At 64.4% G+C, this 55,475-nt stretch carries 55 protein-coding genes and 1 riboswitch (2 of these 56 only partly in view); of the genes, 23 read left to right on the top strand and 32 right to left on the bottom strand.

All coding sequences use genetic code 11. The annotated features are described in order from the left end of the window. Positions 1–2,927: the 5' portion of a hydantoinase B/oxoprolinase family protein gene (locus ACT6Q8_RS01345; protein ID WP_444735030.1), read on the bottom strand. The gene continues 679 nt to the left of window position 1, outside the view; only the first 2,927 of its 3,606 coding nucleotides appear in the window; its start codon is at positions 2,925–2,927; its stop codon lies beyond the left edge, outside the window. Positions 2,928–3,131: 204 nt separating this feature from the next. Between ACT6Q8_RS01345 and ACT6Q8_RS01340 the strand changes: the two genes are divergently transcribed. From ACT6Q8_RS01340 to ACT6Q8_RS01315, 6 genes are all read left to right on the top strand, one after another. Next, positions 3,132–3,923 carry a LytTR family DNA-binding domain-containing protein gene (locus ACT6Q8_RS01340; protein ID WP_444735029.1) on the top strand — a complete coding sequence of 264 codons (792 nt, stop codon included), beginning with the start codon at positions 3,132–3,134 and terminating at the stop codon, positions 3,921–3,923. A gap of 21 nt (positions 3,924–3,944) precedes the next feature. Beyond that, complete coding sequence (locus tag ACT6Q8_RS01335) at positions 3,945–5,375, top strand: amidohydrolase family protein (RefSeq protein ID WP_444735028.1); 1,431 nt, start codon at positions 3,945–3,947, stop codon at positions 5,373–5,375. Beyond that, positions 5,368–6,525, top strand: a complete 1,158-nt coding sequence (locus ACT6Q8_RS01330; RefSeq protein ID WP_444735027.1) for a dipeptidase — start codon at positions 5,368–5,370, stop codon at positions 6,523–6,525. Before ACT6Q8_RS01335 ends, ACT6Q8_RS01330 begins: the two co-directional genes overlap by 8 nt. 12 nt (positions 6,526–6,537) lie before the next feature. Next, a complete protein-coding gene (locus tag ACT6Q8_RS01325; protein ID WP_444735026.1) occupies positions 6,538–6,972 on the top strand; it encodes a RidA family protein in 435 nt (144 codons plus the stop codon). Positions 6,973–7,040: 68 nt separating this feature from the next. Then, the gene (locus ACT6Q8_RS01320; RefSeq protein WP_054165857.1) at positions 7,041–7,313 is read left to right on the top strand and encodes a BrnT family toxin; all 273 of its coding nucleotides are present in this window, start codon (positions 7,041–7,043) and stop codon (positions 7,311–7,313) included. Further along, the gene (locus ACT6Q8_RS01315) at positions 7,294–7,593 is read left to right on the top strand and encodes a BrnA antitoxin family protein (protein WP_082371916.1); all 300 of its coding nucleotides are present in this window, start codon (positions 7,294–7,296) and stop codon (positions 7,591–7,593) included. The genes ACT6Q8_RS01320 and ACT6Q8_RS01315 overlap by 20 nt, the downstream gene beginning before the upstream one ends. Here the strand turns inward: ACT6Q8_RS01315 and ACT6Q8_RS01310 are convergent, their stop codons facing one another. Continuing rightward, positions 7,594–8,031, bottom strand: a complete 438-nt coding sequence (locus ACT6Q8_RS01310) for a flagellar FliJ family protein (protein ID WP_054165855.1) — start codon at positions 8,029–8,031, stop codon at positions 7,594–7,596. Continuing rightward, positions 8,028–9,356 (bottom strand): flagellar protein export ATPase FliI, encoded by a 1,329-nt coding sequence (gene fliI, locus ACT6Q8_RS01305; protein ID WP_444735025.1) that lies wholly within the window; start codon positions 9,354–9,356, stop codon positions 8,028–8,030. Before fliI ends, ACT6Q8_RS01310 begins: the two co-directional genes overlap by 4 nt. Before the next feature lie 168 nt (positions 9,357–9,524). Between fliI and ctrA the strand changes: the two genes are divergently transcribed. The 3 genes from ctrA (at position 9,525) to ACT6Q8_RS01290 (ending at position 11,849) form a co-directional block, all read left to right on the top strand. Then, complete coding sequence (gene ctrA, locus ACT6Q8_RS01300; protein WP_054165853.1) at positions 9,525–10,235, top strand: response regulator transcription factor CtrA; 711 nt, start codon at positions 9,525–9,527, stop codon at positions 10,233–10,235. Then, positions 10,232–11,308 carry an NAD(P)/FAD-dependent oxidoreductase gene (locus ACT6Q8_RS01295; RefSeq protein ID WP_444735024.1) on the top strand — a complete coding sequence of 359 codons (1,077 nt, stop codon included), beginning with the start codon at positions 10,232–10,234 and terminating at the stop codon, positions 11,306–11,308. Before ctrA ends, ACT6Q8_RS01295 begins: the two co-directional genes overlap by 4 nt. A 73-nt stretch (positions 11,309–11,381) precedes the next feature. Further along, complete coding sequence (locus ACT6Q8_RS01290; RefSeq protein WP_054165851.1) at positions 11,382–11,849, top strand: DUF1203 domain-containing protein; 468 nt, start codon at positions 11,382–11,384, stop codon at positions 11,847–11,849. Here the strand turns inward: ACT6Q8_RS01290 and amt are convergent. Continuing rightward, the gene (gene amt / locus ACT6Q8_RS01285) at positions 11,846–13,978 is read right to left on the bottom strand and encodes an ammonium transporter (RefSeq protein WP_054165850.1); all 2,133 of its coding nucleotides are present in this window, start codon (positions 13,976–13,978) and stop codon (positions 11,846–11,848) included. The two genes, ACT6Q8_RS01290 and amt, sit on opposite strands and share 4 nt — an antisense overlap. A gap of 239 nt (positions 13,979–14,217) precedes the next feature. Between amt and ACT6Q8_RS01280 the strand changes: the two genes are divergently transcribed. Further along, entirely contained in the window at positions 14,218–14,637 is a 420-nt protein-coding gene (locus ACT6Q8_RS01280) for a VOC family protein (RefSeq protein ID WP_444735023.1), read from the top strand. Between the two features lie 37 nt (positions 14,638–14,674). Here ACT6Q8_RS01280 and panC read toward each other — a convergent pair whose 3' ends face one another. From panC to ACT6Q8_RS01250, 6 genes are all read right to left on the bottom strand, one after another. Next, on the bottom strand, positions 14,675–15,514 hold the full coding sequence (gene panC / locus ACT6Q8_RS01275) for a pantoate--beta-alanine ligase (protein WP_444735022.1): 840 nt from the start codon (positions 15,512–15,514) through the stop codon (positions 14,675–14,677). A 71-nt stretch (positions 15,515–15,585) separates the two neighbouring features. Further along, a complete protein-coding gene (locus ACT6Q8_RS01270; protein ID WP_054165847.1) occupies positions 15,586–16,035 on the bottom strand; it encodes a nuclear transport factor 2 family protein in 450 nt (149 codons plus the stop codon). A 45-nt stretch (positions 16,036–16,080) separates the two neighbouring features. Next, positions 16,081–16,848, bottom strand: a complete 768-nt coding sequence (locus ACT6Q8_RS01265) for an SDR family NAD(P)-dependent oxidoreductase (RefSeq protein WP_444735021.1) — start codon at positions 16,846–16,848, stop codon at positions 16,081–16,083. After that, positions 16,845–18,407 carry a cryptochrome/photolyase family protein gene (locus ACT6Q8_RS01260; RefSeq protein WP_444735020.1) on the bottom strand — a complete coding sequence of 521 codons (1,563 nt, stop codon included), beginning with the start codon at positions 18,405–18,407 and terminating at the stop codon, positions 16,845–16,847. Before ACT6Q8_RS01260 ends, ACT6Q8_RS01265 begins: the two co-directional genes overlap by 4 nt. After that, a complete protein-coding gene (locus ACT6Q8_RS01255) occupies positions 18,404–19,129 on the bottom strand; it encodes a DUF6134 family protein (RefSeq protein WP_054165844.1) in 726 nt (241 codons plus the stop codon). The genes ACT6Q8_RS01260 and ACT6Q8_RS01255 overlap by 4 nt, the downstream gene beginning before the upstream one ends. Before the next feature lie 9 nt (positions 19,130–19,138). Next, the gene (locus tag ACT6Q8_RS01250; RefSeq protein WP_054165843.1) at positions 19,139–19,867 is read right to left on the bottom strand and encodes an SDR family NAD(P)-dependent oxidoreductase; all 729 of its coding nucleotides are present in this window, start codon (positions 19,865–19,867) and stop codon (positions 19,139–19,141) included. A gap of 156 nt (positions 19,868–20,023) precedes the next feature. Between ACT6Q8_RS01250 and ACT6Q8_RS01245 the strand changes: the two genes are divergently transcribed. Then, on the top strand, positions 20,024–20,263 hold the full coding sequence (locus tag ACT6Q8_RS01245; RefSeq protein ID WP_444735019.1) for a hypothetical protein: 240 nt from the start codon (positions 20,024–20,026) through the stop codon (positions 20,261–20,263). Between the two features lie 23 nt (positions 20,264–20,286). Here ACT6Q8_RS01245 and ACT6Q8_RS01240 read toward each other — a convergent pair whose 3' ends face one another. Next, positions 20,287–21,261 (bottom strand): DnaJ C-terminal domain-containing protein, encoded by a 975-nt coding sequence (locus ACT6Q8_RS01240; protein WP_054165841.1) that lies wholly within the window; start codon positions 21,259–21,261, stop codon positions 20,287–20,289. A 167-nt stretch (positions 21,262–21,428) separates the two neighbouring features. Continuing rightward, positions 21,429–21,899: an RT0821/Lpp0805 family surface protein gene (locus ACT6Q8_RS01235; protein WP_054165840.1), complete on the bottom strand. Its 471-nt coding sequence runs from the start codon at positions 21,897–21,899 to the stop codon at positions 21,429–21,431. Between the two features lie 159 nt (positions 21,900–22,058). Here ACT6Q8_RS01235 and pdxH point away from each other — a divergent pair, with 159 nt between their 5' ends. The 3 genes from pdxH to ACT6Q8_RS01220 all read left to right on the top strand — a co-directional run bounded on the left by pdxH (position 22,059) and on the right by ACT6Q8_RS01220 (position 24,639). Beyond that, on the top strand, positions 22,059–22,652 hold the full coding sequence (gene pdxH / locus ACT6Q8_RS01230) for a pyridoxamine 5'-phosphate oxidase (RefSeq protein ID WP_054165839.1): 594 nt from the start codon (positions 22,059–22,061) through the stop codon (positions 22,650–22,652). Between the two features lie 15 nt (positions 22,653–22,667). Beyond that, positions 22,668–23,582: a cation diffusion facilitator family transporter gene (locus ACT6Q8_RS01225; protein ID WP_444735018.1), complete on the top strand. Its 915-nt coding sequence runs from the start codon at positions 22,668–22,670 to the stop codon at positions 23,580–23,582. 196 nt (positions 23,583–23,778) lie between these two features. Beyond that, positions 23,779–24,639, top strand: a complete 861-nt coding sequence (locus tag ACT6Q8_RS01220; RefSeq protein ID WP_444735017.1) for an MBL fold metallo-hydrolase — start codon at positions 23,779–23,781, stop codon at positions 24,637–24,639. A 3-nt stretch (positions 24,640–24,642) separates the two neighbouring features. Here the strand turns inward: ACT6Q8_RS01220 and ACT6Q8_RS01215 are convergent, their stop codons facing one another. Further along, the gene (locus tag ACT6Q8_RS01215; protein ID WP_082371914.1) at positions 24,643–25,560 is read right to left on the bottom strand and encodes an SRPBCC domain-containing protein; all 918 of its coding nucleotides are present in this window, start codon (positions 25,558–25,560) and stop codon (positions 24,643–24,645) included. Further along, positions 25,538–25,912, bottom strand: a complete 375-nt coding sequence (locus tag ACT6Q8_RS01210) for an ArsR/SmtB family transcription factor (RefSeq protein ID WP_054165838.1) — start codon at positions 25,910–25,912, stop codon at positions 25,538–25,540. Before ACT6Q8_RS01210 ends, ACT6Q8_RS01215 begins: the two co-directional genes overlap by 23 nt. A 144-nt stretch (positions 25,913–26,056) precedes the next feature. Between ACT6Q8_RS01210 and ACT6Q8_RS01205 the strand changes: the two genes are divergently transcribed. Continuing rightward, positions 26,057–27,286 carry an SLC13 family permease gene (locus ACT6Q8_RS01205; RefSeq protein ID WP_054165837.1) on the top strand — a complete coding sequence of 410 codons (1,230 nt, stop codon included), beginning with the start codon at positions 26,057–26,059 and terminating at the stop codon, positions 27,284–27,286. 90 nt (positions 27,287–27,376) lie between these two features. Here ACT6Q8_RS01205 and ACT6Q8_RS01200 read toward each other — a convergent pair whose 3' ends face one another. The 3 genes from ACT6Q8_RS01200 to ACT6Q8_RS01190 all read right to left on the bottom strand — a co-directional run bounded on the left by ACT6Q8_RS01200 (position 27,377) and on the right by ACT6Q8_RS01190 (position 29,805). Beyond that, on the bottom strand, positions 27,377–28,621 hold the full coding sequence (locus ACT6Q8_RS01200; protein WP_082371913.1) for a CobW family GTP-binding protein: 1,245 nt from the start codon (positions 28,619–28,621) through the stop codon (positions 27,377–27,379). A gap of 69 nt (positions 28,622–28,690) precedes the next feature. Next, positions 28,691–29,188 carry a Fur family transcriptional regulator gene (locus ACT6Q8_RS01195; protein ID WP_054165836.1) on the bottom strand — a complete coding sequence of 166 codons (498 nt, stop codon included), beginning with the start codon at positions 29,186–29,188 and terminating at the stop codon, positions 28,691–28,693. Between the two features lie 62 nt (positions 29,189–29,250). After that, positions 29,251–29,805 carry a UbiX family flavin prenyltransferase gene (locus tag ACT6Q8_RS01190; protein ID WP_054165835.1) on the bottom strand — a complete coding sequence of 185 codons (555 nt, stop codon included), beginning with the start codon at positions 29,803–29,805 and terminating at the stop codon, positions 29,251–29,253. Between the two features lie 290 nt (positions 29,806–30,095). Here ACT6Q8_RS01190 and ACT6Q8_RS01185 point away from each other — a divergent pair, with 290 nt between their 5' ends. Next, positions 30,096–30,263: a YdcH family protein gene (locus ACT6Q8_RS01185; RefSeq protein WP_082371911.1), complete on the top strand. Its 168-nt coding sequence runs from the start codon at positions 30,096–30,098 to the stop codon at positions 30,261–30,263. Positions 30,264–30,331: 68 nt separating this feature from the next. On the opposite strand, the gene ACT6Q8_RS01180 is transcribed toward ACT6Q8_RS01185, so the two are convergent. The 6 genes from ACT6Q8_RS01180 to hflK form a co-directional block, all read right to left on the bottom strand. Beyond that, positions 30,332–31,033, bottom strand: a complete 702-nt coding sequence (locus ACT6Q8_RS01180) for a DUF2225 domain-containing protein (RefSeq protein ID WP_444739327.1) — start codon at positions 31,031–31,033, stop codon at positions 30,332–30,334. 168 nt (positions 31,034–31,201) lie between these two features. Next, positions 31,202–33,043 carry a phosphomethylpyrimidine synthase ThiC gene (gene thiC, locus ACT6Q8_RS01175; RefSeq protein ID WP_444739326.1) on the bottom strand — a complete coding sequence of 614 codons (1,842 nt, stop codon included), beginning with the start codon at positions 33,041–33,043 and terminating at the stop codon, positions 31,202–31,204. A gap of 65 nt (positions 33,044–33,108) precedes the next feature. Further along, a riboswitch (TPP riboswitch) is annotated at positions 33,109–33,238 on the bottom strand. A gap of 126 nt (positions 33,239–33,364) precedes the next feature. Beyond that, positions 33,365–34,903 carry a DegQ family serine endoprotease gene (locus ACT6Q8_RS01170; RefSeq protein ID WP_444739325.1) on the bottom strand — a complete coding sequence of 513 codons (1,539 nt, stop codon included), beginning with the start codon at positions 34,901–34,903 and terminating at the stop codon, positions 33,365–33,367. Between the two features lie 322 nt (positions 34,904–35,225). After that, positions 35,226–35,411 (bottom strand): DUF2065 domain-containing protein, encoded by a 186-nt coding sequence (locus ACT6Q8_RS01165; RefSeq protein ID WP_054165832.1) that lies wholly within the window; start codon positions 35,409–35,411, stop codon positions 35,226–35,228. Positions 35,412–35,472: 61 nt separating this feature from the next. After that, positions 35,473–36,348, bottom strand: a complete 876-nt coding sequence (gene hflC, locus ACT6Q8_RS01160; protein ID WP_054165831.1) for a protease modulator HflC — start codon at positions 36,346–36,348, stop codon at positions 35,473–35,475. 12 nt (positions 36,349–36,360) lie between these two features. Further along, complete coding sequence (hflK, locus tag ACT6Q8_RS01155; RefSeq protein WP_054165830.1) at positions 36,361–37,530, bottom strand: FtsH protease activity modulator HflK; 1,170 nt, start codon at positions 37,528–37,530, stop codon at positions 36,361–36,363. Between the two features lie 175 nt (positions 37,531–37,705). Here hflK and apbC point away from each other — a divergent pair, with 175 nt between their 5' ends. Next, positions 37,706–38,860, top strand: coding sequence for an iron-sulfur cluster carrier protein ApbC (gene apbC / locus ACT6Q8_RS01150; protein ID WP_444733741.1), 1,155 nt, complete (start codon positions 37,706–37,708; stop codon positions 38,858–38,860). Positions 38,861–39,453: 593 nt separating this feature from the next. On the opposite strand, the gene ACT6Q8_RS01145 is transcribed toward apbC, so the two are convergent. From ACT6Q8_RS01145 to hexR, 5 genes are all read right to left on the bottom strand, one after another. Beyond that, on the bottom strand, positions 39,454–39,882 hold the full coding sequence (locus ACT6Q8_RS01145) for a DUF29 domain-containing protein (RefSeq protein ID WP_054165827.1): 429 nt from the start codon (positions 39,880–39,882) through the stop codon (positions 39,454–39,456). Positions 39,883–39,964: 82 nt separating this feature from the next. Continuing rightward, positions 39,965–41,128 (bottom strand): cystathionine gamma-synthase, encoded by a 1,164-nt coding sequence (locus tag ACT6Q8_RS01140; RefSeq protein WP_054166005.1) that lies wholly within the window; start codon positions 41,126–41,128, stop codon positions 39,965–39,967. Positions 41,129–41,214: 86 nt separating this feature from the next. Further along, positions 41,215–41,838 (bottom strand): CatA-like O-acetyltransferase, encoded by a 624-nt coding sequence (locus ACT6Q8_RS01135; protein ID WP_054165826.1) that lies wholly within the window; start codon positions 41,836–41,838, stop codon positions 41,215–41,217. Between the two features lie 170 nt (positions 41,839–42,008). Further along, positions 42,009–44,225, bottom strand: a complete 2,217-nt coding sequence (glgB, locus tag ACT6Q8_RS01130; protein WP_444733742.1) for a 1,4-alpha-glucan branching protein GlgB — start codon at positions 44,223–44,225, stop codon at positions 42,009–42,011. A 70-nt stretch (positions 44,226–44,295) separates the two neighbouring features. Then, the gene (gene hexR, locus ACT6Q8_RS01125; RefSeq protein WP_054166004.1) at positions 44,296–45,138 is read right to left on the bottom strand and encodes a transcriptional regulator HexR; all 843 of its coding nucleotides are present in this window, start codon (positions 45,136–45,138) and stop codon (positions 44,296–44,298) included. Positions 45,139–45,503: 365 nt separating this feature from the next. On the opposite strand from hexR, the gene zwf reads away from it, so the two are divergent. The 5 genes from zwf (at position 45,504) to ACT6Q8_RS01100 (ending at position 50,603) form a co-directional block, all read left to right on the top strand. Then, the gene (zwf, locus tag ACT6Q8_RS01120) at positions 45,504–46,979 is read left to right on the top strand and encodes a glucose-6-phosphate dehydrogenase (RefSeq protein ID WP_054165824.1); all 1,476 of its coding nucleotides are present in this window, start codon (positions 45,504–45,506) and stop codon (positions 46,977–46,979) included. After that, entirely contained in the window at positions 46,966–47,661 is a 696-nt protein-coding gene (gene pgl / locus ACT6Q8_RS01115) for a 6-phosphogluconolactonase (RefSeq protein ID WP_444733743.1), read from the top strand. Before zwf ends, pgl begins: the two co-directional genes overlap by 14 nt. A 44-nt stretch (positions 47,662–47,705) precedes the next feature. After that, on the top strand, positions 47,706–49,538 hold the full coding sequence (gene edd / locus ACT6Q8_RS01110; RefSeq protein WP_444733744.1) for a phosphogluconate dehydratase: 1,833 nt from the start codon (positions 47,706–47,708) through the stop codon (positions 49,536–49,538). Between the two features lie 20 nt (positions 49,539–49,558). Then, positions 49,559–50,191: a bifunctional 4-hydroxy-2-oxoglutarate aldolase/2-dehydro-3-deoxy-phosphogluconate aldolase gene (locus ACT6Q8_RS01105; protein ID WP_054165821.1), complete on the top strand. Its 633-nt coding sequence runs from the start codon at positions 49,559–49,561 to the stop codon at positions 50,189–50,191. 151 nt (positions 50,192–50,342) lie between these two features. Next, positions 50,343–50,603 carry a VOC family protein gene (locus tag ACT6Q8_RS01100; protein WP_444733745.1) on the top strand — a complete coding sequence of 87 codons (261 nt, stop codon included), beginning with the start codon at positions 50,343–50,345 and terminating at the stop codon, positions 50,601–50,603. A gap of 205 nt (positions 50,604–50,808) precedes the next feature. Here ACT6Q8_RS01100 and ACT6Q8_RS01095 read toward each other — a convergent pair whose 3' ends face one another. The 3 genes from ACT6Q8_RS01095 to ACT6Q8_RS01085 are packed head-to-tail and all read right to left on the bottom strand — an operon-like array spanning position 50,809 to position 51,945. Continuing rightward, positions 50,809–51,192, bottom strand: a complete 384-nt coding sequence (locus ACT6Q8_RS01095) for a helix-turn-helix domain-containing protein (protein WP_444733746.1) — start codon at positions 51,190–51,192, stop codon at positions 50,809–50,811. Continuing rightward, positions 51,189–51,542, bottom strand: a complete 354-nt coding sequence (locus ACT6Q8_RS01090) for a type II toxin-antitoxin system RelE family toxin (RefSeq protein WP_444733747.1) — start codon at positions 51,540–51,542, stop codon at positions 51,189–51,191. Before ACT6Q8_RS01090 ends, ACT6Q8_RS01095 begins: the two co-directional genes overlap by 4 nt. Positions 51,543–51,597: 55 nt before the next feature. Beyond that, positions 51,598–51,945, bottom strand: coding sequence for a DUF3088 domain-containing protein (locus tag ACT6Q8_RS01085; RefSeq protein ID WP_444733748.1), 348 nt, complete (start codon positions 51,943–51,945; stop codon positions 51,598–51,600). Between the two features lie 105 nt (positions 51,946–52,050). Here ACT6Q8_RS01085 and ACT6Q8_RS01080 point away from each other — a divergent pair, with 105 nt between their 5' ends. Beyond that, the gene (locus ACT6Q8_RS01080) at positions 52,051–52,440 is read left to right on the top strand and encodes a YbaN family protein (protein ID WP_444733749.1); all 390 of its coding nucleotides are present in this window, start codon (positions 52,051–52,053) and stop codon (positions 52,438–52,440) included. Positions 52,441–52,527: 87 nt separating this feature from the next. Here ACT6Q8_RS01080 and ACT6Q8_RS01075 read toward each other — a convergent pair whose 3' ends face one another. After that, on the bottom strand, positions 52,528–55,475 hold the 3' portion of the coding sequence (locus tag ACT6Q8_RS01075) for an NAD-glutamate dehydrogenase (protein WP_444733750.1). Its footprint extends 1,897 nt past the window's final position; the window shows 2,948 of its 4,845 coding nt (coding positions 1,898–4,845); its start codon lies off the right edge, out of view; the stop codon is at positions 52,528–52,530.

The following is a 55,475-nucleotide window of genomic DNA, read 5'->3' as shown; positions in this document are numbered from 1 at the left end:
ACAATGGCCGACGGCGCGTTGAAGTTCCCCGACTGCTGTTCCGACGTGCCGGTGAAGTCGATCCGCGCCGACCGGGCGGCGCGGTCGATGGAGACGGCGACGCGCACATGCGCTCCGCTATCCATTTCGAGATCGAAATGACCATCCTTCAGGACGCCGATCACCCGGCGCACCTGTTCCTCGGCATTGCGCTGGACATGGCCCATGTAGGAGATAACCGTTTTGATACCGAAAAGATCGACCATCTTCAACAGTTCATCCCGCCCGCGTGCATTGGCGGCGATCTGGGCGCGCAGGTCGCCCAGATTCTGTTCGATATTGCGGGCGGGCCAGGGGCCGCTGGTCAACAGCTCCACCACTTCGCGTTCCAGCAGGACGCCATCGCGGACCAGCAGGAAATTATCGATCAGGATGCCTTCCTGATCGATATGGGTGCTGTCGGGCGGCATGGAACCGGGCGTGATGCCACCGATATCGGCCTGATGCCCCCGGCTGGCCACCCAGAACAGGATGTCCCTTCCGGCCTGATCAAAGACCGGCGTCACCACGGTCACATCGGGCAGATGCGTGCCGCCGCGATAGGGGTTGTTCAGCATCACCGCATCGCCAGGACGCAAACTGTCGCGCCGCGCAGTGATCACGGTGCGCACGCTGTCCCCCATCGACCCCAGATGGACCGGGATATGCGGGGCATTGGCGATCAGATTGCCGCCCGCATCGAACAGGGCACAGGAGAAATCCAGCCGTTCCTTGATATTCACGGAATGCGCCGTGTTCTCCAGCGCCAGCCCCATCTGTTCGGCGATGGACATGAACAGGTTGTTGAACACCTCCAGCATCACGGGATCGGCATCGGTGCCCACGGCCACACGGGCCGGCAGCGGCACCACGCGGCGCAAGATCAACCCGCCCCGCACCGTCACCCGCGCCTGCCAGCCGGGTTCAACCAGCGTCGTCCCCGTCGCCTCCGTCAGGATGGCGGGACCGTCGATGGCGACACCGGGGACCAGGGCGTCGCGGTCATGGACGGCCACCATCCGCTCCACACCCTCCATCCAGACGGGCACGGTGGCACGCGGCGACGGGGCGGCCACAGTGTCGGGTTCGGCCATCAGGGTGTCAGACAATTGTTCCCCACTGGCCGCCACCGCCTCCGCCGACAGGCTTTCCACCACCAGCGGGCGGTGGGGAACATCAAAGCCGAAGCGCTGGCGATGTTCGGCCGCAAAGGCGGCACGCATGTCGGACTCCGATCCGAATGGCACCTCCAGCGTCGCATCGGTGCCCGCCACCTTGATGCGGGCCGTGTGGATCAGGCGGATACCGGCATCGGTGACCCCCTGTTCGCGCAGTTCCGCCGCTGCATCGGTGCCCAGCGCCTCCAGCACCGATGACAGTTCCGCCATCGCGTCCGGCCCCAGGACCAATTCCACCGACCGGTCGCGCAAGGCACCCAGATCGGCCAGGCCCATGCCATAGGCCGACAGCACGCCCGCGAACGGGTGCAGATAGACGCTGGTCATGCCCAGCGCGTCGGCCACCAGACAGGCATGCTGCCCCCCTGCCCCGCCGAAGCAGTTCAGGGCATAGCGGGTGACATCATATCCCCGCTGAACGGAGATATGCTTGATGGCATTCGCCATATTCTCCACGGCAATTTTCAGGAAGCCCTCGGCCAGCGCCTCTGCCCCCATGGGCCGGCCCGTGGCCGCCGCCACCTCCGCCGCCATGGCCGCGAACTTCGCCCGCACCATTTCGGCGTCCAGCTTCTGATCGCCGTTGGGGCCAAACACCGCGGGGAAGAAATCGGGATGCAGCTTGCCGACCATGACATTGCAGTCGGTGACCGTCAGCGGCCCGCCCCGGCGATAGGCGGCGGGACCGGGATTGGACCCCGCCGACTGCGGCCCCACGCGCAGCCGCGCGCCATCAAACCGGCAGATGGACCCGCCACCCGCCGCCACCGTATGGATGCGCAGCATGGGCACGCGCAGGCGCACCCCCGCCACCACCGTTTCCAGGCTGCGTTCATAGGTGCCGGCATAGTGGGAGACATCGGTGCTGGTGCCGCCCATATCGAAGCCGATGATACGGTCCAGCCCTTCTGCGGCCGCCGTCCGAACCGCGCCGACGATCCCGCCGGCGGGACCCGACAGGATCGCGTCGCGGCCCTGGAAACGGGCAGCCTCCGTCAGGCCGCCATTGGACTGCATGAAATAGAGCGGAATGCCGGGCAGCGCGTCGGCCACCTGCGCCACATAGCGGCGCAGGATGGGCGACAGATAGGCATCGGCCACGGTCGTGTCGCCGCGCCCCACCATCTTCATCAGGGGGCTGACCTGATGGCTGGCCGACACTTGCGTGAACCCGATCTCCCGCGCCAGATCGGCCACGGCGGCCTCGTGTGCGGGATAGCGATAGCCGTGCATGAAGATGATGGCGCAAGCGCGATAACCCGCCTCGAACGCCGCCTGTAACCCTGCCCGTGCGGCATCCAGGTCCAGGGGACGGCGCACGGTGCCATCGGCCATCACCCGTTCCGGCACCTCCACCACGCGGGTGTAAAGCTGTTCGGGCAGTTCGATCCTGCGCGCGAATATCTTGGGCCGCGCCTGATAGCCGATGCGCAGCTGATCGCCCAGGCCGGCGGTGATGACCAGCAAGGTCTTCTCCCCCTTGCGTTCCAGCAGGGCGTTGGTGGCGACCGTCGTGCCCATGCGCACAGCCTCCACCGCGTCCGCCGGCACGGGTTCCCCCGGCGCCACGCCCAGCAGGTCGCGGATGCCCTGCACCGCCGCGTCGCGGTAGCGTTCGGGGTTTTCCGACAGAAGCTTGTGGGTCAGCAGGCGGCCATCCGGGCGGCGAGCCACGATGTCGGTGAAGGTGCCGCCCCGGTCGATCCAGAATTGCCAACGCCCAGCCGTCATACCGCACCTTCCGCACCGTCAGAACCCAAACGGCGCGGAGTGTGCCGGGAACCGGGGGTGGGCGTAAACCCCCGTAACGGATTGGCACCGCGAAGGCACCCTTCAGGGTGGCACCCCTGCCGCCCTTCCACTATCCTGCCCCTCACCATCACTGTTCCAAGCCGCCCCATGAAAAGCCCGCCCAGTCTCCTCGGCATGTTGTTGATGTGGTTGATCGTATCGGTCGCCCTCACCATCATGGGGCCGTTTGGAACGATCCGCATTCCGTTCCAGGAACGCCTGCCCTATTGGCTGGGGCTGATGGCGGTCAGCTGCCTGAAATGGTGGGTCTGGTTCCGGCTTACTGGCCCGCTGGTTGGCTGGCGGGAACGCGACATGGCGCTGATGGGCGTTCTGTCGGTGTTCATTCTGCGCCTGACCCTGCCGTTTGAGGTGCAGGTGGCCAACGCCTTTGTCGGTGGCCCGGCGCCCGCCTATCTGCCGCTTTACGGCACGGCGGTGGCCCTGGGCCTGATCATCTGCGCCGGGATCGAGGCTGCACGCTGGGGCATGCGCCGGCATCAGATGACCGGCACGCCGGAGATGGCGGCGGTTGCGACCGCTGCCGCGGCGGACATGGCAGTGACAGCACCAGCCCTGCCCATCGATGCACCCAGCGGCGGCCTGCTGCTGCGGGCCGGGGTGACCGACCCGGCGCAGGTGATGGCGGTGGAGGCAGAGGATCATTATCTGCGCCTGCATCTGAGCGATGGGCGAAAGCCGCTGGTGCTGTACCGGCTGCGCGACGCGCTGGCTGAACTGTCGCCGCTGGATGGCGAACAGGTGCATCGCGGCTATTGGGTGGCGGGCCGGGCCGTGCGCGGCCTGGAACGGCGCGACGGGCGCAAATGGGCGCTGCGCCTGGAGGGCGGCCTGCTGGTTCCCGTCAGCGCCACCTTCATGCCGATGGTGCGCAAACGCGGCTGGCCGGAATTGAGCCCAGCGCTGGAACGCTGAACAGAGAGGGGAAACAGGGGGATGATGGGATTTCACGGAACCGTGCGGCCAGGAATGACCTGCACGGCCCTCGGCCTCCTGCTGCTGGCGGCGTCACTTCTGTCCCCCGCCCTGGCCCATGCCCCGCCGGGCGCCATGGAGCGGCCCTTTGCCCCGGCGGAAAAGGGCGCCCGCGTGATCTATGCCGGCGTCACCCTGATCGACGGGCGCGGCGGACCGGCACAGCCCGGCATGGCGGTGATCACGGAAGGGGAGCGGATCGCAAAGGTCCTGCCCCTGGCGCAGTTGGATGAGACCAGCCGCACAGGCGCCACCCTGATCGACCTGACCGGCCAGTATCTGATCCCCGGCCTGATCGACAGCCATCAGCATATGGCGACACCACCCAACCGGGTGCAGGCAGAAGCACAGATGCGCCGCGATGTGTTTGGTGGCATCACGGCGGTGCGCGACATGGCCGACGATCTGCGCGCCATCAATGAATATGCCCGCGCCGCGCGCGTGGGCGAGGTGCCGGGGCCGGACATCTGGGCCGCCGCCCTGTTTGCGGGTCCCGATTTCTTCGATGATCCGCGCACCGCAGCAGCAGCAGAGGGGGTGAAGCCCGGCACCGTGCCCTGGATGCGCGCTGTCGATGACGCCACCAACCTGGCGGAAGCCGTGACCCTGGCGCGCGGCACGTCCGCCATCGCTGTCAAGCTGTATGACAATCTGCGGCCCCAGGATGTCCGCGCCATCACGACAGAGGCGCACCGCCAGGGCCTGCGCGTCTGGGCCCATGGCATGGTGTTCCCCACCCCGCCCGCCGATGTGGTGGCCGCCGGCGTCGACAGCATTTCCCACACCTGCTACCTCGCCTACCACATCTCCAACCCCCGCCCCCTGACCTACAAGGACCGGCGTCTGGTGGAGATCGACCGGCTGAAGGGCGGGGATAATCCCGAGATGGCGGCCCTGTTCCGGGACATGGCAAAGCGCGGCATCATTCTGGACGCCACCCTGCGCGTCTATCAGGAATATGACAGGCGTCTGGCCGCCAAACCCGACATGAAGCCACGGCCTCATTGTACCCTGGAGGTGGCAGCGGCTCTGACGGCGCAGGCGCGGCGCGAAGGCGTCACCATCGTCACCGGCACCGACGGCGTACCGCCCGCCGCCCATCCCTGGCCCGCCCTGTATGACGAGCTTAACCTGCTGCACACAAAGGCGGGCATGGGCCGGGCGGAGGTGATCCGCGCCGCGACGCTGGACGGTGCCCGCGTCCTGGGCCAAGAGGCGGAGATGGGCAGCGTGGAGGCCGGCAAGCTTGCCAATTTCGTTGTGCTGGCGAAGGACCCGTTGGCCGATCTGGCTAACCTGACCTCCATCCGTTTCACGGTGAAGCGCGGCACGCGCCTTGACCGCACCGCCTATCGCCCCATCACCGCACAGGAGATGCCCCAGGATGAGTGAGATTGCCCGACGCCATCTGCTGCTGACCGGGGCCGCGGCGGCCCTGCTGCCCGCCGCCGTACAGGCCGCCACCGCCATCCCCGGCCCTGCGGGTGCCAGCAGCATCCGCGACATGCTGGTCATCAATGCCCTGGGCGGGCTGGGCAATCCCAATGTGAAACCGGCGGACGGCGCCTCACGGGCGGAAAAGCTGCGCATTGATCAGCGCGCGCTGGATGATGCCCGCCGGTCGGGCCTGCATGTGGTCAACAGCACCATCGGCTGGGTCGCGGGTCCGGGGGAGCCGTTTGAATTCAGCGTGCGGGAGACGGCCTCCACCCTGCTGCAAATCCGCAACCAGCCGCGTGATCTGTCCCTGATCCTGACGGCGGGCGATATTGAGCGCGCGCGGGCCGAGGGCAAGATCGGCATCATCATGGGGTTCCAGAACGCCACCATGTTCGGCAAGGACGCAAGCCGCGTCGATCTCTTCGCCGATATGGGCGTGCGGGTCATGCAGCTGACCTACAATCTCCAGAACGATCTGGGGTCCGGCAGCCTGATGCCGGAGGATCAGGGGCTGACGCCATTCGGCCGGGAAGTGATGGCCCGGATCGAGGCGAACAAAGTCATGGTCGACCTGTCGCATTCCAACCGCCAGACCTGCCTGGACGCGATCAAGGCGGCGACACGGCCCCTGTCGGTCAACCATACCGGCTGCCGTGCCATCACCGATCTGGGGCGCAACAAGACGGATGCGGAAATGCGCGGCATCGCCGACAAGGGCGGCTTTGTCGGCATCTATTTCATGCCCTTCCTGGCCAAGGGCCGCATCGCCACCGCCGATGATGTCGCCACCCATATAATGCACGCCGTGAAGGTGGCGGGGGAGGACCATATCGGCATCGGCACCGACGGCTATGTCACCTCCTATGATGATATGGACGCCTATATGGAGGAGTTGCGGAAGGAGAATGAGCAGCGGGTGAAGCTGGGCATCGCGGCGGCAGGCGAAAGCGCCACCACCACCCCCTTCATCATGGATCTGCGCGGGCCGGGACAGTTCCAGAAACTGGCCGACCTGCTGCTGGCCAAGGGTCTGAAAACCGGACAGGTGGAAAAGATCCTGGGCCGCAATTTCCTGCGCTTTGCGCGCGATGTCTGGGGTTGAAGGAGAACCGAGATGATGAAGCATGCACTTGCCGCCGGCCTGCTGCTGGCCGGGATTTCCACAGGCCCGGCCCTGGCCGATGACATGGTCTTCCACAAATCCTTCCCCGGTGCCCCCTTCTCCGAATCGGTGGAAGTGGATGGGGTGCTTTACCTGTCGGGACAGCTGGGCACCGATGCCAACCTGAAACTGCCCGATGGCATGGTGGCGCAGGGCCGGCAGGTGATGGAGAATATCAAGGCCGCCGTGGAAAAACGCGGACTGACCATGGACCATGTCTTCAAATGCACCGTCATGATGGCGGACATGAAGCAGTGGGGCGACTTCAACAAGATCTACGTCACCTATTTCAAGCCCGACCGCCTTCCCGCCCGCTCTGCCTTCGGCACCAACGGCCTGGCGCTGGGTGCGCTGCTGGAGGTGGAGTGTCTGGCGAAGATGCGGTGAGCAACCGCACCTTAATTTGTAGATACAATCCGCCTTGCCTGACCATCTTTTTGTAGATACGATCTGCTATGGAGATCGAATTTGACCCGGCCAAGGATCAAAGGAACATTGCCGAACGCGGCATTTCCTTTGCCTTGGCCGCAGACTTCGACTTCGCCACGGCACTGATCGCCGCCGATGACCGACGGGAATATGGGGAACCGCGTTTCCAGGCCCTGGGATTTATCGGTGACCGGCTGCATGTGCTTGTTTTCACTATGCGGGGGCAGGTGCTGCGCGTCATCAGCCTTCGCCGCGCCAATGAGCGGGAGTGTGCTCGCTATGCCGAAACCCAACCCTGAGCTGACCGACGAGGTATCGCCTGAATTGGATGCGGATTTCTTTGCCCGCGCCAGACCGGGGGCCGAGATGCTTCCCCGTCTGCTGGGGGAAGAGGCGGCAGGGCAGCTATTGCGGCGGCGGGGGCCGCAGAAGGCGCCGACCAAGGCGCTGGTATCACTCCGCCTTGACCAGGATGTGATCGACCATTTCCGGTCGGGTGGCTATGGGTGGCAGTCCCGGATGAATGCAGCCTTGCGTGAGGCCGCAAGGCTGGCACCTGTCAAAACACCCCCTCGCTGATCACCCCTCTCCCTCGCCTTCCGCCCCCTGCTGCCGGGAAAAGCGGATGGAGGCGACCTCGTCGAACATCTGGGTTTCCCGGTAGCGGCGGGCTTCCTTGGCGGCAAGGTCGCGCTGTTCTTGCACCTGCTCGAACTTCTTCTGTTCGCGGAACGCCTCGGCCAGGGCTTCCTCCGCCCGCTCCAGTTCCAGGCGCAGGGTGGCGGCCCGGCGTTCATACTCATCGCGCAGCATTTCCACCCGCCGGGCAAAGGCCGGGTAGGATTTGGCCAGCATCAGGTCGGTGGCGGCCAGATCGCGCTCCACGATCACCTGTTGTTCGAACTGCTCCCGCTCCGCCACCAGACGGTCCTGGCTTTCCTGAAGCTGCACGACGACGCGGCGGCGCTGGTCAACCTCGCGCTGGTTAAGGCGGATCAGGGGTTTGAGGTCCTTCATCCGCTGGCCCCGCCCAGGATGGCCGCCAGTTCGGCATAGCCCTGGTCAAGGGTGCTGCGTTCCCCCTTGTTCTGGCGCAGAAAGGCCTCAATGGCCGGGTTGTAATGGATGGCCTCATCCACCTGCGCGTCGCTGCCCTTGCGGTACGCACCCAGGCGGATCATCTCCTCCATGTCGGAATAGGCCGACATCAGGCGCCGCGCCTTGCCGACCAGGGCGTTCTGTTCGGGCGTGTTGCAGCCGGGCATGGTACGGCTGACCGAGCGCAGGATATTGATGGCGGGATAGCGCCCGCGCTCGCCGATCTTGCGTTCCATCACGATATGCCCGTCCAGGATACCGCGCACCGCGTCGGCGATCGGTTCTTCCATGTCGCCGCCTTCGACCAGCACCGTGAACAGGCCGCTGATCGTGCCCACGCCTGTGCCCGGCCCGGCGCGTTCCAGCAGGCGCGGCAGTTCGGCGAACACGGTGGGGGGATAGCCCTTGGTGGTCGGCGGTTCGCCGGCGGACAGGCCGATCTCACGCTGGGCCATGGCGAATCGGGTGACGCTGTCCATCAGGCACAGCACATCCTGTTCCTGATCGCGGAAAAACTCCGACACGGCAAAGGTGAGATAGGCGGCCTGACGGCGCATCAAGGGCGGCTCGTCCGACGTCGCCACGATAACGACGGAGCGGGCGATACCTTCGGGTCCCAGATCATGTTCCAGGAATTCCTGCACCTCGCGCCCACGTTCGCCGATCAGGCCGATGACGCTGACATTGGCCTCTGTATATTTGGCCAGCATGGACATCAGCACCGACTTGCCCACGCCCGACCCGGCGAAGATGCCCATGCGCTGCCCCCGGCAGCAGGACAGGAAGGTGTTGATGGACTTGACGCCCAGATCCATCTTGCCCCCTACCCGTTTGCGGGCATGAGCGGGCGGCGGGCCAGCCTTGATCAAATAGGGGACGTCACCGGTGGGCAGGGGGCCCTTGCCGTCGATGGGCTGTCCCAGGGCGTTGATGACCCGGCCCAGCCAGGCCTGCGTCGGATAGATGGAGGCCTGTCCCTCCGCCACCTCCGCCCGGCAGCCCAGGCCAATATCGTCCAGCGTGCCGAACGGCATCAGCAATGCGCGTCCCCCGCGAAAGCCCACCACCTCGCACGGGACAGGTTTACCCCCGCGCGTGATGACGCGGCAGCGGCCGCCGATGGACAGGCGCCGTTCCACGCCTCCGACTTCGACCATCATGCCAAGCACCGAGGTGACGCGGCCAAACACGGCATAGGTCGGCAAGGCGTTGATCTCTTGCACCAACTGATCGTGATCAAGCATGGAACGCCCCTGGTCTTTGGCAAATCCGCAATGACATGGCCGGGCACATACGAATGAACAGGCTATCACCCCTGGCAAAACCATTGGTCGGATAGCATATCCGTAGAGGCTCTGTTAACCTATCTGCCGTAGATGGGTATACCCACTCCTGCTCCCGAGGAAACCATCATGCGCGTCCTGCTGGTTGAAGACGATGCCGCGATGCAGAAAAGCATCCAGCTGATGCTGTCCGCCGAAGGCGGGTACATCGTGGACGCCACCAGCCTGGGTGAAGACGGGCTGGAGATCGGTAAACTCTACGACTACGATATCATCATCCTGGATCTGATGCTGCCCGACATGGACGGGTACGAGGTGCTGCGCCGCCTGCGCGCCTCGCGGGTCAACACCCCCATCCTGATCCTGTCGGGCCTGTCCGATCTGGATAACAAGATCAAGGGTCTGGGTTTCGGCGCCGATGATTACCTGACCAAACCGTTCGACAAGCGCGAGTTGATCGCGCGTGTACAGGCCATCATCCGCCGGTCCAAGGGCCATTCGGAAAGCATCATCCGCACCGGCAAGCTGACCGTGAACCTGGATGCCAAGACGGCCACGGTGGAGGGTGCGCCCCTGCACCTGACCGGCAAGGAATATGGCATTCTGGAGCTGCTGTCCTTGCGCAAGGGCACGACCCTGACCAAAGAGATGTTCTTGAACCATCTCTATGGCGGCATGGATGAGCCGGAGCTGAAGATCATCGACGTCTTCGTCTGCAAGCTGCGCAAGAAGCTGACCACCGCCACAGAGGGCGACAATTATATCGAAACGGTGTGGGGCCGCGGCTATGTGCTGCGCGACCCGACCGAAGGTGCCGTGGCCACAAAGGCCGCCGGTTGAGCAGGCCACAGCGTATCCTGCTTCTGGGCGGTGGTCATGCACGCCCGCCCTTGCTGAAACGCCTGTCCGCCCTGGGCCGGGCTGGGCACAAGACTACGCTGCTATCCCCTGCCCCGCAGGTTTGGGCAGAGGCCGTGCCGGCCCTGCTGGCCGGGCGGATCGATCCGGCCACCGCCCGCCTGGATGCGGGCGCCCTGGCGCGGGATGCGGGGATCGGATTCATCGATGATGCCGTTCTGGGCCTGGACCTGAAGGCCGGGCTGGTGCATCGGCATGAGGGGGAGCCCGTCCCCTTCGACCTGCTTTCCATCGCGCCCGATGCGGGCACCCGGCCCCTGCCCGGTACCCAGGGCCATGCCCGCTGCTTCGCCACCCGCCCCCTGTCCCGCCTGCTGGACCTGCGTTCGGCGCTGGAGGCGCGGTTTGAGCAGCATCCGGGCCGCGTCGTGGCCCTGACCATCGCCGGCGGCGGGGTAGAGGCGGTGCGCATCGCCCTGTCGATCATCAATCTTGCCGCCCTGCTGGGCGGGCATGTGGCCGTCACCTTGCTGATGCGCGGCCTGATCCTGACAGAATTGCCGGGACCGGCGGGGGTTAAGCTGGCGGAAATCCTGTCGACCCATGGCGCCATCCTGATCGAAAAGGCACCCGTGGCGCGGGTGGAGGGGAATGAGGCGGTACTGGTCAATGGTGACCGCATCGCCTTCGACCTGTTCTTGAATGCGACCGGCGGGGCCGGGCCGGCCTGGCTGAAAACCAGCGGACTGGATGTCGATGCGAACGGGCGCCTGCACTGTGATGCCAAGCTGTTCGTGGGCGGGTTGGAACATGTGCTGGCAGGTGGTGAAGCGGTGAGCCCGGAGGGCGGGCGTCATCCCGGCTGGGGCACGCTGGGGTACAATCTGACGGCCATGGCCAATGATCTGGTGCCGCGCCGGGCGTCAGCGCGCAAACCGCCGCTGTTCTTCGACCTGGGTAATGGCGAGGCGCTGGCAGCCTGGGGCCGGCGCTGGATGCTGGGACGTACCGCGCTATGGGCCCTGCGCTGGGCCGAGGGGCGTTGGCTGCTGTGACCGCAAGAACCGGGTCGCTGCTGTGGCCCTGGCCTGACATCGTTGCGCCATCCCTAATGATGGAGCGTCCCCCATGTCCTATATTGTCAGCGGCCTGCAATCCGCCCCCTTCGCCCCCTTGTTCGGTCTGGACGATCAGGCGCTGGCCCAACGCGGCATCCGGCGCATGACGGCGCCGCAGGATGGGCTGTACCCCTGCCGCGTCACGCTGGCCGATGTACCGGCGGGCACCGATGTCCTGCTGCTGTCCTATCAGCATCAACCGGCCCACACGCCCTACCGCGCCGAGGGGCCGATCTTCGTCACCGAAGGCCATGCAGACACGGCGGTGGCGAAGGGCGAGGTGCCATTAATGATGGCCAAGCGCATCCTGTCCGTCCGCGCCTATGACGGCGATGACATGATCGTCGATGCCGATGTGGTGGACGGCAAGGACGCCGACGCCCTGTTCCGGCAGTATCTGGCCCGGTCAGAGGTGGCGTATCTGCATGTGCATCTGGCCCGGCGCGGATGCTATGCCGGGCGGGTGGACCGGGCTTAACCCGTCCGCCGATCCTTCTCCGCCGCCCGTTCAATGGTGCGGGCGATGGGGAAGCGGATATGGACGCTTGTGCCCTTGGCCGGTGCTGTCTGGATGACCAGCGTCCCCTCGTGCAGACGCACCAGGGCGTTGACCAGCGACAGGCCAAGGCCCGACCCGCCATGGCCCTTGGCCAGCCCGCCTTCCAGCTGCGTGAAGGGTTCCAGCGCCTTGGAAACCATGGACGGGTCCATGCCGATACCCGTATCCGACACGGTCAGGCAGAGGCGGCGATCGGGTTCGAAACTGGCGGACAGTTTCACCTTGCCGCCCGCCGGCGTGAACTTGACCGCATTGCCGACCAGATTGATCAGGATCTGGCGGATGGCACGTTCATCGGCCTGCAGGGCCGGCAGGTCGGGGGAGACATCCAGGATCAGGCCCATGCTGCCGCTTTCGGCCAAGGGCTGCATCAGGCGATGGACGCCGCGCAGGACGCGGGCGAGATCCAGCGGCTGTTCATTCAGCTGGAACTTACCCGCCTCCAGCCGGGAGAAATCCAGCACATCATTGACCAGCGCCAGCAGATGCTTGCCGCCATCATGGATATCGCGGGCATGTTCGACATAATGTTCATCGATGGGGCCATAGGCCTGATCGGCGATCAGCTGTGAAAAGCCGATGACGGCGTTCAGCGGCGTGCGCAACTCATGGCTCATGGTGGCCAGGAACTGCGACTTGGCAAGGTTGGAATTCTCCGCCTCCACCTTGGCCTTGCCCAGTTCCTCCAGCAGCAGGGAATGGCGCTGGATCTCCGACGTCACCCGGTCGATGACACGGTTATACTGGGCCGCGATCAGTTCCACATCCGATTGCGGCTCCACATGGACGGGGCGGTCGAACTTGCCCTCCTGGCGGTGGCGCTCCATCTCGGCGGCCAGATCCAGCATGGGGGAGGTGGCGCCATGTTCGGCAACGTTCAGGCCCAGCCGTTCGGCCTCCACATCGATGCGCAGCGGGAAGATGCGGTTGATGACCCGCAGCAGGATATAACCGCTGCCAAAGGTGAAGACACCGCAGGCCGCCACACCCGTCAGCTGCACACCCAGCTGCTGCCACCGCGACAGGCCCGTGCCGAACAGGGCGACATCCCCGAACAGCGCCACGCACAGGGTCCCCCAGATGCCTGCGAACAGATGCACCGGCACAGCGCCCACGGCATCGTCGATCTTCAACCGGTCCAGCAGCACGCCGCCGGCAATGACGATGATCCCGGCCACGGCCCCGATGATGGCAGCCGACCCGGTCCCCACCACCAGCGCACAGGCCGTGATGCCAACCAAACCGCCCAGAATGCCGTTAAGGAAATGTTCGACGCGCGGCTTCGGCTCCATCAGCACGGAGACGAAATGCCCCGTCAGGCCACCGGCGCAGCCCGCGACCACGGTGTTCAGCAGGACCCCCGGCGCCTTGTCGAGATCGCCCAGCACCGACCCGCCATTGAAACCCAGCCAGCCGAACCACAGGACCAGCACGCCCGACGCCGCCATGGTCAGGTTGTTGCTGCCCAGCGCGCGCACGCCGGGGTCAAAGCGCCCGGTACGCGGCCCGATGACCAGCACGGCCGCCAGCGACAGCCAGCCCCCCACCGAATGCACCACGGTGGAGCCGGCGAAATCGATGAAGCCCAGGGCCGAGAGCCAGCCCTGACTCTGCGGTCCCGCCATCCCGCCCCAGGCCCAATGCCCGAAAACCGGATAGATCAGGGCCGATAGCAGGGCCGAGACGACGATATAGCTGCCATAGCCCATGCGTTCGGCCACCGCGCCCGACACAATCGTCGTTGCCGTGCCGCAGAACATGATCTGGAACAGGATGAAGACCAGTGGCGTCGCGGCATCCAGATGGTCGGGCATGAAGCCGCCCGTGCCGATCAGGCCCAGCCAGCTGGGCCCGAACATGATGGCATAGCCGAACAGCCAGAACAGGAAGCCGGCGATGCAGAAATCCATCACATTCTTGATGGCGACATTGATGGAGTTCTTGGCCCGGACGAACCCGACCTCCAGCAGGCAGAATCCCAGCTGCATCGCGAAGACCAAGGCCGTCGCGGTCAGGACCCATAGATGAACGACCGGATCACTCGTCATCCACATCCCCGCCGACGCCTTCCCCCCTCCCGTTGGGGGTGGGCCGGAAATATTGGTGAATATTATTGCGTGACACCGCTAACATCCATGCCAACACGGATCATGCTGCATTGCAATCGAACTTTCATGGCGATTATGCGGGGTCGCTGGGGAACAATTGCATGCCGGGGCTGGGATATTGCCCGCCGATGCCCCATGTTAGGGGGATCGGATTTCCGCCAACCCTTGGATAAGAAACGATGAAATACCTGCATACCATGGTCCGTGTGACCGACCTGGAGCAGTCGCTGGATTTCTACTGCAACAAGCTGGGCCTCAAGGAACTGCGCCGCATGGAAAACCAGGCGGGCCGCTTCACCCTGATCTTCCTGGCCGCCGATGAGACGCCGGATGCGCAGGTGGAACTGACCTATAACTGGGACCCAGAGGTCTATGCGGGCGGGCGCAATTTCGGCCATCTGGCGTTTGAGGTGGATGACATCTACGCCACCTGTCAGTCGCTGATGGACAAGGGCGTGACCATCAACCGTCCGCCGCGCGATGGTCGCATGGCCTTCGTCCGCTCGCCCGACAATATCTCGATCGAGCTGTTGCAGAAGGGCGGCTCGCTGGCTCCGGCCGAACCCTGGACCAGCATGCCGAACACGGGCGTTTGGTAAGGAAAGCATGGGCGGGCCGGCGGGTCCGCCCCATTTCTTATACCGCCATATTGTCCAGCAGCCGCACCCCGCCCAGCCGGGCGGTGCAAATCAGACGACCGGGGGCGGGTTCCGTCAGCGGTTCCAGGGTCAAGGCGTCAACCAAGGCCAAGTAATCCACCGCGGTGAAGCCTGCATCCAGCAGGGCCTGAATGCCCGCCGACAGGACGGATTCCACCGCCTCACCGGCCTCCAGCCGGGCGATGGCGTCGCGCATCACGCGGTTCAGCTGTCCCGCCACCTGCCGCTGTTCGGGTGACAGATAGGCGTTGCGCGATGACAGGGCCAGGCCATCCGCCTCCCGCACCGTTGGCACGCCTTCGATCTGCACCGGGATATCCAGGTCGCGCACCAGTTGCCGGATGGTGCAGAGCTGCTGGTAATCCTTTTCCCCAAAACAGGCGACATCGGCGCCGGCCTGCAACAGCAGCTTGGTCACGACCGTGGCCACACCCTGGAAATGGCCGGGGCGGAAGGCGCCTTCCCAGCGGGTGGTGACGGGGCCGACATCAATGCCGGTGGCAAAGCCCGTCGGATACATCACATCAACGGTCGGCGCGAACAACAGGTCGCAGCCGGCACTGGCCAGCTTGGCGGCGTCGCCGGCCTCATCGCGCGGATAGCGGCTGAAATCCTCGTTCGGGCCGAACTGCGTGGGGTTCACGAACACCGTCGCCACCACCCGGTCGGCCAGTTCGCGGCCACGCCGCACCAGCGTCAGGTGCCCGTCATGCAGGGCGCCCATGGTGGGCACCAGGGCGGTGCGCAGCCCTGCCGCACGCCAAGCGGACACCTGGGCACGCAGGTCGGCGACGGTGCGGACGATGGCAATGCTCATGGTGGCGGCTCAGATTCTGTTTCGCGGGTGCGGCATAGGGAGGTATGCCGCCGCCGGCCCCGCGACAAGCGCTAATGCGCCATATAGGCCTTGATCTTGCGCAGCACCCAGCCCAGCAGGGGCAGCTTTTCATAAAACTGCTCTGCGGCATCCCAATGGTCGATATGGCTGGTCACCTGTCCGGCCAGATCAAACCGCACCTCCGACATGCCCTCGATGGTGCTGGGGCGCGGCTGTCCCTTGCGGCGGAAGACAAAGCCCCAACGCAGGTACGCCGTCTGTTCCGACACGGCATGATCCCGCACGATGAAACGCGGCTGTTCCAGCACATCGAACATGGCCGTGAACACCGCCTTCATCCGGTCGCGCGACCGGAAATCATTGAACGGGTCCTTGAAATGCACGTCCGGCACGGCAAGCCGGTCCAGCCGCGCCACCGTTTCAGGCCGCAGTTCCTGATAAAAGCGGATATAGGCGCCCAGCGCCTGATCCACCGGAACCTGTCCATTCACCGATCCCATGCCAACCCTGATCCAAGCCGTTTCCTGAGGGTCCAATCCCGGCGCTTATTTCGGCACGGTTCCACGGACCATCATGAAATACAGTGCATCGGGAAAACAGCGCAACAGCAGAAGCAGCCATGTAAAGCGACGGGGGAACGTTATCTGGAACCCGTTGCCTTTAAGTCCCGCCACCAGCCGCGCTGCCGCCTTCTCTACCGGCATCAGGAACGGCATGGGGAAGTCGTTCTTGTCGGTCAGGGGCGTCTTGATGAACCCAGGGCAGACCAGCTGCACCTTGATGCCATACCGCTCCACATCCAGCTTCAGGCTCTCGGTCATATTGTTCAAGGCCGCCTTGGACGCGCCATAGGCCAGGGACCGGGGCAGGCCGCGATAGCCCGCCACAGAGGACACCACCGCCACATGCCCCCGCTTCGCCGTGATCATGCCCGGCAGGATGGCGGCCAGACAGTTCACGGTACCGATCAGGTTGACATCAATGGTGCGGGCGAATGTGGCGGGGTCCAGGTCCTTGGCCGCATCCGGCTGATAGGTCCCGGCATTCAGCACCGCCAGCGCGATGGGGCCATGCGGCGCCAGCGCTGCCTTCACCCCATCGGCATCGGTGATATCCAGCGGCACCGGAATAATCCGCCCCGACCCCACGGCCCGCGCCGCCAATGCTGCCAACGGCTCCACCCGCCGCGCACTGGCCAGCACGGTCCACCCTTCCGCCGCCAGCGCCAGCGCCACATGCTCCCCAATCCCGGAAGAGGCACCGGTAACCCAGGCAAAACCATCGGTTGGGGTGGGGGTGTGCAGATTGGTCATGATCTCTCCGTTCCCGTGGCCGGATAGGCTGGCACCAGCCCCGCAATGAACCGCCCGGCCTGATCCCGGATGCCGTCGCGCTTGGCCGGTTCCATGCCGTCCAGGCCCTTATAAACCAGACCCATGCGGGGATTGGCGCGCAGCTTGCCCTCATTCTCCATCAGGAAGTTCCAATAGAGGGCGTTGAAGGGGCAGGCGGTGGGGCCGGTGGTTTCCTTCACATCGTAGCGGCAGCGGGTGCAGTAATCCGACATGCGCTGAATATACTTGCCGCTGGCGGCATAGGGTTTGCTGCCCAGATAGCCGCCATCGGCATGCATCACCATGCCATGCACATTGGGCAGTTCCACCCAATCATAGGCATCGGCATAGACAGCCAGGTACCATTCCTCGATCTGCGCTGGCTCCACGCCCAGCAACAGGGCGAAATTGCCCGTCACCATCAGGCGCTGGATATGGTGGGCGTAGGCCAGACGTTCCGTCTGCCCGATGACCTGCGCCATGCAATTCATGTCGGTGCGCCCGGTCCAATAGAAATCGGGCAGTGGGCGGTGGGCGTTCAGTGCGTTGGTCTCAGCATATCCCGGCATTTTCAGCCAGTAGATGCCGCGCACATATTCGCGCCAGCCCAGAATCTGGCGGATGAACCCTTCCACCGCATTCAACGGCGCTTGCCCCCGCCGCCATGCGGTTTCGGCGGCATCCACCACGCGGCGCGGGTCCAGCAGGCCGGCATTGATGTAGGGCGACAGGATGGAATGGAACAGGGTTTCCTGCCCCATGGCCATCGCATCCTGATAATCCCCGAACAAAGGCAGGCAATGGCGGATGAAATGGTCCAGCGCCCGTTCCGCCCCCGCCGCCGTGACGGCATAGAAGAACCCTTCCAGTTTGCCGAAATGGCCGGCGAAACGGTCGGCGACCAGGGACAGCACCTCGGCGGTAATGGCATCGGGTTCTTCGCGATAGGGGGGAGGGATTTTCAGGCCCTTGGGCAGGGACTTACGGTTCTCCGCATCGAAATTCCATTGCCCGCCCTCCGGCTGCCCCTCTTCCGTCAGCAGGATTTTATAGTCGCGCCGCATCTCCCGGTAAAAGAACTCCATGCGCAGCTGCTTGCGCCCATCGGCCCAGGAGCGGAAGCGCGCGATGGGGCAGAAGAAACGGTCATCCTCCTTCACCTCAACCGGAACGCTGAAATCCTGCTGCCATTGCCGCATCTGTTTCCAGACACGCCATTCACCGGGGAAGGTGACGATGGCGCGGGCGGCCCCATGCCGGGCAATGGCGCGTGACAGTTCCCCGCCCAGGGTGCCGCTATTGTCGGGATCATCCAGGCGGATGTAATCGACGTGGATGCCATCCGCCCGCAGCTCTTCGGCAAAGTGCCGCATGGCACTGAACAGAAAGGCGATCTTCTGCGGGTGGTGGGGGACATAGGTCGCCTCCGCCATCACCTCTGCCAGCAGGACCACATCCTGGTCCTTGTCCAGCCCGCGTAAGGACGCCAGATTGCGCGACAGCTGATCGCCCAAGACCAGACGGACAGCACCGCTCATGGGGTGGAGGCCGATTGCGGGGCAGGCTGCGGCGGCACCGGAACGCTATCCAGGATATAGGTGATTTTCTGTCCCTTCGCCTCAAACGCCAGCCCCACCCATTGGCCGGTATCATCGTACCAGAGGTCGATCTGGTTGGTCTTGCCGGGCGGGTTGGTCAGGATGTTGATGGTGTGGCGATGCGCCCGCGTCGGGCCGGATTGCGTGTCCAACACCTCCGGTCCCCTATCCTCCATCCGCACATCCATGATCAGGCCGCGTTGCGTGTCCAGAAGCTGGGTCGCGCCGGTGATGGCGTTGTTCCAATAGCTGGTGGGGATGATGTCGGCGGGGGCCACATAGGCCCCCCCGCTGCCTTCGACCATCAGCCCGTCCGGCCCCGCCTTGGCGCGCAGCCAGTAATCGTCGCCGTCATCATCGGTGCGGGTTTCAATCTCGATCAGCCGCCCCGCCTCCCAGACCTCCCGGTTGCGGTGGCGGTAGCGATAGGCGGTGACGAAGGCCAGCGTCACCTCCAGACTGATTTCCTTTTCCATGATCAGCCGGTCACCGTCGCGCGTGAAGCGCATCCGGTGAAAGCCCATAGGGCTGTCATTCTTGCGGAACACGGAAAAGGAAACGGCATCCGTTTCCGGAAGGATGAATCCCGCCGACCGGCGCGGCAGGATCAGGCCAAGGCCCAGAGCCAGCGGGCATGAGAGGATCAGGTGGCGGCGATGCATGTTCGTCTCCTATCCCTTGGTGCGAAGTGTACTACGTCCCCCATCAACGGCCAGAACCTGCCCTGTGATCCATCCGGCATCGGCGGACAGCAAAAAATCTGCCATGGCAGCCAGATCATCGGCCTCCCCCAGCCTTGCCAGCGGGTGCATGGCGGCAATCCCCTGCGCCATCTGTTCGGAGGACAGCAGCGGTGCCGCCAGCGGCGTGCGGGTCAAAGACGGAGCGATGACATTCACGCGCACATGCGGTGCCCATTCCGCCGCCATGGCCCGGCCCAGGCCCGCCACCGCCCCCTTGGCCGCCGCAATAACGGCATGGTTGGTAAAGCCCTGTTCGACGGCGACGGTTGAGAACAGCACGACCGCCCCCTTGGCCGCCTTCAACCCCTTTTCCGCCGCGCGCAGGGCCGTGGCCGCACCCAGCAGGTTCAGGTTGAAGGCTGTCAGGAAATCAGCACTACGGGTCGCCTTCAAGGGCTTGATGACGATGGAGCCGACGCAATAGGCCAGACCCGCGATGCCTTCACCCCGGTCGCCCAGCGCCACCGCATCGGCCAGCGCATCCTCTGCCATCACATCGGCGACGGCATGGGTGGCGCCCAGGTTCTGGGCCAGATCCTCCACCCGCACCGCATCGCGCGCCACCAGATGCAGGGCATGGCCCTTGGCCGCCAACCGCCGGGCCAGGGCCTGACCGGTGCCGCCGGTCGCACCAATAATGATGATGGGGGATGCCATAACGCTGTTCCGTCCTGTCCTTTAGGGGCAACAGGAGCTAGATCGCGGCAGGCCAACGCCAAGGGGGGCGGGAACCTTCCGCCCCCTTTGGCTGTTCTATCGCCGAAGACCACCCGTCAGGGGTGGTCGAAAGATACAAATGGATGGAGAGAGATCATGCGGATGAACCTTCTGCGCCAGGGCACCCTGGCCGTCATGCTTCTGGCAGCCCCCATGGCCCTGACAGCCTGCGACAAGAAGGGCCCGGCCGAACGGGCGGGTGAGAAGATCGACGATGCCGCCGAAAAGACCGGCGACAAGCTGGAAGACGCCCGCGACAAGGCCGGCGAAGCCGTGAAGGACCTGCGCGACAAGGCGGATGATGCCGTGGAAAAGGCCAAGGACGATAAAAAGTAACACCGTAAACGCAACTGGGGGGATCACACCCCCAGCTTGCGCCGCACGTCGTAATCCTTGCCCTTGGACCAGCGCTCGATGAAGCTGGACAGCTCGGCATCCGGCTTTTCCGGCAGCATCACCATCAGCTTCACATAAAGGTCGCCCGTGACCTTGCGGTCGGCATTGGGGATGCCCTTGCCCTTCAGGCGCAGGATCGTGCCGCTATTGGCGCCGGCGGGCACCTTCACGGCCACCTGCCCGTCCAGGGTCGGCACCTTGATGGCCGCCCCCAGGACCGCTTCCTGCAACGTCACCGGCACATCCAGATGGATGTCGTCATCCTTGCGGGTGAATAGCGGGTGGGGGTCCACCAGCACCTCGACAATCGCGTCGCCGGCCCCGGCACCGCCCAGCCCCGCCAGACCCTGCCCCTTCAGGCGCAGCTTGGTCTGATCGCGCGTACCGGGCGGGATGTTGACATCGATGGTCTTGCCCGTGGACAGGGTCAGCCGGCGCTTGGCACCCAGGCAGGCATCGGCAAAGCTGACGCTGACCGAATAATTGACGTCGCTGCCCTTGGCCTTGACGCCGGCACCGGAGCCGGCGGAATAGCGCCGCTTGGTCGCCCCGAAAATATCGTTGAAGAGATCATCGGCAAAGGGATCGTCGCCCGCACCGGCGCCACCGGCACCCGGCTTGGCCCCGCCGCCGGGACCGCGCGCACCGAATCCAGCCCCACGTCCCGTACCCGGCCCCGCGCCCCAGGCGCGGCGGAAGGTGCGGTCGGGCCGTTCGGCGCCGCTGGCATCGATCTCGCCCTTGTCGAACCGCGCCCGCTTGTCCGGATCGGACAGTAGGGAATAGGCGGCGTTGACCTCCTTGAACTTCTGTTCAATGTCAGGGCGACCGGGATTGAGGTCCGGATGGAACTGCTTGGCCAATCCGCGAAAGGCCTGCTTGATGTCATCGGCAGAGGCACTCCGCGTCAGGCCGAGGACAAGGTAGGGATCGCGCATGGTCACCAGCAGGCAGAAAAAGTGAAAACCTGCCGCATCCTACGCCCCATCGGCCCCCGGTCAAGCATGGCCGACAGGAAGCGGCCAGCGCATGCGTATAAAAAACCCCGCGCCAGGGGGTAGACCCTGACGCGGGGTGATCATTTGTCCTGCCGATTGGGCGATCGTCAGCTGACGATCTTCCAGGAACCGTCCGGCTGCTGACAGGCGCGGCCATAGGCCTGTTCACTGCGGCCACCGACGATGATCGTCTGCTGGTATTCGCGACAATAGGCGTTGGTGCCGGCCTGACGGCCTTCCTGGGTGGGCGTCACGATGACGCGGTTGCTGTTATTGGGGTTATCCCAGACGATGGGTTGGTTCAGCGGCGCGTTGAAGGACGCGTAGGTGTTGCGTTCCAGGGCGGCGCGGTCAGCCTTGTCCAGCGAGGCGCCCACTTCCGAACCGATCAGCGCACCCAGCACCGCACCGGCGCCGGTCGCCCACAGCTTGCCCGAACCGCCACCGATCTGGCTGCCGGCCAGACCGCCCATCAGGCCGCCGATCACGGCGCCACCGGTCTGCTTGTTGCCGCCCGTGGTCTGACACCCGGCCAGCAGGGCCACCAGGGCGGTGGCGACAACGATCTTGCGAATCATTTTTCAGAACCTTTCTCGGATCATGCTTTGCCCCCGAACCATTCGCCATCGGGCGTTTCCGCCTGCGGACGGGTGCCATGCGGGGGACGGCATGGACAAACAACCCATGCTCCTTATCTTCGTGATGAATTCAGGCGCAACTATGACGAAGATCAAGCCATGACGCTGGAAAACGCCACCGACCCTTTCGCGCAGTTCCGGGCGTGGTTCGCCGAGGCCGAGACGGCGGAGATCAATGATCCCAACGCCATGTCGGTGGCCACCGTCGGCGCCGATGGCCGCCCGTCGGTGCGCATCCTGCTGCTGAAGGGCCTGGATGACCGGGGTTTCACCTTCTACACCAATACGCAGAGCCGCAAGGGCGACCAGTTGGACGCCACCCATTTCGCCGCCCTGACCTTCCATTGGAAGTCGCTGCGCCGTCAGGTGCGGATCGAAGGGCCGGTGGAGCGGGTGACGGACGCAGAGGCCGACGCCTATTTCGCCAGCCGCCCACGCGGCAGCCGCATCGGCGCCTGGGCCAGCCAGCAGTCGCGCCCGCTCGACAGCCGCGCCACCCTGGAGCAGGCCGTGGCCGATACCGAGGCGCGGTTCGATGGCGGCGAAGTGCCGCGCCCCCCGCACTGGACCGGCTTCCGCGTCGTTCCCGACCGCATTGAATTCTGGCAGGATCGCGAATACCGGCTGCATGACCGTATCCTGTTCACCCGCGAGGGTGAGGGGGAATGGAAAAAGGGCCGGCTTTACCCCTGATGTGACAGGTGTGCGGTGACGATAACGGCAGCGGCGGCGGATCGGTACAGGCGGTGGGCAACCTATGCCAGTGTGACCGTTGCCCTGATCCTGATCGCGGCCAAGCTGGCCTCCTACATGGCCACGGGGGCGGTCGCCATCCTGTCCTCGCTAATGGACAGTTCGGTCGATCTGCTGGCGTCCGTTGTCACCCTGCTGGGGGTGGCGCAGGCGTTGCAGCCGCCCGACAGCAAACACCGGTTCGGTCGTGGCAAGGCCGAACCGCTGGCGGCCCTGGCCCAGGCGGCGTTCGTGGCCGGTTCAGGCGTGTTCCTGGGCTATGAAGGTGTAGGCCGGCTGGCGGAGCCGCGCCCGGTGGAGAATGCCGAACTGGGCATCGCCACCATGGTTTTCGCCATCGTGATGACGGGCCTGCTGCTGCTGGTGCAGCGCTGGGTGATCCGGCGTACGAAATCCATGGCGATTGCTGCCGACAGCATGCATTACAGCGGCGATCTGCTGATGAATTCTGCTGTCATCGCGGCGCTGGGCCTGACGGCATGGACCGGCTGGCCCTATTGGGACCCGATCTTCGCGCTCGGCATCGCCGCCTTCCTGGTCTGGGGTGCCAGCCGCATCGTGCGCGACGCGCTGGGCGTGCTGATGGATCGCGAATTGCCCGATGGCGACCGGGCACGCGTGAAGGAAGTGGTCCGCGCCCACCGTCAGACCCGCGGCATCCATGATCTGCGCACCCGGTCCACCGGCATCGGCCAGCATATCGAATTCCACCTGGAACTGGACCCGCATTTGACCCTGGCCCAAGCGCACGACATCACCGACGAGATCGAGCGGGAGTTGCGCGCCGCCTTCCCCAGTGCCGAATTCGCAATCCATCAGGAACCGGCCGGCCTGGAGGATGAGCGCCTGGACCACCGCATCCGGCGGTAATATTGCCACAGCGCTTTCCAACCTATCCCGATGCACGCCCGCCATGACAGATTCGTGACTGCGCCTGTGTGCCTCGTCACAGGAACATCGGCACGGTCGCATTTATTTTTGTGGAACCTTCGGGGCGTCTGGCGGAATGTGTCCGCTGGTAACCGGGGGCAATCGGCCGGGCATCGCCCGGCCCCAGGGGCGTGTCATGGAGTTCAAGGTTAAGTTCTGGGGCGTGCGCGGGACCTTCCCCTGTGCCTTCGCCTCGCATCTAACCTATGGCGGCAATACCAGCTGCATCGAGGTGACCGTGGGTGGCCGCACGCTGGTGCTGGATGCCGGCACGGGCCTGCGCCCGATGGGCAAGCATTTCCTGCGCGACAATATCCGCAACGCCACCCTGCTGCTCAGCCACGCCCATTGGGACCATATCAACGGCTTCCCCTTCTTCGAACCCGGCTATGTCCCGGATTTCAGCCTGGATATCTTCGCCCGTGACCTGTCGGGCTGTTCCTGCATCGGGGAGGTGCTGACCACCTGCATGGAAAAGCCGCTGTTCCCGGTGCCGCTGACCACCATGCGCGCCAAGATCGGCTTTCAGAACCTGCATGCCGGTGACCAGCTGGACCTGGCCCCCGGCCTGGTCGTGAAGACGGGTGAGCTGAACCATCCCGGGGGTGCCGTTGGCTATCGCATCGAATATGCGGGCAAGTCCTTCTGCTATGTCACCGACACCGAACATGTGCCGGGGCAGCTGGACCAGAATATCCTGCGCCTGATCGAGGGCGCGGACGTCGTCGTCTATGACACGACCTACACGGAGGCGGAATACGCCACCCGTGTCGGCTGGGGCCATTCGACCTGGAACGAGGGCGTGAAGCTGATGGAGGCGGCGGGTGCCAAGCGCCTGTGCCTGTTCCACCACGACCCCGACCATGATGACGCCGCCATGGCCGCCATCGAGCGGGAGGCAGCCCAGCGTTTCCCCGGCGCCTTTGCCGCGCGCGAGGGGGTGACGCTGGACATGCTGAACCTGCCGGCGGTCGACGGGATCGTTGTGGCGGCGTAAACCTTACAGTTTCCAGCTCTTCGCCGCCTCCAAAAGCTGATCCACCACGGTCGACCAGCCATCATAGAAGCCCATCTCGGCATGGCTGGCCGCACCTTCGGGCGTCTGGTGCATGGCGCGCGCGGTATAGCGTGTGCCACCCAGATGATCCTCAAAGGTGATGTCGGCGGTGAAGGCGACGAAGCCCGGCGTCACGGGCCGGAATTCCGGCGCCATCATGTTGGTGAAGACCAGGCGCTTGCCCTCTTCGATCAGCAGGAAGATGCCGGGATTGTCCGACACGCCGCCATCCGGCCCCTCCATGCGGGTATAGAATTCCCCGCCGGGCCGCAGGTCCATGCGGACCTCCACGGTCTGCCAGGGGCGCGGGCACCACCATTGCTTCAGATGTTCCGGGCTGGTCCAGGCCTTCCAGACCAGATCGCGCGGCACATCCAGGATGCGCGTGATCCCCAGATCGCGGTCGGCGACCAGCACCTGACGTTCCAGCCGCTCCAGCGTCTGATGGCCGCCGGCCTCCGCCCCGAATTTGCGCTTTTCCTCCAGCGACTCCACGGTGGGGCAGACCATGGTCAGGGTCACCCTGGTCTTGTCCGCCCCCACCTCCTCCAATCGGATGGAGGCATCGAACAGGCAATGGTCGGGATCGTCACCGCCATGCTCATACTCCAGCAGGGCCGGCGCCTCGACCTTGCGATAGCGGATCCAGTTCTCGAAATCCTGACCCCATCCATGCATCGTGTAGCGCCAGGTACCGCCCGGTCGCACATCCATCTCGTGCACCGTGGTGGAGAAGCCGTTGGGGCCCCAGAACAGGGGGATATGCTTCGGGTCGGTCAGCACCTTCCACACCATCGGGCGCGGCGCGTTCAGGGTACGGGTGATCACCATGCTGCGGTCAGCGGGCGGTGGGGTCGTCATCGGTCGCTTCCTCCTGTTGCTTCAATATCTGCAAATAGGCGTCCAGCCGGTCGAACCGGGCCTCCCAGACGGCCCGCTGCCGCGCAATCCATTCCCCCGCCGCATCCATCGCGTGGGGCTGAAGCCGGCAGGTGCGGACACGCCCCACCTTTTCCGTCTGGATCAGGCCGCAATCCTCCAGCAGCCGCAGATGCTGCATCAGGCTGGGCAGGGCCATGGGCAGCGGCTTTGCCAGCTCCCCCACACTGGCCGGCCCTTCGGCCAGCCGTTCCAGCACCGCGCGGCGCGACGGATCGGCCAGGGCGTGGAACATGCGGTCAAGCTGTATCGGGTCGGTTTGAATGTTAGGCATAAACCTAACTATCAGGGCGCAGGCATGGCCGCAAGGGAATAGTTTGTAAAATACCTAACTATTTTCCCAACCGAAATTCCCATGGCCCCGTCGGTCCCGGCGTTGTACGCCAAGGGGACAGTCTCCCCATCCCCACCGGCGCCCATGACCATCCTGATCCTCACCATCTTCGTGCTGGTCTATCTGGGCATGGCCGTGGGCCGCTTCCCCGGATTGCAGATCGACCGGACCGGCATCGCCCTGCTGGGCGCCGTCATTCTGGCGCTGGCCGGTGCCATGCCGGGTGATGCGCTGGGTGCGGCCATCGATTACCCGACCCTGTTCATCCTGCTGGGTCTGATGATCCTGTCGGCGCAGTTCGAACTGGCGGGCTTCTATGGCTGGTGCGCCGTCCGGCTGGCGCAGGCGGCGTACAGCCCCGTGGCGCTGCTGGCGCTCGTGGTGGCGGTGGGCGGTGGGCTGTCGGCGGTACTGGCCAATGATGTGGTGGTCTTTGCCATGACGCCGCTGCTCTGCGCCGGGCTGCTGGCGCGGGGGCTGGATGCGCGGCCCTATCTGATCGCGCTGGCGGGTGCCGCCAATGCTGGATCGGCGGCCACCATCATCGGCAATCCGCAGAACATCCTGATCGGACAACTGGGCCACCTGGATTTCTGGCCTTTTCTGGCGGCCTGCGGCGTACCGGCCCTGCTGGGCATGGGCTGCGTCTTCGCCACCGTCGCCCTTGTCTGGCGCGGGCGGCTGGAAATGGCCGATGCCAGCCCCCTGCCCCTGGCCCCGCCCGACCTGGACCTGTGGCATCTGAAAAAGGCGCTGCTGGCCACCCTGGCGCTGCTGATCTTCTTCGCCACCCCCCTGCCGCAGGAAGAAGGGGTTCTGGCCGTGGCCGCCGCCATGCTGATCAGCCGCCGGTTCGCCAGCCGGCGCATGCTGGGGCTGGTTGACTGGCACCTGCTGGTGCTGTTCGCGGCCTTGTTTGTGGTGACAGCGGCCCTGGCCCGCACCGGCCTGCCGGGGGAGATGGTGGCGGCGCTGGCCAGCAGCGGCTGGCCCATCGACCGGCTGTCGGTGCTGGCCCCCCTATCACTGGCGGCCAGCAATTCCATCGGCAATGTACCGGCGGTACTGCTGCTGATGCAGGTCTGGCCTAGCCCGCCGGAAGGCGCGCTTTACGCGCTCGCCGTCCTGTCCACCCTGTCGGGCAACCTGCTGCTGCTGGGCAGCCTTGCCAACCTGATCGTGGTGGAACGCGCGGCAGCCAGCGGCGTGACCCTGGGCTTCTGGGAACATGCCAGATGCGGGGTGCCGATGACGCTGTCCTCCATCGTCCTGGCCATCGGGTGGCTGTGGGCGATGGGGTATGTGGGGTGGTGAGGCGGTGTCGCATGCGGGCAATCGCCCTTATGCGACCTACGAAAACCGCCTGTCCCCGTAGGTCGCATAAGCGAAGCGCATGCGACGGACTTACGCCGCCTTGGCGTTCACCACGCTGTCGAACAGTTCCTGCACCGTTTCGCGCTTCAAATCCTTGACGATGAAGACGATGCGGGTGCTCTGGTCGGCGGTGGGCCAGGCGTCAAGCTGCACGGGCGGATGGAACAGGTGCTGCACGCCGTGGATGACGATGGGGCGTTCCGCCTCCTCGACATTCAGCAGGCCCTTCACGCGCAGGATATTGTCGCCCTGCGCCTTGGCCACCGTCTCGAAGAAGGTCACCAGACCGTCCCAGGGCAGCGGCTTTTCCGACCGGATCACGAAGGACGAGATCTTGTCATTGTGACGGTTGACGTCATGGTGGTGATGGTCGTGGCCATGCCCATGGTCGTGATCACAGTGGCCGTGATCATGGTCGCAATGGCTATGATCATGATCATGATGGTCGTGCCCATGGTCATGGGCGTGGTGATCATGGCCGTGATCATGCCCATGTTCATGATGGTCATGGGTGCAATGGCCATGGTCGTGGTCGCAATGGCCGTGGTCATGATCATGGTGATCATCATGACCACCCTCATACGCCTCGGCCTTCAACCAGCGCTGCACGTCCAGCGACTTGGTGTTGGGATTGTACAGGCCCGCATCGAACAGCAGGACCGGCAGGCCCTGATCCTTCTGCGCGTCGACATGCACCGCACCGGGGTTGAGGTCATGCAGGCGGCGGCGCAGGGCCTCCACCTGGGCCGGTTCGGCCAGATCGGTCTTGGTCAGGACCACGCGGTCGGCCACCGCCGCCTGCTTCAGGCTTTCCTCGTGTTCGTCCAACTGGCCCATGCCATGGACGCTGTCGATGGTGGTCACGACCCCGTCCAGACGGAAGCGCGAGGCGATCAGCGGATCGGTCATCAGCGTGTGCAGGATGGGCGCCGGATCGGCCAGACCCGTCGTCTCGATCACCACCCGGTCGAATTCCGGGATCTCGCCGCGCATACGCTTCATGTAGAGGTCGCGCAGCGTCTCGGCCAGGTCGGAACGGATGGTGCAGCACAGGCAGCCGCTATCCATCAGCACCATATTCTCGTCCGACTGTTCCACCAGCAGATGGTCCAGCCCGACCTCGCCAAATTCATTGATGACGACGGCGGTGCGCACCATGGCCGGGTCGCGGATCAGGCGCGACAGCAGCGTGGTCTTGCCGCTGCCCAAAAACCCGGTCAGGACGGAAATGGGCAGGCGGGGCGGCGGGCTGGGCGGGGTCTGTTGCGTGGACAAGGGAGGATTCCTCGGGCAGAGAAAGGTCGGTTACTTAAACGGACATGTGGGGGACCAATACCCCAATCGTCAATGGTCGCGGCAGTCGGGGCAGATGCCCGTTACTTCAACGGTCTGCCGCTGCACGGTAAAACCCTGCGCCGCCGCACTGTCGGCGATGGCCGCCGCAATGCCGCGGTCGGTCAGTTCGGTGGCGTTGCCGCAGCAGGAGCAGACCAGGAACTGCCCCGTATGCGCCGTACCCGGATCAGGACAGCCGACAAAGGCATTCTGGCTTTCGATCCGATGGATCAGCCCCTGTTCCAGCAGGAAATCCAGGGCACGGTAGACAGTCAGGGGAGCCACCCGCTTTCCATCCGCCGACAGGTCCTCCAGGATGGCATAGGCGCCACGCGGCTTGTGGCTGGACCAGACCAGTTCCAGCACCCGCGCCCGCTGCGACGTCAGGCGCACGCCGCGTTCGGTACAGAGCGCGTCGGCCCGCGCCAGCGCATCCTTGACGCACGAGCCATGGTCATGGCGGACGGCATGGTCATGGTGGTGATGGGCGTGGGCAGGACTGGACATGGGAAAGCCTTCGGCAAGGATGATGCCAATGTAAGCAGGCCGGCAGCATATGGAAAGGAGGGTTACCCCCCCTCCCCCCAGCGCCGCACCCGGCCCGTGTCGATATCGAACAGGTCGAGCACGCGCCCGATCGTATGGTCGACCATGTCGTCCAGGCTTTGCGGATTGGCATAGAAGGCAGGAACGGGCGGATAGACGATGGCCCCCATCTCCGTCACCGCCGCCATGGAGCGGATATGGCCCAGATGCAGCGGCGTCTCGCGCAGCATCAGCACCAGCCGTCGGCGTTCCTTCAGCACGACATCGGCGGCACGGGTCAGCAGCGAACTGGTGACCCCCGACGCAATCTCCGACAGGGAGCGCACCGAACAAGGCGCGACGATCATGCCCATGGTGCGGAAACTGCCCGATGATATGGCAGCCCCGATATCGGTGATGGCATAGGTGACGTCGGCCAATGCGCGAATGTCAGCCACCTTCAGCCCCGACTCGTGCGCAGAGGTCACCTCGGCAGACCTGCTCATTACGAGGTGGGATTCGATGCCCAGCCGGCGTAACGTTTCAAGCAGGCGTATGCCGTAAACAATGCCCGACGCCCCGCTGATCCCGACAATCATCCGTCGGGGCGGTGTGGATGCCGGGTTCTGGTCAGGACCGGAAGAACCGGCCGGCTGTGGGAGGATATCTGCCATGGAGGTGATGTAGCGCCCCCGATGGTTTTCGTCCAGGGTGGCTAATCCGCCCCTCGAAAAACCCCACCACCCTATCCATATGCATAGAGCCGCAAGTTACGATTCCATGTCAGGATCGTGACCCATGTTTTGTCCCTCAGGAAAGGTCAAGCCGCGTTTCAGGTCCCAACAACCAGACAGGTCCGTTGTTCCATCGTTCAAGAAGGAGAGGCCGTATGTTGTTCCCCGAGCGTGTTGAATCGCTGCGTACGAAGCACGAGAACCTGGATCGGGAGGTGCGCATGGAAGCGCGCCGTCCCATGCCCGACACAACGACCCTGACCCGCCTGAAAATGGAGAAATTGCGCGTGAAGGAGGAAATGGACCGCCTGGCCCGCGCCTGACGGCATTTCCGGCCCCGAACGGCCAGAAGAAAGGCCCCCGTTCGCGATGCGGACGGGGGCCTTTTGTTTCAGGGCGACTTGTCCTTCGGCCTTTCGGGCGTTGCCGGTACCGACACCCGCTGCTGGATCAGCTTGGTTTCCAACACCATGAAGTCGGGCGGTACCACCGGTTCCAACTCCGCCCGGTATTTCTCTAGCAAGGCCGCCGCCTGTTCAAACCGACCCAGCCGGCGATGCAGCTCGACGGTCAGAAAGCGCAAGCTGGCCACATTACGGACATCGACCGGTGGTTGCTTTTCAAGAACTTCCTGGAACAGCGGCAGCGCCTCTTCCAGATAGCCCAGTGCTTTCTGCTCATTCGCCTCCGCCTGCCAGGACGCGTACAGAAGACTGAAGGCGATATCCTCTGTTGTATAACCCAACAGACGCTGCAAGCGGGCGACCAGGTAATAGACGGGATGGCTTGCCACCAACGCCTTGTATTCCGGTGTCGCAGCGAAGGCCTTCAAGGTTTCAATCTGTTCTGTTTTGAATTCTTCCTGAAACAGGGGGAAGCCGTTGCTGGGACAGGTGACCATCGGCCAAGGCGAGGCGATGGGCCCAACTTTCCGAAAATCAAGCCGACTGCCGAAAGAGGTCCCGGATGCCATTGTTGGGGCGGTGAATTTCTCCCCGGTGATGGGGCAGGTATAATCAACCTCGACAAAGGTCAATGCTGCGGCGGGTACGGCATGGAGGAGGGAAAGGCTATAAAATGACAGCGCGACCAAGGAACCAAGGATACGTGCCCGCATGATCCACCTCCTGACTTGATAATATAATTAGCTATTTTGCCTTATATTTATTAATAAATTATCTGTGCATGGTTCTTTTTGATTGATCCGCCCCGCAAGCCGGAGCGGGTGGCCTTCGCACCACCCGCTCCCTGACCTGCCCCCTCAGTGATGATCCTCCGGCACCGGCCTGTCCGACAGGTACACCTGCCCACCCTTCTCCTTGAACGCCGCCGACATGGCGGCCATCCCCTCCTGCGCCGCTGCGTAATCGCGCACTTCCTGCGTGATCTTCATGGAGCAGAATTTCGGCCCGCACATGGAGCAGAAATGCGCCAGCTTGGCGCCTTCGGCCGGCAGGGTCTGGTCGTGATATTTCTCCGCCGTTTCGGGGTCCAGCGACAGGTTGAACTGGTCGCGCCAGCGGAACTCAAACCGGGCGCGTGACAGAGCGTCATCACGTTCCTGCGCACCGGGATGCCCCTTGGCCAGATCGGCGGCATGGGCGGCCAGCTTGTAGGTGATCACCCCCACCTTCACATCGTCACGGTCGGGCAGGCCCAGATGCTCCTTGGGCGTGACGTAGCAGAGCATAGACGTGCCGAACCAGCCGATCATGGCCGCCCCGATGCCGCTGGTGATATGGTCGTACCCCGGCGCGATATCGGTGGTCAGCGGCCCCAGCGTGTAGAAGGGTGCCTCGCCACAGACCTTCAACTGCTTGTCCATATTGGCCTTGATCTTGTGCATGGGCACATGGCCCGGCCCCTCGATCATCACCTGCACATCATGCTTCCAGGCGATCTGGGTCAGTTCGCCCAGCGTGTCCAGCTCCGCGAACTGAGCCGCGTCATTGGCGTCGGCAATGCTGCCGGGGCGCAAACCGTCACCCAGCGAGAAGGCGATGTCATACGCCTTCATGATCTCGCAGATCTCCTCGAAATGCGTGTAGAGGAAGTTCTCCTTGTGATGGGCCAGGCACCATTTCGCCATGATGGAGCCGCCCCGGCTGACGATCCCCGTCACCCGTTTGGCCGTCAGCGGGATATGGGCCAGCCGCACACCGGCATGGATGGTGAAATAATCCACGCCCTGTTCGGCCTGTTCGATCAGGGTATCGCGGAACAGTTCCCAGGTCAGGTCCTCCGCCTTGCCCCCCACCTTTTCCAGCGCCTGATAGATGGGCACGGTGCCGATGGGGACCGGCGAATTGCGGATGATCCATTCGCGGATCGTGTGGATATTGCGGCCCGTGGACAGGTCCATCACCGTATCGGCGCCCCAACGGATGGCCCAGACCAGCTTGTCCACCTCATCCGCGACGGACGAGGTCACCGCCGAATTGCCGATATTGGCGTTGATCTTCACCAGGAAGTTCCGGCCGATGATCATCGGCTCCGTCTCCGGGTGGTTGATATTATTGGGGATGATGGCGCGACCGCGCGCAATCTCGTCCCGCACAAATTCCGGGGTCACATAATCGGGGATCGACGCCCCGAAATCCTCGCCATCGCGCGCGGCCTGTTCCGCCAGCTTCGCCCGGCCCAGATTCTCGCGGATGGCGACATATTCCATTTCCGGCGTGATGATGCCTTTGCGGGCATAATGAAGCTGGGACACGTTCGCCCCTGCCTTGGCGCGCAACGGCGTGCGGGATGCCCGGTCAAACAGCGGCACGGGGCTTTCCTGCCCCTCGCGCAGACCATTATCCTCCGGTTTCACCTCGCGGCCACCATACGCCTCCACATCCCCGCGCGCGGTCACCCAGGCGCGGCGCAGTTCGGGCAGGCCCGAACGGATATCGGTACGGATGGACGGGTCGGTATAGGGACCGGACGGATCATAGACGCGCACCGGTGCCTCATTGGCGCTGGGCGATAGATCGATCTCGCGCATGGCCACGCGGATATCGGGAAAACGCTCCCCTGCCACATGCACCTTCCGGCTGGCGGGCAGCGGGCCGGTGGTCACGCGGAATTCGGGATCGGTAATGTTGGTATCTGGCATCTGGACCTCCCTTGCGTTGGAGATCCGGGTTTGCGTGCGGTGAGGCGGCACGGTTGGGGCAAACGGGGCCCCTATGCTTCCATCCCTACGCCGGTACGACCCGGATCAGGTTCGAAGGGTTCCCGCGCCGGTGCCGCCATCCTGGCGGTCCATGCGGTGTCTCAGCCCCTTGCCGGGGTTCCCCTTGGACGGGAGGGAAGGTGCGGGATGATGGGGTTGGGTGTCAAGGGCGGGTGGTTCAGGGGACGAACAAATGAAAAGCCCCGGCCCACCCATACAGGTGGACCGGGGCCATGCCATTTACCGCCGATGCGGTGATCCTTACGGTGCACCCTCCAGCGACAGGGCCAGGAAGGTCTGTTCACCACGGCGTTCGACCAGCAGCAGCACGGCCTTCTGGCCGGCGGTCTTGGCCTTGCCCACGCGGTCCTGCACGTCGGCGGGGGTGGTTACCGGTTGCTGACTGACCTCCAGCACCACGTCGCCGGGGCGCAGCTGACGCGACTGGGCAGGGGCGTTGGGATTCACCTTGGTGATGACCACGCCCTTGGTGCCCTCAGCCAGTTCGAACTGCTTGCGCAGTTCGGCGGTGATGGCGGAAACGGTGAGGCCCAGCGCGTCCACCTGCTGCTGCGCACCGGAGGTGCCAGACTGCTGCTCCTCGGGCTGCTCCTCTTCTGCGGCGGCGGGTTCCTCGGGGAATTCGGCCAGGGCAACGGTCACATTCACCGGCGTGCCCTTGCGGGAAATGCCGACATTGACCTTGGTGCCCACCGGTGTGCCGGCCACCATGCGCGGCAGGGTGCGGTTGTTGGCAACCTCCTTGCCGTCAAAGGTCAGGATGACGTCGCCGGGCTTCAAACCGGCGGCGGCGGCGGGGCTGCCCTCCGTCACGGTGCCGACCAGGGCACCCTTGTGATGGGCCAGCCCCATGCTTTCGGCGATTTCCGGGGTCACCGACTGTATCTGCACGCCCAGCCAGCCACGGCGCACCTTGCCGGCCTTGCGGATTTCCTCAATCACGGTGCGGGCCATGCTGGACGGGATGGCAAAGCCGATACCGACCGAACCGCCCGTACGGCTGTAGATGGCCGAATTGATGCCAACCACGTCGCCGGCCAGATTGACCAGCGGGCCACCGGAATTGCCCTGGTTGATGGCGGCGTCGGTCTGGATGAAATCGTCAAAGCGACCGGCACCGATATCACGGGCGCGGGCCGACACGATGCCGGCGGTGACGGTGCCACCCAGGCCGAACGGATTACCGATGGCCACCACCCAGTCACCGACCTTCAGCACATCGCTGTCGCCCCATTTCAGGGCGGTCAACTTCTGCTTGGTCTCAACCTTCAGCAGGGCCAGATCGGTCTCCTTGTCGGTGCCGATCAGCTTGGCCTTCAGTTCGGTCTGGTCGGCATCCTGGAAGATGACGGTGATTTCGTCGGCACCTTCAATCACGTGGTTGTTGGTGACGATATAACCCGACGCGTCGATGATGAAGCCCGACCCCAGCGACTGCGCCTTGCGCGGGGCGCCCTGGCCCTGCTGCTGGCGTTCCAGGAAGTCGCGGAAGAATTCTTCCATGGGCGAGCCGGGGGGGAAGTCGGGCATGGGCACGGCGCCGCGGCCACCCTGCTTGTTCTGGATCGTCTGGCTGGTCGAGATATTGACCACCGACGGCAGCGTCTTTTCGGCCAGCGGCGCGAAACTGTCGGGCGCGCCACGCTGGGCCAGGGCCGGCGGGGTGAAGATCAGGGCGGCGGTCACCGCCAGCAACGACAAGAGGCCGGCCACGCGGCCTTCCCGGACGACGGCCCCGGCAGTGGCGCGGGCGGAACGGGAACGGAAGGCGTCGATCACGTCAATCTCCAGGGGCCGGTCATCCGCGCCCACACCCCGGGGCACGCATCGGCACGCCGGCCCGAAAGGGGCGCACCGACAGCCAACGAATATAGCGTGAAAGACCGCCTTGCGAAGCATTCCTTCGTAACAGGCGGATGGTCTTGGGTGTGAAAAGCGGCACCAGAACCTTTGTAGCGTGTTTCCGTTGTCTGGAAACACGCTACAGCCTTTCGTTTTCCTCAGGCGCCGGCGCCAACGTCCGTTGGCTTGGCTTCACGCCGCACGTGCGGCGCGGCAGCAGTCGCTGCCGGAGCTGTTTCCGGTATACCGTAAAACAGCTCTAGCCCCGGATCGCGGCCAAGGCCACGACGCCCAGGATGGCGGCACCCAAGCCGATCCGGCGCAGCATGACAGGCTCCATGCCGGTAATGCGCTGGGCCATGTCCCGCATGGAATTGGGCGCAACGGCATAAAGAAGCCCCTCGATCACAAAGACCAGGGCCAGTGCGGTCAGGAAATCGGTCACGGGAGGTGTCCGGAAAAGGAGGGGGCGCGGGGCGGTCAAAACCGCCCCGCGCAAGGCAGCATCACCGCTTGGTCACGCCGCCCGTGCTGTTGAAGTAGCGGAAGAACTCGCTGTCCGGTGACAGGACCATCTGCGTGTTATCGCCCTTCATCGCCGCCTTATAGGCATCCAGCGACCGGTAGAACCCATAGAATTCCGGGTTCTTGTTCGCGGATTCGGCCAGGATACGGATAGCCTGGTTGTCGCCCTCACCGCGCAGCACCTGGCTGTCGCGCTGGGCTTCAGCCAGGATCACGGTGCGTTCACGCTCGGCCCGGCTACGGATCTGCTGGGCCTGTTCACTACCCTGCGCGCGGGCTTCCTTGGCCTCGCGCTCGCGTTCCGACCGCATACGCTCATAAACGGCCTGCGAGGTGGCTTCGGGCAGGTCGGCGCGGCGGATGCGGACATCCACGATCTCCACCCCGAACTGGGCGGCTTCCTGGTTCACCTGCGCCTTGATGTCGGTCATCACCTTGCCGCGTTCCTTGGACAGGACGGCCAGCAAGGTGGCGTTACCCAGCACACGGCGCAGGGCCGAATTGACGGTGGCGGCCAGACGCTGTTCGGCCACGTTCTCATTGCCGACCGACGTATAGAACTTCAACGGTTCGGTGATGCGATAACGTGCAAACGCGTCCACTTCCAGACGCTTCTGGTCGGCCAGGATCACCTGTTCGACCGGCGGATCGACATCCAGCACGCGGGCGTCCAGCAGAACCACATTCTGCACGAACGGGATCTTGGCATGCAGGCCCGGCTCCTGAATGGTCCGCTTCCATTCACCCAATTGCAGCACCAGGGCCTGTTGGGTCTGGTTCACGGTGAACAGGGAGGCCGAGGCCAGGATGGCGGTTGCGGCGGCGGCAATGCCGAGAGCGACAAGTTTGGTGCTCATGGTCCGTCCCCCTTACTGGCGCGGTGCGGCCGGAACGGCCGGCGTCTGTTGGCGGATCTGGTTCGTCAACTCGTTCAGCGGCAGGAACGGCACGACACCGCTGCCCTTGCCCTGATCGATGATGACCTTGTTGGTGCCGCCCAGCACCTCCTGCATCGTTTCAAGATACATGCGGCGGGCCGTAACTTCCGGCGCCTGACTATAGGCCGCAAGAACCTGGGCGAAACGCTGCGCATCACCCTGTGCCAGGCTCACCACCTGTTCACGATAGGCCGATGCCTGCTGGATCAGCTGTTCGGCCTCACCACGGGCGCGGGGGATGATGTCGTTGCGATAAGCCTCGGCCTCGTTACGCAGACGCTCGCGGTCCTGGCGGGCGCGCTGCACATCGTTGAACGCATCGACCACGGGGGCCGGCGGGTCCACCTTCTGCAACTGCACCTGCGTGATCTCGATACCGGACTGGTACTCGTCCAGCATGGTCTGCAACAGGGCCTTGGTCTGCTGTTCGATATCCTGGCGCGCCTCGGTCAGCGCGGGCTGGATATCGGTGCGGCCGATCACTTCGCGCATGGCGCTTTCGGCGGCCATCTTCACGGTGTTGGCCGGATCGCGGATCTTGAACAGGTAATTGCCCGCATCCTTGATCACCCACAGGACCGTGAAGTCGATGTCGATGATATTCTCATCGCCTGTCAGCATCAGGCTTTCGTCAAGGATGTCGCCGCCGCCGGGACGCCGGCTGTCGGTGCCGGAGCGGTAGCCGACCTCCAGACGGTTGACCAGCGTCACCTTGGGCGTGTCCACCATTTCGATTGGGGCGGGCAGGTGATAACGCAGGCCCGGCTGTTCGGTGCGGACATATTCACCGAATCGGCGAACCACGCCCTGCTCGTCGGGCTGCACGCGGTAAATGCCCGACAGGCCCCACAGCAAGCCCAGGGCGACCAGCCCGAGCGCGATGCCCTTGCCGCCGCCCAGGCCGCCGGGCGTCAGGTTCTTGAACCGCTCCTGCCCCTTGCGCAGCAGTTCCTCCAGGTCGGGGCCGCCGGGCGGTTGCCCGCCGCCGCCACCGCCGGGCGGACGGCCCCACGGATTGTTACCGCCGCCATTGCCGCCACCACCCGGGGGAGAACCCCAGGGGCCACCGCCATTGCCGCCACCTTGATTGTTCCAGGGCATATTGCCGACCCTTTGGTGATTGGACCCACGTAACTGCCAAACCGACAGGCCTGCCCCCAGGGACAGGACGCTTTCTCTCTGTGATACGCCACCCTATATATCGCGGCGCACCGGAGACAAGGCCCTTGGGCCATCGGTCACCGCAGATATTGGGAAAAGAACGGGGTTTTCAACCATGGCCGTGGTCAGCGAGGAACAGGTTCTGAAGGCACTCGGCACCGTGAAGGACCCCGACCGGGGTGCGGATGTCGTGTCGCTGGGCATGATTTCCGGCCTGACGGTGAAGGGCGGCAATGTCGCCTTCGCGCTGGAGGTGGACCCAAGCCGCGGCGCCGCATTGGAACCCCTGCGTCAGGCGGCGGAAAAGGCCGTGGACGCCCTGCCCGGCGTTACCTCGGTCACCGCCATGCTGACGGCCCATCGTGCACCGCCAAAGCTGGGGGGCGGCCATGATCATAAGGGGCATGACCATAAGGGTCACAGCCATGGTCCCGCCCCCGCCGCCGCCCCGCCGCCGAAACCTGCTAAGATCGGCGTGCCCGGCGTGCGCGCCATCATCGCGGTGGCGTCGGGCAAGGGCGGGGTGGGCAAATCCACGACCTCGGTCAATCTGGCGCTGGGCATGGCGGCCAATGGGTTGCGCGTCGGTCTGCTGGATGCCGATATCTATGGCCCGTCCCTTCCCCGCATGATGGGCCTGTCGGGCAAGCCGGAAACCGCCGATGGCAAGGTCCTGCGCCCGCATGTGCGCCATGGGGTGAAGGTCATGTCCATGGGCTTCCTGGTGGCCGAAGAAACCCCGATGATCTGGCGCGGCCCCATGGTGATGGGCGCCATTCAGCAGATGCTGCGCGATGTCGCCTGGGGCGAACTGGATGTGCTGGTGGTCGACATGCCGCCGGGCACGGGTGATGCGCAGCTGTCCTTGTCGCAGAATGTGCCGCTGGCCGGCGCCGTCATCGTCTCCACGCCGCAGGACATTGCCCTGCTGGATGCGCGCAAGGGGCTGAACATGTTCCGCCGCGTCGATGTGCCCGTCCTGGGCATTGTGGAGAACATGTCCTATTTCTGCTGCCCCAATTGCGGCCACCGCAGCGATATTTTCAGCCATGGCGGTGCCAGGGCCGAAGCCGACAAGCTGGGGATCGATTTCCTGGGCGAGGTGCCGCTGGATATCGCCATCCGGGAGACCAGCGACGGCGGCGACCCCATCGTTGTCTCCCAGCCCGACAGCGACCATGCCAAGGTCTACCGTTCCATCGCCGCCCGCGTCTGGGACAAGATCAGCATCGGCAGCGGGCGGGCCGCACCCCGTATCGTGATCGAATGATCAAGGCGCGCCCAACCCGATTTCCGGCGATTATTGAATACCCCGATCGGGTTGGTGCGATATTTTACAAATGTTCATTTGAAACACCCTTTCGCGCAGAGCCCGCAAAAAGACGGATTGCTGCACTGCGTATCGTGCAATGGATTTTTCCTTTCCGTCCAGGCCGGCATTTGGTACATAAACTTCGTACTCCGCTGGAGGACGGACAGGATGTATCAAGACGAACCGATCCGAGTTGCATATGCGTTTCGCGATGGCGCCCACTCTTTCCGGGCTGCCGACCCTCGCACGGGCGACATTCAGGTTGCACACGGCCTACCCGAAGTCGCCTATGAGGAAGTAACGCGTACGCTAAGCGAACGGGTTGCCGATCGTCTGGGTGCATACGCGCAGGCCCGTCCCCAGCTGGCGTTCAAGGAATTCTGGACGTGGCTGCAGATGAACCCCATCGCGGCCATGCCGAACACCCCTTGCCATGTCGAGTTCGCTTGGGAAGTCCGACCCTGAACCCGGTATGGTGAGTCGCCATGTAGGCGGTATGTGTATGGATTGCTGAACAACTGGCGCCCGGCCCCAATCCGGGCGCCATTTTTTTATTCCGGCCAGAACCCGTCATCCGCCATCTGGTCATAGGTGAAGGGGCAGGTGGCGGGGAAAGTGTAGCTGGACAGCCCAGTCTCACGTTCGGCAGCGATCACAGCATCGCCATAGGCCTCGTCAATCGACTCCGCCAAAGTGCCTTTGAGGCTGGGATTGTCCTTCATATGCCGCAAAAGTTGGCGGCGTTGCTCTCGCACTGTCAGTGCACAGCTACGACTGCGCAACCCCGGCTGGAACTGCCACTTCAGCAGATGCAGCAGCAAAACGGCCAGACGGCTTACCAACTCGCGCTTTTCCGTCCGCCCCATGCTTTCGATCTCCTCGGCAATGTTGGCGATATCGGCGGCATCCAGCTTGCCTGCACGCAACAAGGCTGCCTGCTGGTTGGCCCAGGCGTAGAAATCCTTCTCATAAAGGCTCATGGCACCCTCCCTGGCGACATCCCAGATTTGGGCAATCACCGACGGCGGGGTAAGCGGAAAACCGCCCGCCCCGCCGCAACACTTACCGCAGCGCCTGTTCCAGATCGGCCAGCAGGTCGTTCACGTCCTCCACGCCCACCGACAGGCGGACCAGACCGTCATCGATGCCGATGGCGGCGCGCTGTTCGGGCGGGATGCTGGCATGGGTCATGATGGCCGGATGCTCGATCAGGCTTTCCACCCCACCCAGGCTTTCGGCCAGACTGAACAGCTCCGTCCGTTCCAGCATGCGGCGGGCGGGTTCCAGCCCGCCTTTCAGGTGGATGGTCACCATGCCGCCACCGGCCCGCATCTGCCGCTTGGCCAGATCATGCTGGGCATGGCTGGGCAGGAACGGGTAGCGCACCTTGGCGACCGACGGGTGTTTTTCCAGCCATTCGGCGATCACGACGGCGTTCTGGCAATGGCGCTCCATGCGGAGCGCCAGGGTCTTCAGGCTGCGCATCACCAGGAAACTGTCGAACGGACCCTGGATAGCCCCCACGGCATTGTGCAGGAAGGCCATGCGATCGGCGATTTCGCCAGCTTCGCGCACCACCGCGACGCCGCCCACCATGTCGGAATGGCCGTTCAGATATTTGGTGGCCGAATGGACGACAATGTCGAAACCCTGCTCCAGCGGTCTCTGAATCCAAGGGCTGGCAAAGGTATTGTCGGCGACGGAGATCAGGTTATGCGTCTTGGCCAGTTGCGCCAATGCCTCCAGGTCCGCCAGCTTCAGCAGCGGGTTGGTCGGCGTCTCTACCCAGATCATACGGGTTTCCGGGCGGATGGCCGCCTTAACCGCGTCCAGGTCGGACAGGTCGACCGTCGTCACCGACAGGTTGGCCGTGCGCGACCGCACCCGGTGCAGCAGGCGGTAGGTGCCGCCATAAAGATCATCCGACGCGATGACATGCGCGCCGGCATCCAGCAGTTCCAGGATGGTGGCCTCCGCCGCCAGACCGGAGGCAAAGGCATAGCCGCGATATCCTGACTCCAGATCGGCGATGCAGGCCTCGTACGCCATGCGCGTCGGGTTCTGGCTGCGGGCATATTCATAGCCCTTATGAACGCCGGGGCTTTCCTGCACAAAGGTGCTGGTGGCGTAGATCGGGACCATGATGGCGCCGGTCGTGGGGTCGGGCTGCTGACCGGCATGGATGGCGCGGGTCGCGAATCCCTGGCGGTTGGGGCGGTCCTTCATGCTGAACATCCTCTATTGTAAGCGCCCAACATCTCTTGGGGTCGGGTGATTCACGCCCCGGACGTCACCGTCCGGAACGATCACCCTTATCGTGTCGGGTCGTTGACAGCCTCGGCCAGCACTTCCTCCAGCCGGGCAATGAACTGGGCGATATGCAGCCCGTCGATCAGGCCGTGATGGGCCTGCACCGCGACGGGGAAATCCACGCGGCCATTGCTGTGGCCGAACTTGCCGATGGCGATATTGGGTATGGAGCAATCGCCAAACCGTGCCATCGGATGCTGGATCGACGTGAAGCGCAGCCAGGGCAGGCAGGTGGTGAAGATGTAATCGCGGGTGCTCAACGGCGTCAGCCGCAGTTCCACGGCGTTGCGCGCCACTTCCCGGTCGGCCAGGTAGTTTTTCAGGAAGGCCTGGAAATCCGGCACGAACGGGATGGTGGAAAAGTTCAGGTTCTGATCCCGCCCGATCACCGTATAGGACATGGTCAGGTTCTTCACCTCGCTGACCCGCTTTTCCAGCAGGCGCAGGCGCATATGCGGGATGTCCATGCTGGCCCGCCCGATGGCGTGCAGGACGCGGGCGAAGGGCGGAATACCGGCATCCTTGGCCGGCGTCACGAAATCCGGGCAATCGGCCACCGCCGCGATATTCACGGCGGGCTGGTCATAGCGGTCGAAAAGGGCAATCTGGCGGCTGCGGTCGATCAATTCAGTGCTCCCATGACGGGTTCCCGACCCGATCCGGGGCACTTAGTTTACGGGGTGCAGGCACCCGTCGGCTCCGCCAGAGCGTGTTTTGGATAACCGTGATGGGGTTTCCGGTCAAGCCGTAGCGCGGATGAGCGAAGCGTAATCCGCGCAAACCCCGGTGCGTCGCCTCAAGCCGGCAGCAGCACCAGACCCGCCAGCGGTGGCAAGGCGATCTCCACGCTGAATGGCTGCCCGTCCCAGGGCAGGTGTTCGGCCTGCACCGGTTGCGGATTGGTGATGCCACTGCCGGCATAGGCGGCGGCATCGCTGTTCAACGCCTCCCGCCACATCCCCCCCGAAGGCACACCCACGCGATAACGCTGACGCGGGACGGGCGTGAAATTCACCAATGTCACGGCGACCGCCCCCTCGGCAAAGCCATGGCGGCTATAGGCCAACACGCTTTCATCCGCCGCCCCGCCCTTGATCCAGCGGAAGCCCTCGCCCTCGCAGTCCCGCTCATGCAGGGCCGGGGTATCGCGGTAGAGATGGTTCAGATCGCGAACCAGATCGCGTACGCCCCGGTGCCAATGGCCGCCGCCTTGATCGTGCAGCAGATGCCAGTCCAACTGCCCATCATGGTTCCATTCGCGTCCCTGCGCGAACTCGCCCCCCATGAACAGCAGTTTCTTGCCCGGATGGGTCCACATGAAGCTGAAATAGGCGCGCAGGTTGGCGAATTTCTGCCAATCATCGCCCGGCATGCGGGCCAGCAGCGAGCCCTTGCCATGCACGACCTCATCATGGCTGAGCGGCAGGATGAAGTTTTCGGAAAAGGCGTAGAGCAGGCCGAAGGTCAGGTCGCTATGGTGATGGCGGCGATGGATGGGGTCACGCTGCATATATTTCAGCGTGTCATGCATCCAGCCCATGTTCCATTTATAGCCGAAGCCCAGGCCGCCGGCATGTGCGGGCTGTGACACGCCGGGCCATGCGGTGGACTCTTCGGCAATGGTCATTGCCCCGCCGCCCTGCCCTTCCTCGGTGCCATAGACGAGCGCGTTCATGCGGCGCATGAAATCGATGGCTTCCAGGTTCTCCCGCCCGCCATGGCGGTTGGGAATCCATTCGCCTTCCTTGCGGCTGTAATCCAGGTACAGCATGGAGGCGACCGCATCCACGCGCAGCCCGTCGATATGGTAATGGCGCAGCCAGAACAGGGCGTTGGAGATGAGGAAGTTCGTCACCTCATTCCGCCCGAAATTATAGATCGCGGTGTTCCAGTCGGGGTGATAGCCCTGGCGCGGATCGGCATGTTCGTACAGGTGCGAGCCGTCGAATTCATACAGGCCATGGGCATCGGTGGGGAAATGGCCGGGCACCCAATCGATGATCAAGCCGATTTCCGCCTGATGGCAGGCATCGACAAAGGCCTGGAAATCCGCCGGCGTGCCAAAGCGGGAGGTCGGCGCGAACAGGCCCAGCGCCTGATAGCCCCAGGAACCGTCAAACGGATGCTCATGAACGGGCATCACCTCGATATGGGTGAAGCCCATTTCCTGCACATAGGGCACCAACTGGTTCGCCAGATCGCGCCAGTTCAGGTAACCGCCATGGCCGGGCCGGCGCCAGGAACCGGGATGCACCTCATAGATGGAAATGGGTGCCGACCGGGCATTGCGCGCCGCCCGCTTGGCCAGCCATTGCGCATCCTGCCAGGGGTGATGATCGATGCGCGACACGATGGAGGCGGTGGCGGGCCGGAATTCGGCGGCCAGGGCATGCGGATCGGCCTTCAGCGGCAGCATATAGCCGCCGGCATCCAGCATCTCATACTTGTAATGCGCGCCCTCGGTCACGCCGGGGATGAAAATCTCCCAGATGCCCGCCCCCATGCGCAGGCGCATGACGTGGATACGGCCATCCCAGCCGTTGAAGTCGCCCACGACTGAGACGCGCCGCGCATTGGGCGCCCAGACGGCAAAGCGCACACCGGCAACCCCCTCGATCACATCCAGATGCGCGCCCAGCTTCTCATAAGACCGCCAGTGTCGCCCCTCGCCCAGAAGATACTGGTCCATCTCCCCCAGGATGGGCGGAAACCGATACGGGTCCTCAATCTCCCAGCGGTCATTCCCGCGCGACAGACGCAGGCGGTAACCCGCTGCCTGTTCAGCGGTCAGGGTGCCGGCAAAGAACCCGTCGCCATGCAGGCGCGGCAGGTCCAGCCGTTCCACCCCATCCGCGCCGATCACCACTACCCGTTCCGCATCGGGCCGGAACACCCGCAATTCCACACGCCCCGACCCGTCATGCAACGGATGCGGCCCCAGGATCGCGAAGACGTCACCATGCGTCGCCTGGATGATGGCGGCAATCTCGGCTTCGGACGGGGTCTGGGGCATGGTCTACCTGGGTTGGGGTGGTTGGGAAATTTACCATGTTTGCGGGAGGGGAGTGTAACGAACGTTGCCCCTACCCCCGCTGCCCCAACCGCCGCTCCCGGATCGGCCGCTTCGACCGCGCCAGGCTCTCCGCCAGATTGACACCCCGGCGCAGGGCCACGGCCACCTGCAACACGTCCAGCATGGCCAGATGCGCCAGACGGCTGACCATCGGCGTATACATGCTGGTATCTTCCACCACATCGACCAGCAGCGACACCGTCGCCTTTTCCGCCAGCGGCGACCCGCCCGAGGTCAGCGCCACCACCTTGGCCCCGCTATCCAGTGCCAGATCGACCGACCGCAGCAATTCGCGCGTGCGGCCCGTGTGGGAGATGACCAGGGCCGCCGCGTTGGGACCCAGCAAGGTGGCCGACATGGCCTGCACATGGAAATCGGTATAGGCGACGCAGGGAATCCCTAAGCGGAAGAACTTGTTCTGCGCATCCATGGCCACCACACCCGACGCGCCGAACCCATAGAATTCCATGCGCTGCGCCTCGGACAGGATGCGCACCGCCTCTTCCAGGGCCTCCGGGTTGGTATGGTTGCGCACGCGCGTCAGCGAGGCGATGGACCGGTTCAAGACCTTGGCGGCCACATCGACCACCGGATCGTCGGGCCGCACCTCCTCATGCACATAAGGGGTACCGGTGGCCAGATCCTGGGCCAGGCGCAGCTTGAAATCCTGGAACCCGGCGCAGCCGATGGAGCGGCAGAAGCGGACAACCGTCGGCTGACTGACCTGCGCCTCGCGCGCCACCTCCGCCACGGAGGCATTGACCACCGAATGCGGGCGCTTCAGCACCACTTCCGCGATCTTCTGTTCGGAACGGCGCAGACCGGACTGCATGCCACGGATACGTTCAAGCACGTCGGCCACTCCCCCCAACATCTGATACCGGCCGGCAGGGCCGTGTAAGGGAATTACACGAAATCCAGCCGGATTTGGCAAGGCCGGCATACCGGCGGTAACAGCGGGGCACCCCTGCCCGCCGAGTTTGGCCCGTTCCGCCCCCGAAATGCCTTTCCCAGGGCAAAAACCGTAGTAAAGTTACGCCGCAGCGCAGCATGCCGGTCACAAACATGCGCGTGAATGCCGGAAATGCAGACAGACTACGTAGTCGCCGCTTGCCAGCTTTGGTAATTCTGCTACATTCATCCCAGAAGACGGCGCGGACCGCGCGCCGCCTCGGCCAGGAAATGGCCGGAAATCAAGGGACGGGCGGGCCGGGTGCCATGGCTGATGTGATGCAGGTTAATCCGTTTGACTATGTGGTGTTCGGCGGCACGGGCGATCTGGCCCTGCGCAAGCTGATGCCTGCCCTGTACTATCGTGAACGCGATCATCAGTTGACCGATGACAGCCGCATCATCGGCGTGTCCCGCACCGATCAGAATACCGACGCCTTCCGCGCGCAGATCACCAAGGCGCTGGGTCAGTTCGTGCCGGCGGAAGATATCGATCAGGCCATCCTGGCCCGTTTCCTGGGCCGCATCACCTATGTGCCCCTGGACGCGACCAAGCCGGGCGGCAACTGGCCGCTGCTGGTCGAGGCGCTGAAGGATGGCGGGGACAAGGCCCGCGTCTTCTATCTGGCCACCTCGCCCGTCCTGTTCGGCGCCATCTGCCGTAACATCAAAGAAGCCGACCTGATCTGCCCCAAGACGCGCGTCGTCCTGGAAAAGCCGATCGGCAAGGATCAGGCCTCAGCCAACACCGTGAATAACGAGGTCGGCGCCATCTTCAAGGAAGAGCAGATCTTCCGCATCGACCATTATCTGGGCAAGGAATCGGTGCAGAACCTGATGGTGCTGCGCTTTGGCAACGCCCTGTTCGAACCGCTCTGGTCCGCCAACTATATCGATCATGTGCAGATCACGGTGGCCGAAAAGGTCGGCGTGGAAGGCCGTGCGGAATATTACGACAAGGCCGGCGCCCTGCGTGACATGGTCCAGAACCATTTCCTGCAGCTGCTGTGCCTCGTTGCCATGGAGCCGCCGTCATCTCTGACGGAGGACATGATCCGCAATGAGAAGATCAAGGTGCTGCGCGCGCTCCGCCCCATCACCGCCCAGGATGTGAAGGCCAAGACGGTGCGCGGCCAGTACCGCCAGGGCGCCATCGAGGGCAAGTCCGTCGCCGGCTATGCCGAGGAGTTGGGGGCGTCGTCCAACAATGAAACCTTCGTCGCCATCAAGGCGGAGGTGGATAATTGGCGCTGGGGCGGGGTTCCCTTTTACCTGCGCACCGGCAAGCGCATGCCCACCCGCTATTCCGAGATCGTGATTCAATTCAAGGCCACGCCGCACAATGTGTTCGGGCGCGGCGCGGGGGAACTGACCGCCAACCGGCTGGTCATCCGGTTGCAGCCGGATGAGGGGGTCAACCTGTCGATCATGACCAAGGTGCCCGGCCCCGGCGGCCTGCGCCTGCGCTCGGTGCCTCTCAACCTGTCCTATGCAGAGACGTTCAAGGACCGCTACCCGGATGCCTATGAACGGCTGCTGATGGACACGGTGCGCGGCAACCCGTCTCTGTTCATGCGCCGGGACGAGGTGGACGCCGCCTGGGCCTGGATCGACACCATCCAGAAGGGCTGGAAGGACACCGACCAGCCGGCAGAACCCTATCCGGCCGGAAGCTGGGGGCCGCTGTCGGCGGCCCTGCTGCTGGCCCGTGATGATCGGCGGTGGAACGATGCCGACTATTAATGCCCACGCCGACAGGCCGGCCCTGGTCACCTCCCTGGCCGACCATATCGCCCGCCTGATCCGCGATGCGGTGGCGACGCATGGCCGCGCCTCGCTGGTCCTGTCGGGCGGCACCACGCCAGCCGACCTGTTCGCCCGGCTGGATACCTATGACCTGCCCTGGGACAAGGTCTATCTGACCCTGTCGGACGAACGCTGGGTCGATCTGGACGACCCGGCCAGCAATGAGGCGATGGTCCGCCGGACCCTGTCCGCTGCTGTTGCCAAGGGTGCGACCGTGGTCGGCCTGAAAAGCGTGGGCGCCACCCCCGCCGACGGTCTGGCCCGCACCAGCAGCCGGCTGGCGACCATGCCGCGCCCCTATGACCTTGTCCTGCTGGGCATGGGGGAGGACAGCCACACGGCCAGCTTCTTCCCCGGTGCCACCGGTCTGGCAGAGGCGTTGAGCGGTGCGCTGGGTCTGGCGGTTGCCGCCGTTACGCCTGGAGGGGGTGTACCCGCCCGCATCACCCTGACCCTGCCGGAACTGCTGCGCTCCCGCGCCGTGGCCCTGCTGATCACCGGTGACAAGAAAAAGGCCGTTCTGGACGACGCATTGGCGCCGGGACCGGTTGAGACCGCCCCCGTCCGCTCCGTGCTGCACCAGACCCAGGTCCCCGTTTCCATCTGGTGGGCGCCGTAACCCCCACGGCCTTTGCCGGGCGCCCCTGAAGGAGGAAGTTCAAGATGACACAGGATGCCATCCGCCGCGTCACCGACCGGATCATCGGGCGCAGCGTCGCCACCCGGTCCAAATATCTGGAGCAGACCCGCGCCGCCGCCGGCAAGGGGCCTAAGCGCGGTACGCTCGCCTGTGGCAATCTGGCCCATGGTTTCGCGGCCTGTGGCCCTGACGACAAGGCCAAGCTGAAGTCGGGGACCGAGCCGAACATCGCCATCGTCTCGGCCTATAATGACATGCTGTCGGCGCATCAGCCGCTGGAACGCTATCCGGCCCTGATCAAGGATGCCGTGCGCAAGGCGGGTGCGGTGGCACAGTTCGCGGGTGGTGTGCCCGCCATGTGCGATGGCGTGACCCAGGGTCAGGCCGGCATGGAACTGTCGCTGTTCTCCCGCGATGTCATCGCCATGTCGACGGCCATTGCCCTGTCGCACAATATGTTCGACGCCGGCCTGTATCTGGGGGTCTGCGACAAGATCGTGCCGGGCCTGTTCATCGGCGCCTTGTCCTTCGGCCATCTGCCCGCCGTTTTCGTGCCCGCCGGCCCGATGACGTCCGGCCTGTCAAACCCGGAAAAGGCCAAGGTCCGGCAATTGTATGCAGAGGGCAAGCTGGGCCGCGACGCGCTGCTGGAGGCGGAGTCGCAGAGCTATCACGGACCGGGTACCTGCACCTTCTATGGCACCGCCAATTCCAATCAGATGCTGATGGAGATCATGGGCCTGCATTTGCCGGGCGCCAGCTTCATCAACCCCAACACGCCGCTGCGCGATGCGCTGACCGTCGCTGCCGCTGAGCGGGCGGCCAAGATCACGGCGCTGGGTGATGAATATACGCCCATCTGCGACGTGATCGATGAAAAGGCCATCGTGAATGGCATCATCGGCCTGATGGCGACGGGCGGGTCCACCAACCATGCCATCCATCTGGTCGCCATGGCGGCGGCCGCCGGCATCCAGGTCGACTGGCAGGATTTCAGCGACCTGTCCTCGTCCGTGCCGCTGCTGGCCCGCGTCTATCCCAATGGCGTGGCCGATGTGAACCATTTCCATGCCGCCGGCGGTATGCAGTTCGTGATCTCCGAACTGCTGGATAGCGGCCTGCTGCATGGCGATGTGAAGACGGTGGCCGGCGATGGTCTGGACGCCTATCGCCAGGATGCCTTCCTGGATAATCACGGTGTCGCCACCTGGCGGCCCGGTGTGAAGGAAAGTGCCGATACCAAGGTGCTGCGCCCCGTCGCCGACCCGTTCGACAGCACGGGCGGCATGCGCCTTCTGTCCGGCAATCTGGGCCGTGGCATCATCAAGGTGTCCGCCGTGAAGCCGGAACATCGGGTGATTGAGGCACCCGCCGCCGTATTCGACAGCCAGGACGACCTTCAGGCTGCCTTTAAGGCCGGCGCCTTGAACCGCGACGTCATCGCCGTTGTCCGGTTCCAGGGTCCGCGCGCCAATGGCATGCCGGAACTGCACAAGCTGACGCCCGGCCTGGGCGTGTTGCAGGACAAGGGGTTCAAGGTGGCACTCGTCACCGATGGCCGCATGTCCGGTGCGTCGGGCAAGGTGCCGGCCGCCATCCATATCACGCCGGAATGCCTGGGCGGCGGCCCGCTGGCCCGGGTGCGCGATGGCGACATCATCCGCCTGAATGCCGAAACCGGCGAATTGAACGTGCTGGTCGATGCCGCCGAATTCGCGGCCCGCACCGTCACTGTACCCGACCTGTCCCACAATGAATGGGGCATGGGCCGCAACCTGTTCGGTGCCTTCCGCGCATCTGCCACCGGGGCCGAACAGGGTGGTTCCTGCTTCGCCGCCCCCATCCCCACCGCCTGACCCGACCGGAACCTGACAAGATGAGCATGGATATCGCCCACATCGCCAGCCTGGCCCCGGTCATTCCGGTGATCATCATCGACCGGCTGGAAGATGCCCAGCCGCTAGCAGAGGCGCTGGTGGCCGGCGGCCTGCCGGTGCTGGAAGTCACCCTGCGCTCCGCCGCCGCCTTGGACGCCATCCGCATCATGGCCAAGGTGCCGGGTGCGGTGGTCGGTGCCGGCACCGTCATCGCCCCGGAGCAGGTGGCGCAGGTGGCCGATGCCGGGGCAAAGTTCATCGTCAGCCCCGGCACCTATCCGGCCCTGGTCGACACCATCCTGGACAGCGGCATCCCCTACCTGCCCGGCGTCGCCACCCCGGCGGAGATGATGTACCTGCTGTCGCGCGGCATCCGTCACCAGAAGCTGTTCCCCGCCACCGTCGTGGGCGGCATGGACATGCTGAAGGCGGTATCCTCGCCGCTCTCCCAGATCAAATTCTGCCCCACCGGCGGCGTCACCGCCGCCACCGCGCCCGACTTCCTGGCCCTGCCCAACGTCATGTGCGTGGGCGGCTCCTGGGTGACGCCCGGCAACATGGTCAAGGCCGGCGACTGGGCCGGCATCACGGCGCTGGCCCGTGAAGCCGCCAGCTTGCCGCGCCGCTCTTAACGTCTTTCCGGTCCTCTACGATCGCCGTTGTCCGGTCATTTCACGGCGATCGACCTTATGGGCGGTTGGGGGAAATCCCGACCGCCCATCTTTTTTGCGCCGACATAATGGGGTAGTATTTCAAGGACCAGTGACAACCGTATGGCAACCCATGACCGCCCCTTTCGCCCCCGGCACCATCGCCATGCGCTGCCGCGACATAGCGGCCTGCATCCGCTTCTACCGGCTGCTACTGGGGGAGGAGGTGGCATCGCTGACAGGCCAGGACCCAACTGGCGCGCCCTGGCACAACGCCTGGTTCGCCCTGCAAAGTGGCGGCCGCCTGGTCCTGACGGATGACCGCAGCCACCACCAGCCGCCCCCAGGCGGCGGCCTCGCGCATTTGATCTGCAATAGAAGCCGAAGAGGCTAGGCTCCACGCCCTTGGCGTGACGCCTGTGATACCCACCCACGAGACCAAGTCCGGCCATGCCCTGGTCCTGAACGACCCTGATGGCAACGAGATTGTGATCAGCGCACCGGAAACCCTGCCAAGAATGGGGACAATGCTGCCCTTTTGACTAGTGGGCGCACAGCTATTACCCTTGGTCAGGTCGAGTGCGAAGCGTGGCGTGAAGTCAACCCGCGTTGCGGGGCACCAGATCGTCCATGTCCAACGTCAGAGCCTTGGCAATCTGGGCAAGCACGGCCACGGAGCCGGGCTTCTTGCCGTTTTCGATTTCGGACAGGTATGCCTTGGAGATGCCTACCTGTGCAGCCAACTCACCCGCAGTCAGGCCGCGATACTTGCGCCAAGTACGAACCGGGTTCGCGCCCTCGAGAAGTGCTTCTGCCATATCCAGGGGGATTTCCTCCGTCCGCCCGGCAGCCAAGTCGGCTTCGACCTGACGCAGCCGTTCACGGTCATGCGCCTCCTCCAACTCATCCAGCAGCGCCTCATAATCGGCCTTGGACAAGGTGACGGTTTCGTCTGTGGTGGAGATTGGGCGGATGGCGTTCATTTGTATACTTCCCCTCTGATTTCAACGATACGGACGCGCATCGTGTCATCAATGCGGACCACGACATACACGGCCCGCCAGTCGCCCTGGCGGATACGGAAAGTGTCCTTCTCACCCTTCATCGCCTTCACATCGAAGGGATGGGGGGCAAAGGGTTCCGCCGCCACAATCCGCAGCTTTGCCAGCAAAGCCTTGCGTGCCGTGGGTGGCATTTTGTCCATGCCCTTCAGGGCCGCCTTTTCGATGACCAGCTTCATAGGGGAATGTTCGCAAATAGCGAACAGTTTTGCAAAGGCGTTTTTCGCAAATGACGAAATAAATGGTACGTAGGCGACAGGTCTAACAACCATCACAACCCCGCCGCCCGGCGCAGGTCCTCATTCATGCGGGTCTGCCAGCCGGCCCTCACGGATGCGGCAACGGTATCCCATGGCGCACGGCCAACGCCTTCATGATAGCGACCCTTGTGCCCGCAAAGCGCAAGCCACCATGCCGCCCCGTCTCCAAGCCATCATCGGCATCATCACCAAAGATCAGCAGCGGCAGGCCCTGGTTCGCCTCCCCCACCAGCGCCACAACCTCCGCCCGTGGGCGCGGAAAATCGTGACGCCGCACCTCCACCTGCTCCGCGATCACCGGGAACCGGGCCAGGATGCCCTCGAAGAACATGCAGTCGGCGCAATAGAAGCGCTGGCCGGGATATTTCTCATCCGGGAAGTCGGGCGGCAGCAGGTACAGGATGTCGCGGGTCATGGGGTCCTCCTCCATCTGCCCCCTTCTACCATGGCAGGGACCTTGCCAACCACCCGCACCCGCGCCATTGTTGCGAATGATTTGCGATTGGCAGCGGAAAGCAGAATGACCGAGCCGAACAGCCGCCGCCGCTGGCGGCCCTTCTATATCGCGCTGGGCTATGTCTGCGTAGGCTTGGGCATGGCGGGAACGGTGCTGCCGGTCCTGCCGACCACGCCGTTTCTGCTGGTGGCGCTGTGGGCCTATTTCCGTTCGCATCCGGAAAAGGCGCAGAAACTGCTGGACCATCCGCGCTGGGGGCCGATGCTGCGCGACTGGCATGAACAAAGGGCCATCCCGACCCGGGCGAAGATCGCGGCGGTGACGGTGATGGCCCTGTCCTGGGTCGTCGTGTTCTTCACGGCAAAAGGCACCTGGGTGCCCGTGATTGTCGGCGTCATCCTGTGCTGCACGGCGATTTTCGTCGCCACACGCCCGGCACCCAAACGCGGGTAATGTCGCATGCGGCCCGTTGGGCCTTATGCGACCTACGGTTCGTCGTAGGTCGCATAAGTGTCAGCGCATGCGACGCCCGTCCAGGGCTTACCCCGCCAGCAACCCGCGCAACTGCCGCCCCGCCACCGCCAGCATGGCGATGTCCAGCGCCGCCACACCGCGCAGGTCCGCCAGCAGGCTGTTGATCCGCTCCAGCGGGCCGGTGCGGTGTGCCGCCCAGGCCTCAAACAGGTCGCCGCCGCCCTGGACCTGCACCAGCACGCGCGCCGTCAGGCGGGCCTGCAAGTTGAACAGGTCATCCAGCGAGGCGGCCACCGCCTGACGCTGCCAGTGGTTCTCGGCCTTCACCTCTGCCGTGCGGGCGCGCAGATATTCCAGGCCCAGGCGGTCGCCCAGATCGAAATAGAGGTTGGCCACATCCGACGGGTCGCGGTTGGCCTCAACCGCGATTTCCGCGATGTCGGTGCTGGCCGCCAGCAGCGGCAGGGCCGAGACGCGGCGGGCAAGGTCGCCCGGCACCCCATCCTTGGACCAGTTGCCCGCCGTCTCAGCCAGCCATTTCAGGGCCGAGGGCGACAGGATGTCGGGCAGGTGACCCGTCAGCTCCTCCACCACCGGGGCCAGACGTGCCACCTCAGCGGCGATATCCAGCGGGTAGCTGCCATGGGCCAGGACCCAGGGCACGGCCCGGCGCATCAGGCGGCCCGTGTACAGCATCATGGCCGTCTGCACCGCCGCCGGCACCTTAGTATCCAACGCCTCCACCGCGTCCCACAGCCGGCGCAGGCCGAACGCGTCACGCACGATCAGATAGGCGCGGGCCACATCGCCCTCACTACGCCCCGTCTGTTCGACCATTTCCCAGGTGAAGGTCGGGCCGACGCGGTTGACCATGCCATTGGTGACGGCGGTGCAGATGATCTCGCGCCGCAACTGATGGCGTGCCACGGCATCCGGGAACCGTTCCTGCAAGGCCTTGGGGAAGTAGCGCATCAGATCGCGCTCAACCGTCTTATCCTCCGGCAGGTCGGATGCCAGCAACTGGTCATAAAGGTCGATCTTGGCATAGGCCAGCAGTACCGCCGTTTCCGGGCGGGTCAGGCCGCGCTTGGCATTGACACGCGCGGCGATTTCCTCGTCATCGGGCAGGAACTCGATGGCGCGGGACAGCTTGCCGGCCTTTTCCATGGTGCGGGCGAACCGGGCCTGATCCTCCAGCGTTTCCACCGAAATGGCCTGGGCGATGGTCAGGGCCTGGGTCTGCTTGTAATTGTCGGCCAGGACCAGATCCGCCACCTCATCCGTCATCTGGGCCAGCAGCACGTCGCGCTGTTCGCGCGTCATGCCGCCGCCATCCATGACGTCGCGCAGCAGTATCTTGATATTCACCTCATGGTCTGAGGTGTCCACACCGGCGGAATTGTCGATGGCGTCGGTATTGATCGAGACACCGGCCTGCGCCGCCTCGATACGGCCGCGCTGGGTGAAGCCAAGGTTCGCACCCTCGCCCACCACCTTGGCCCGCAGCTCGCGGCCATTCAGGCGGATCGGGTCATTGGCCTTGTCGCCGGCATCGGCGTTGGTCTCGTCGGTCGACTTCACATAGGTGCCGATGCCGCCCAGCCAGAGCAGTTCCACCTTGGCGCGCAGCACGGCCCGCATCAGCTCCGTCGGCGTCACACGCTCGTTCTGGATATCGAGCGCCTGACGGATTTCCGGCGACAGCGTCACCGACTTCGCCCCACGGTCGAAGATGGCACCACCGGGCGACAGCTTCGTCGTGTCGTAATCAGCCCAGGACGAGCGCGGCAGATCGAACAGGCGCTTGCGCTCCGCCCAGCTGCTGGCCGCATCCGGGTTGGGATCGACAAAGATGTGGCGATGATCAAAGGCGGCGATCAGGCGGATATGTTTGGACAGCAGCATGCCGTTGCCGAACACGTCGCCCGACATGTCGCCCACGCCGACAACCGTGAAATCCTCGTTCTGGATATCCTTGCCCAGCTCGCGGAAATGGCGCTTCACCGCCTCCCACGCGCCGCGTGCCGTGATGCCCATGCCCTTATGGTCGTAACCGGCGGAACCGCCAGAGGCAAAGGCATCGTCCAGCCAGAAGCCATACTCCCGCGACACGCCATTGGCGATGTCGCTGAAGGTGGCCGTGCCCTTGTCGGCGGCCACCACCAGATAGGGATCGTCGCTGTCCAAACGCACAACATCCACGGGCGGGATGACCACGCCGTTCTTCAAATTGTCGGTAATGTCCAGCAGGCCGCGCATCATCGTCTTATAGCATTCGATGACTTCGGCCATCACGGCCTCACGGCCCGCACTGGCCGGCACCGGGTTCTTCACGATGAAGCCACCCTTGCTGCCGACCGGCACGATCACGGCATTCTTGACGATCTGCGCCTTGATCAGGCCCAGAATCTCGGTACGGAAATCTTCCTTGCGGTCGGACCAGCGGATGCCGCCGCGGGCCACCTTGCCGCCGCGCAGATGGATGGCCTCCACACGCGGGCTATAGACCCAGATCTCCCGCCACGGGCGCGGAAGGGGCAGGTCGTCGATGGACCCGCTGTCCAGCTTGAAGGAGATGTAGCTCTTCGCCTTCCCGTCCGCCCCCTTCTGGAAGAAATTAGTGCGCAGGGTGGCGCGGATGATGTTCAGCATCCGGCGCAGGATGCGGTCTTCATCCAGGTTGGTGACGGCGTCCAGCGCGTGGTCGATCTCCAGGATCAAACCCTTGCGCTTGGTATCCACCTCATCCCGGCCCAGCTTGGCCAGGATGGCCGGATCATGGCTGAACCGGAACAGGTCCAGCAGCAGACGGGCGATGCGGGAATGGGTCGAGAGGGTATTCTCGATATATTCCTGGCTGAAATCGAACTTGGCCTGCTTCAGATACTTGGCATAGGCGCGGAAGATCGTGACCTCACGCCAATCCATGCCCGACAGCAGGACCAGACGGTTGAAGCCGTCCGACTGCGCCTCTCCGGTCCAGACACGCAGGAACGCATCCTCGAACGCCGCCT

The organism is Niveispirillum sp. (assembly GCF_052437035.1).
GTDB lineage: Bacteria > Pseudomonadota > Alphaproteobacteria > Azospirillales > Azospirillaceae > Niveispirillum.
The sequence above is the reverse complement of the archived record's forward strand: the minus strand, read 5'-3'. Positions and strand labels throughout refer to the sequence as shown.

What these genes read in the sequence shown, in the direction of transcription:
- ACT6Q8_RS01335 (WP_444735028.1), top strand. Translation starts at nt 3,945, where the DNA reads ATGATGGGATTTCACGGAACCGTGCGGCCAGGAATGACCTGCACGGCC.
- thiC (WP_444739326.1), bottom strand. Translation starts at nt 33,043, where the DNA reads ATGCCAGATACCAACATTACCGATCCCGAATTCCGCGTGACCACCGGC.
- ACT6Q8_RS01315 (WP_082371916.1), top strand. Translation starts at nt 7,294, where the DNA reads ATGCCGAAACCCAACCCTGAGCTGACCGACGAGGTATCGCCTGAATTG.
- ACT6Q8_RS01140 (WP_054166005.1), bottom strand. Translation starts at nt 41,128, where the DNA reads ATGAAGGACCGCCCCAACCGCCAGGGATTCGCGACCCGCGCCATCCAT.
- ACT6Q8_RS01320 (WP_054165857.1), top strand. Translation starts at nt 7,041, where the DNA reads ATGGAGATCGAATTTGACCCGGCCAAGGATCAAAGGAACATTGCCGAA.
- ACT6Q8_RS01260 (WP_444735020.1), bottom strand. Translation starts at nt 18,407, where the DNA reads ATGAGCGGTGCTGTCCGTCTGGTCTTGGGCGATCAGCTGTCGCGCAAT.
- ACT6Q8_RS01190 (WP_054165835.1), bottom strand. Translation starts at nt 29,805, where the DNA reads ATGATTGTCGGGATCAGCGGGGCGTCGGGCATTGTTTACGGCATACGC.
- ACT6Q8_RS01290 (WP_054165851.1), top strand. Translation starts at nt 11,382, where the DNA reads ATGTCCTATATTGTCAGCGGCCTGCAATCCGCCCCCTTCGCCCCCTTG.
- ACT6Q8_RS01325 (WP_444735026.1), top strand. Translation starts at nt 6,538, where the DNA reads ATGATGAAGCATGCACTTGCCGCCGGCCTGCTGCTGGCCGGGATTTCC.
- ACT6Q8_RS01195 (WP_054165836.1), bottom strand. Translation starts at nt 29,188, where the DNA reads ATGTCCAGTCCTGCCCACGCCCATCACCACCATGACCATGCCGTCCGC.
- ACT6Q8_RS01235 (WP_054165840.1), bottom strand. Translation starts at nt 21,899, where the DNA reads ATGATTCGCAAGATCGTTGTCGCCACCGCCCTGGTGGCCCTGCTGGCC.
- ctrA (WP_054165853.1), top strand. Translation starts at nt 9,525, where the DNA reads ATGCGCGTCCTGCTGGTTGAAGACGATGCCGCGATGCAGAAAAGCATC.
- panC (WP_444735022.1), bottom strand. Translation starts at nt 15,514, where the DNA reads ATGAGCATTGCCATCGTCCGCACCGTCGCCGACCTGCGTGCCCAGGTG.
- ACT6Q8_RS01255 (WP_054165844.1), bottom strand. Translation starts at nt 19,129, where the DNA reads ATGCATCGCCGCCACCTGATCCTCTCATGCCCGCTGGCTCTGGGCCTT.
- apbC (WP_444733741.1), top strand. Translation starts at nt 37,706, where the DNA reads ATGGCCGTGGTCAGCGAGGAACAGGTTCTGAAGGCACTCGGCACCGTG.
- ACT6Q8_RS01215 (WP_082371914.1), bottom strand. Translation starts at nt 25,560, where the DNA reads ATGACGACCCCACCGCCCGCTGACCGCAGCATGGTGATCACCCGTACC.
- ACT6Q8_RS01080 (WP_444733749.1), top strand. Translation starts at nt 52,051, where the DNA reads ATGACCGAGCCGAACAGCCGCCGCCGCTGGCGGCCCTTCTATATCGCG.
- ACT6Q8_RS01210 (WP_054165838.1), bottom strand. Translation starts at nt 25,912, where the DNA reads ATGCCTAACATTCAAACCGACCCGATACAGCTTGACCGCATGTTCCAC.
- amt (WP_054165850.1), bottom strand. Translation starts at nt 13,978, where the DNA reads ATGACGAGTGATCCGGTCGTTCATCTATGGGTCCTGACCGCGACGGCC.
- edd (WP_444733744.1), top strand. Translation starts at nt 47,706, where the DNA reads ATGACACAGGATGCCATCCGCCGCGTCACCGACCGGATCATCGGGCGC.
- zwf (WP_054165824.1), top strand. Translation starts at nt 45,504, where the DNA reads ATGGCTGATGTGATGCAGGTTAATCCGTTTGACTATGTGGTGTTCGGC.
- ACT6Q8_RS01280 (WP_444735023.1), top strand. Translation starts at nt 14,218, where the DNA reads ATGAAATACCTGCATACCATGGTCCGTGTGACCGACCTGGAGCAGTCG.
- ACT6Q8_RS01240 (WP_054165841.1), bottom strand. Translation starts at nt 21,261, where the DNA reads ATGCGCGATCCCTACCTTGTCCTCGGCCTGACGCGGAGTGCCTCTGCC.
- ACT6Q8_RS01310 (WP_054165855.1), bottom strand. Translation starts at nt 8,031, where the DNA reads ATGAAGGACCTCAAACCCCTGATCCGCCTTAACCAGCGCGAGGTTGAC.
- pgl (WP_444733743.1), top strand. Translation starts at nt 46,966, where the DNA reads ATGCCGACTATTAATGCCCACGCCGACAGGCCGGCCCTGGTCACCTCC.
- ACT6Q8_RS01220 (WP_444735017.1), top strand. Translation starts at nt 23,779, where the DNA reads ATGGAGTTCAAGGTTAAGTTCTGGGGCGTGCGCGGGACCTTCCCCTGT.
- ACT6Q8_RS01270 (WP_054165847.1), bottom strand. Translation starts at nt 16,035, where the DNA reads ATGGGATCGGTGAATGGACAGGTTCCGGTGGATCAGGCGCTGGGCGCC.
- hflC (WP_054165831.1), bottom strand. Translation starts at nt 36,348, where the DNA reads ATGAGCACCAAACTTGTCGCTCTCGGCATTGCCGCCGCCGCAACCGCC.
- ACT6Q8_RS01105 (WP_054165821.1), top strand. Translation starts at nt 49,559, where the DNA reads ATGAGCATGGATATCGCCCACATCGCCAGCCTGGCCCCGGTCATTCCG.
- fliI (WP_444735025.1), bottom strand. Translation starts at nt 9,356, where the DNA reads ATGCTTGATCACGATCAGTTGGTGCAAGAGATCAACGCCTTGCCGACC.
- ACT6Q8_RS01090 (WP_444733747.1), bottom strand. Translation starts at nt 51,542, where the DNA reads ATGGTTGTTAGACCTGTCGCCTACGTACCATTTATTTCGTCATTTGCG.
- ACT6Q8_RS01330 (WP_444735027.1), top strand. Translation starts at nt 5,368, where the DNA reads ATGAGTGAGATTGCCCGACGCCATCTGCTGCTGACCGGGGCCGCGGCG.
- ACT6Q8_RS01250 (WP_054165843.1), bottom strand. Translation starts at nt 19,867, where the DNA reads ATGGCATCCCCCATCATCATTATTGGTGCGACCGGCGGCACCGGTCAG.
- ACT6Q8_RS01100 (WP_444733745.1), top strand. Translation starts at nt 50,343, where the DNA reads ATGACCGCCCCTTTCGCCCCCGGCACCATCGCCATGCGCTGCCGCGAC.
- ACT6Q8_RS01205 (WP_054165837.1), top strand. Translation starts at nt 26,057, where the DNA reads ATGACCATCCTGATCCTCACCATCTTCGTGCTGGTCTATCTGGGCATG.
- ACT6Q8_RS01095 (WP_444733746.1), bottom strand. Translation starts at nt 51,192, where the DNA reads ATGAACGCCATCCGCCCAATCTCCACCACAGACGAAACCGTCACCTTG.
- ACT6Q8_RS01145 (WP_054165827.1), bottom strand. Translation starts at nt 39,882, where the DNA reads ATGAGCCTTTATGAGAAGGATTTCTACGCCTGGGCCAACCAGCAGGCA.
- hflK (WP_054165830.1), bottom strand. Translation starts at nt 37,530, where the DNA reads ATGCCCTGGAACAATCAAGGTGGCGGCAATGGCGGTGGCCCCTGGGGT.
- ACT6Q8_RS01085 (WP_444733748.1), bottom strand. Translation starts at nt 51,945, where the DNA reads ATGACCCGCGACATCCTGTACCTGCTGCCGCCCGACTTCCCGGATGAG.
- ACT6Q8_RS01245 (WP_444735019.1), top strand. Translation starts at nt 20,024, where the DNA reads ATGCGGATGAACCTTCTGCGCCAGGGCACCCTGGCCGTCATGCTTCTG.
- glgB (WP_444733742.1), bottom strand. Translation starts at nt 44,225, where the DNA reads ATGCCCCAGACCCCGTCCGAAGCCGAGATTGCCGCCATCATCCAGGCG.
- pdxH (WP_054165839.1), top strand. Translation starts at nt 22,059, where the DNA reads ATGACGCTGGAAAACGCCACCGACCCTTTCGCGCAGTTCCGGGCGTGG.
- ACT6Q8_RS01185 (WP_082371911.1), top strand. Translation starts at nt 30,096, where the DNA reads ATGTTGTTCCCCGAGCGTGTTGAATCGCTGCGTACGAAGCACGAGAAC.
- ACT6Q8_RS01340 (WP_444735029.1), top strand. Translation starts at nt 3,132, where the DNA reads ATGTGGTTGATCGTATCGGTCGCCCTCACCATCATGGGGCCGTTTGGA.
- ACT6Q8_RS01265 (WP_444735021.1), bottom strand. Translation starts at nt 16,848, where the DNA reads ATGACCAATCTGCACACCCCCACCCCAACCGATGGTTTTGCCTGGGTT.